Raw genomic sequence first — 55,390 nt, forward strand, 5'->3', positions numbered from 1 at the left:
CGCCCCCGGCCCTTCCGGCGAGGGCGGCTTCCCGGCGGAAGCGGGGCGCTACCACCTTTATGTCTCGCTCGCCTGCCCCTGGGCGCACCGCACCCTCATCATGCGCGCGCTGAAGGGGCTGGAGGACGTCATCTCCGTCTCGGTGGTGGACCCGTTCATGGGCGAGGAAGGCTGGGTCTTCGCCGACCACGCCGAACGCCGCAGCGAGGGCGCCACCACCGATGGCGTGCTCGGCAAGCAGCGGCTCTACGAAGTCTATCTCGCCGCCGATCCCGCCTTTTCCGGCCGCGTCACCGTGCCGGTGCTGTGGGACCGCACGGGCGGCACCATCGTCAGCAACGAGTCGGCGGAGATCATCCGCATGCTCAATTCCGCCTTCGACGCCTTCACGAAGGACCGGCACGACTATTACCCCGCTGCCCTGCGTGGCGAGATCGACGCGCTGAATGCGCGGGTCTATGACGCGGTGAACAACGGCGTCTACAAGGCTGGCTTCGCCACCGCGCAGGACGTCTATGAAGAGGCGGTGACCGCGCTGTTCACCGAGCTCGACACGCTGGAGGCCCTTCTGCAGGGCCGCGACTGGCTGATGGGCGAGACGCTGACCGAGGCCGATATCCGCCTGTTCACCACGCTGATCCGCTTCGACCCGGTCTATGTCGGCCACTTCAAATGCAACATCAGCCGGATTTTCGACTACCCGAACCTGTCGCGCTTCGTGAAGGCGTTCCACGCCTTGCCGGGGGTAAAGGAGACGGTGAACCTCACCCACATCAAGCGGCACTATTACGAGAGCCACAAGACCATCAACCCCACAGGCATCGTCCCGGTGGGGCCGGAGGTGTGGTGGGGATGAGGCGCCCCCTCACTTCCCGTCGAACCACGCCTTCCACTGCGGCACGGCGGTGGCGAAGGTGCCTCGGTGGGTGGTGGGGCCGGTGGAGATCGCCTCCACCGCCGGGTTTCCGGCGCCGATGGCGTGCTGGTAGGTGGCCGCGAGCTGGCCGAGGCCGGAGGTGATGACCTCGTCGCTCTCGCCGTAATAGTTGCGCACCGGCGTGCGGATGATCCAGCGATAGGCGTTAGTCGCCAGCACCAGCCTTCCATAGGCGGAGGCGGCGAAGAACGGCGCGTCGAAATAGGCCGGGCGGATCAGCTTGCGCAGATCGGTCGGGATCTCCGTGGCGTCGAACGGCTCGCGCGCATAGGCCTTGCGCGCCACCTCGTAATAGTCGTCGGCGATGAGGGAACGCGCCAGCCCCGGCACGCCGTAATAAGTCTCGAACGAGAACGACGACAGGATGAACAGCGTCGTCACCCACGGGGCGTCGTTGGCGCGGGGGAAGTCGAGAAAGCCGCTCAGCGCCACGAAGATGTCGACCGGCGCGCTGGCGGTGGCGGTGGCGCTCACCGCGATGCCGTCGGTCTCCAGCTTCTCCAGCAGCGCCATGGTGACGAAGCCGCCCTGCGACCAGCCGGCGAGAAACAGCTTCGGGGCGGCAAGGTTCATCGCCGCCAGCACCTGGCGGCTGGCGCTCAGCATGTCGGCCGTCGCCTGCTGGTGGCTCGCCTTCACCATGTAGCCTTCCGGCTCGGTGGACAGGCCGAGGCCGAAATAATCCGCGCCGATGACGACGTAGCCCTGCCCGGCGAACTGCGCCACCATCAGCGCCGTCTCCGGCGACTGGGCGATGAAGGACGGCACCTCCTGTTTTCCGTACACCGTCCCGTGCTGGTAGGAGACCATCGGGAAGCCGGTGCCCGGCAGGTCCGGCACCGCCAGCAGCCCGGTGGCGACCGTCGGCCGGTTGCCGCGCTCGGGAATCATGCTGGGATAGGTGACGCGGTAGAGCTTCACGCCGTTGCGGGCCGGCGTGTAGGTCACGGGAATGCCGGCAAAGGCCGGAATCTGCGACTGCAGCACCGTGTTGAGCCGGTCGACATCCCATGTTTCGAGGAATTCGTAGCTTATGCCGCCCGGCACCGGGATGGCGCCCTGCTCCTGCGCGAGGCCGACGGCGGATGGGGCGAACGCCAGGAAGGCGAGCGCGAGGACGCGAAACACGGACGCCATGATCTGCCGATGCTGCGGGAGGAGGAACCGGGCGCGAGCCTCCGCGATCCGCCGCCCGAAGGCAATACCGCCCTCACCCCGCCAGCGCGACGCTCACGTCCGCCGCCCTCTCCGCTTCGGCCGGCTTGCGGAAGCGCACCAGCGTGTACATGCCTAGCGCCACGTCGCGCTTCACCGGCAGGTCCACCGAGCCGTTGCGCACCGCCCAATTGTGCAGCCGGGCGAACTGGAATTCCGGGCGCCAGCCCAGCTTGCGGGCGCGGCGGGCGAACCAGCGCTCGAACACCGCACGCGGGCCGTCCTCGGCGCCGAGATGGTTGACGAGGATGATCTCGCCGCCCGGCTTCAGCACGCGGGCCATCTCATCCAGCGTCTCTTCCGGATGCGGCACCACGGTGATGACGAACTGCGCCATCACCACGTCGAAGGAATTGTCGGCGAAGCCCATATGGGCGCCGTCCATCAGGCAGAGCCCCTCCACATGGGTCAGGCTCTCCTTTGCCACCTTCTCATGTGCCTTGCGCAGCATGGGCTCGGAAATATCGACCCCGACCACGCGATTGGTGCGCTTGTATGCGGGCAGCGCGAAGCCGGTGCCGACGCCGAAATCGAGGATACGCCCGCCGATCCGCTCCGCCGCCTGGAGCGCCGCCTTGCGGCCGGGCTCGAACACCGCGCCGAAGACGATATCGTAGATCGGGGCCCAGCCGGCGTAAGCCTCTTGAACCGTGGCGTGATCGAGATCGGTCTTCATGCAGCTTCCCTTGCGCAATGCCGGGCAGGCGCGCCCGTTCCCCAACGTAACGCCGACTCACGCCGAACGTGCCATCATCTCCACATCACGTGTCAGCGTGGTGAACGGCGCCGCCGGCCGGCGGATCACCCCGCCGCCGAGCATGCGCGTGCCGGCCTCGCCATCGGCGTAGAACACGCAGGCCTGCCCCGGCGCCACGCCCTCCTCGATACCGTGCAGCCGCACCTCCACCCCGCCGCCTTCCGCAGGGGCAAGATGGCCAGGCACCGGCGCGCGGGCCGAGCGCACCTTCACATGCAGTTCGCGCTCGCGGGCGGCGGCGGCCTGCAGCGTTTCCTCGCCCAGCCAGTTCACCTCGTCGATGCGGATGGCGGAAACGCCGAGCGCCGCGCGCGGGCCTACCACCACTCGACGCTGGCCGGCATCGATGCCGACGACGTAGAGCGGCTCGGAGGCGGCGATGCCCAGCCCCTTGCGCTGGCCGATGGTGTAGCGCATCACCCCGGCGTGGCGGCCCAGCACCCGCCCATCGAGATGCACGATCTCGCCCGGCTCGGCGGCTTCTGGGCGCAGCTTCTCGACGATGGCGGTGTAATGCCCGTTGGGGACGAAGCAGATGTCCTGGCTGTCCGGCTTGTCCGCCACCTTCAGCCCGAAGCCCTCGGCCAGCGCCCGCACCTCCGGCTTGGTGCTGTCGCCAAGCGGAAAGCGGAGCATGTCGATCTGCTCCTGGGTGGTGGCGTAGAGGAAATAGCTCTGGTCGCGGCTCTCGTCGAGCGGGCGGAACAGCCCGCGCCGCCCGCCTTCCATCGTACGGCTGGCGACATAATGGCCGGTGGCGAGGATATCGGCGCCGAGGTCGCGCGCGGTCTCCAGCAGGTCGCGGAACTTTACCGTGCGGTTGCAGTCGACGCAGGGAATCGGCGTCTCGCCGGCGGCATAGGCATCGGCGAAGCGCTCGATCACCGCGTGGCGGAAGCGGCTCTCATAGTCGAGCACGTAATGGGGAATGCCGAGCTTCTCGGCCACGATGCGGGCGTCATAGATGTCCTGCCCGGCGCAGCAGGCGCCGGGGCGGTGGTGCATCGCCTCGCCATGGTCGTAGAGCTGCAGCGTCACGCCGAGCACGTCATAGCCGGCCTGCGCATAGAGCGCGGCGACGACCGAAGAATCCACGCCGCCCGACATCGCGACCACGACGCGCGTCTGGCTGGGGGCTCGGGGAGTGTCGTCGAGGCAGATCATGGGCGGACTGGCGGGACCGAGGAACACAAAAATAATGCGCGGGGCGCTCCCCTATATAGGCCACGATGCCGGTTTCATGAACCCTGCCGCGCCACCCTTGCGCCGGACGGTAACCTTATGCTCCCGCACAGATGCCGGCGCCATTGCCCTTGGGGCACTAAAAGTAAACAAACTCCTTCGCAAATATTAACGAAGCAGCAAGCACTTAGCTCTCACCGATACGTGATTCGCTTAGGAGAATATTTAAATCTCTGGCGCTATGCTTCTGGCATTGGTCGTGTGTATTGAGTGAGTGAAACATGACAGAACCCTATCGCCCGAGGGTGAAGTATGTAATCGGGCCGGACGGAAGTCCGCTGACCATTGCCGATCTGCCCCCGCCGAACACCCGGCGCTGGGTCATCCGCCGCAAGGCGGAAGTGGTCGCCGCCGTTCGTGGCGGGCTCCTCAGCCTTGAGGAAGCCTGCAGCCGCTATACGTTGACGACAGAGGAATTTCTTTCCTGGCAGGCGTCCATCGAACGCCACGGCCTCGCCGGCCTGCGCACCACGCGCATCCAGCAGTACCGGCAGTAGCGGGGCGACGGCACGGGGCTCCCCCGCGCCGCCGCCGATGCTGTTCTTGCGGCAAGCCCGGATTGGCGGGCCAGCCAAACGAAGCCACGACGTCCCTCGCGTTTGCGGCGACGTCCCCCAGGTGGAATGATGGCCCTCTCCTATCGGCTCGCGTCTCCGGTGGCATCGGATCGCGGCATGGAAACTGGTCACCAAGCCTTCAGGGTCACAATGGAAGAGAAAGCCGCATCGAGGAAATCGGTCCGCACCCGCGCCAATGAGATCAGGCCGTTCCGCTGCAAGAATTTGATCGCGGTACTGGAAAATCCAACTGATGTGAAGAACATCGGCACGGTGATCCGTAACGTGAATGCCTTGGGCGTCGAGAAGGTATACGTGGTCGATCCGCGCCGATCTCTCTCTGACGACTGGCAGGATTTGCGCGAACGGGGATCGATTTCCAAGACATCCGTTTCCGCCGTCAAATGGACGTTCGTGAAACGTTTCGATTCGACGGAAGAATGCTTCGACCATCTTGCCAAGAAGGGCTTTACGTCAATCGTCACGTCGCCCCATGTCAAGGGAAAGACCAGCATCTTCCTTCATGAGGGCGACTACACGGCCCACACCAAGCTCGCAGTCTGGTTCGGCAGTGAAGCGACGGGCATTAGCGATATTGCGGTCGAACGGAGCGAGATGTGCGTGTCGGTTCCGATGTTCGGCATGATCGAAAGTCTCAACCTGGGAACGAGTTCAGGCATCGTCTTGTACGAAATCACAAAGCAAAGACGCGAGTATCAGAGCAAGTTCAGGCGCCGCGAGCGAAAGGCGCCACGCTCAAATCCGTTGCCGACCGTTCTTCCGCCGAAAATCTAGCGGCTGCGCGTAGCGCCCCCCTCCCGCGGTCACACGCCGTAGCGCGGGCGCGCGAGGAAGGTGCCCATTCTTCTGGTGAGCCGGCGCCCCGCCTCGAGGATCGGCGTTTCCACCGTCAGGTGAATGATGACGGCGCCCAGGCCGGCGGCGGCAAGCGCGGCCACCGCCACCAGCAGCGCGCCCGCGCTCCCGGAAACGGGGGTGAACCACACGAACAGCTTGACGACACCCTGCATGATGACCGGGTGAAAGAGATACAGCGCGTAACTCGCCGCGCCCAGCAGCAGCGCGCCCCGTCCCCTCAGCGCGTAGCGGGCATATTCCAGGCAGACCAGCCCGGCCACGATCATCAGGGCCGGCACGCCCCAGACGATCGCCCGGCTGGTGGTGGGCACCGCGTCGAACACCCATTCGATGACGAGAACCAAACCGAGCGCGAGAAGGATAGCCCCGGCCGACGCGCGGGCGGCGCGGCCTCCCAGCACCACCCCCCGGTCCCGCCACGCCATCACGACGAGCGCCAGCGCGGCACCGAACAGGAACTCGACGATGATCGGATTGGTAAAATAGGCCACGCCCCGGGGAAGATTCGGGAACAGAACACCCGCCATCAGGCAGGCCGCGAAAATCACCGACACCGCGACGAACGACTTCAGCGGCGACCTCAGGAAAAATGTGAGGGAGAAAACAAAATAGAAGAACAGTTCGTAGATCAACGTCCAGCCGAGCGACAGGATCAGGTCGTGGCGACCATTCTCAAATTCCGACTGTATAAAAAATAGCGACTTTATCAACATACCAAAATCGAAAATCATAAGACCGTTGGGACGAAACCCAACAAAATAAAACGCAACAAGAACAAAAGTTGCAATCCAATACAGAGGGACAATGCGTAGGATCCGCAAAATCATGAACAGGACGGGACTCTTGTCCATCTTCTCATTCGAGATGAACATGACAAAACCGGATATCACAAAGAAAATATCGACGCCGATCGCTGCAAAGTGCACATCGACAATATCATGCACCCCAGCCAGCATGGCCTGAAGGTGATAATAGGCCACGATAGCCGCAGCCACGGCCCGCAACACCTGGACATTGAAGAAGACGTTGTCGGCCATGGCGCTCTTTGATGCATGATCCCGCAGTGCAGCATAGTTCTGCGGATGCGGTCGTATCTGTCAACCGGCAAACACCGGGACATGCCGGTGGCGCGTCGCCTTCCGCTCACAGCCCGCGCAGAAAGGCCGCCAGCCGCTCGCCGGCGGCGTCGACGCCGTCGACATTGAGGATGCGCAGGTCAGGCAGGCCGTCCAGCGCCGGCTCGCGGGCGAGGCGCGCCAGCACCTCCCCGGCGCTCTCGCGGCCGCGCGCGGCGATGCGGGTCGCCAGCACCTCGGTCGGCGCGGTGACATGCACCAGCTTCACCCGAGCAAAGCGCGCCCGCGCCTCGCTCACCGCCGCGCGCGAGCCATTGGCGACAACGATGCGGCCGGTGGTGATGTCCTGCGCCACCTCCTCGCCCAGCGCGTAGCAGAGCCCGTTGGCCTGCCAGTGCAGCGGAAAACGACCCTGCGCCACGCCCTGCGTGAAAGCGTCGGCGTCCAGGCTCACATGGTCCTCGGTCGCATCGCTCGGCCGCGTGATGCGCCGGCGCGCGAAGCGGATGTCCTCGCGCCCCGCCAGCCTCTCGCGGGCATAGGCGAGCAGCGTGTCCTTGCCGGCGCCGGAGGGGCCGACCACCAGCACCAGCAGGCCAGGGCCGAGCTTCTCCTGCACCGCCGTGTCGCTCACCCCCGCCGCAATCGCTTCCTCGCTCACGAAATCCGCTCCCCCTGCCGCCACACCGACCGCGCCACCGGCGCCGCCCCGGCATCCGACACCCGGATGAAATCGGCCCGCAGCCCCGGCGCCAGACGTCCGCGATCGGTGAGCCCCGCCGCTGCCGCCGGGTTGGCGCTCACCATCGCCACCGCCTGCGGCAGGGTGATGGCCGGCACCAGCTTCGGCAACTCGAAGGCCGCCAGCAGCAGGCTGCCGGGCACATAGTCGGACGACAGGATCTCCAGCACGCCGCGCCGCGCCAGGCTTTCGGCGGCGACATTGCCGGTGTGCGAGCCGCCGCGCACGATGTTCGGCGCGCCCATCAGCACGCGGATGCCGGCCGCGTGCGAGCCCGCCGCCGCGCTGTCGGTGGTTGGAAATTCGGCGATCGCCACCCCGTCGGCGATGGCCTCCTCCACATGCGCGTCGGTGGCGTCGTCATGGCTTGCCAGCACGATGCCCTGCGCGCGCGCCATTTCCACCAGCCGCGCCCGGTTGGGGCGTGAATGGTGCGCGTGCGCCTCCAGCCGCTCAGCGACGATAATGTCCATCTCGGCATCGCTCATGCCGCTCTTCTTCTTGTAGTAGCTGCGGAACTGCGCCTCGGTGAGGAACTGGCGCTGCCCCGGCGTGTGGTCCATCAGCGAGATCAGCCGCACCCCGGCGCTCTCCATCAGGGCGGCGGCCTCCTCTACCACGCCGTCGGCGGTCACCTCGCAGCGCAGATGCACGAAATGCTCGGCCCGCAGCACGCCGGCCGCGCCGGCCTCGCGCAGCGTCGATGCGAGCAGCGGCGCGTCGCCATCCATGCCGACGGCGCGCTTGTCGGGCCAGACGCGCAGCGAATCGAACACGGTGGTGATGCCCGAGGCGGCGATCTGCGCGTCATAGGCGGTCACGGCGGCAAAGGCGTTCCAAATGACGCGCGGGCGCGGGTAGAGATGGCTCTCGACATGGTCGGTGTGCAGCTCGACAAAGCCCGGCAGCACATAATCGCCGGCCATATCCACCGCCCCGCGCGGCGCCGCGCCGGCGCCGATCTCGGTGATCACCCCATCGCGCACGACGAGGTGGCCTTCGATCACCACCTCCTCCAGCACCAGCCGCGCATTGGCGTAGACGGTTTCGTTCATTTCATACCCCTGCGGCGCCGATGCACCGTTTCAGTTCGGTCAGGACCGGGCTTGTCCCGGTGCTCCACGTCTTGCCTGCACCCGCCCAAGGCATGGCCCCCCCGGTCACGCCCGGGGATGACGGCGGATGAAAGACCGCCCCCGTCAGGCGGCGACCCTGGCGAAATCCGTCACGTCGATCACCCGGTCGCAGGCGGCCTCGCGCACCTCGGCGTCGTGGAAGATGCCGAGAATGGCGACGCCGGCCCGCTTCTTCTCCGCGATCAGTTCCACCACCACGTTGCGGTTGGCGGCGTCGAGCGAGGCGGTCGGCTCGTCCATCAGCAGCAGCGGCCGGTGGGCGATCAGCCCGCGGGCGATGTTCACACGCTGCTGCTCGCCGCCCGAGAAGGTGGCGGGCGGCAGGCTCCACAGCCGCTCCGGCAGGTTCAGCCGGGCGAGCAGCGCCCCGGCGCGCGCGGTGGCCTCGTCGGCCGGCACGCCGTCATGCACCAGCGGCTCGGCCACCACGTCGCGCGCCCCGACGCGCGGGATCACCCGCAGGAACTGGCTGACATAGCCCATGGTGGTATCGCGCAGCTTGATCAGCCGGCGCGGCGAGGTGCTGGCGACATCCACCGTCTCCTCGCCGTCGCGCACCCGTATGGCGCCGGAATCGACCCGGTAATTGCCATAGACCATCTTCAGCAGCGAGCTCTTGCCCGCGCCCGAGGGCCCGCCCAGCGCGACGCACTCGCCGGCGAAAAGCTGGAAGCCGGCGCCGTTCACCACCGGCAGCCGCGCCCCTTCGCGCAAATGCAGGACGAAAGTCTTGGCGACGCCGGAGACATCGAGGATGGGGGTGTTCATGGGTAGCTCTTCCAGCAAATCGGAAGCGACAAGAGGGTTTCGTGCGCGACCGTGTCCCGGCCCAGCGACGGCGCAGCCGGAGCGCCGCGCCGGGACCCAGCGAAAAACCCCTGCCTAGCAGGCCAATGCGTAACGCAGCCCCGTGCAACAGCACGGGAAGCTGGGTCCCAGCTCGCGCTGCGCTCCGGCTGCGCCGGCGCTTCGCTTGGCCGGGAAACGGGAAGGGAAGCGATCCCGGTCATGCTCACGCCGCCAGGACCGAGGAGACGAGCAGCTGCGTGTAGGGCTCGCGCGGGTCGTCCAGCACCTGGTCGGTGATGCCGGTCTCGATCACCCGCCCGTGCCGCATCACCACCATGCGGTGCGAGAGCAGCCGCGCCACCGCGAGGTCGTGGGTCACGATGATCACCGCCAGCCCCAGCTCCGCCACCAATTGGCGAATGAGGTCGAGCAGGCGCGCCTGCACCGAGACGTCGAGCCCCCCGGTCGGCTCGTCCATGAAGACGAGGCGCGGCCGGGTGACGAGGTTGCGGGCGATCTGCAGGCGCTGGCGCATGCCGCCGGAAAAGGCGCGCGGGTCGTCGTCGATGCGGTCGCCGGCAATCTCGACCTTGGCCAGCCAGTCGAGCGCTTCCTCGCGGATATTGCCATAGTGGCGCCAGCCCACCGCCATCAGCCGCTCGCCGACATTGCCGCCGGCCGAGACCGCCATGCGCAGCCCGTCCGCCGGGTTCTGCCGCACGAAGCCCCAGTCGGTGCGCATCAGCAGCCGCTTCTCCGCCGCGCCGAGGATGGCGAGGTCGGCCAGCCGCCCGTCGCGCAGGCGATAGCAGACGCGGCCGGCGCTCGGCTCCAGTTCGGTGGAGAGCAGGCCGAGCAGGGTCGATTTGCCCGAGCCGGATTCCCCGACCACCGCGAGCACCTCGCCGGGATAGACCTCCAGCGACACGTCGCGGCAGCCGATGCGGGGGCCGTAATTCTTGGAAAGCCCTTCGGCGATCAACAAGGGGGTGTCGGTCATGGCAGGTCTCCTGCGGCGCCGGCCCCCAAAGCCACACCGTCATGGCCGGGCTTGGCCCGGCCATCCACGTCTTTGGCCGGAGAGGGAAAGTCGTGGATGCCCGGACCATGTCCGGGCATGACGGCGTTCTGTGTCGCGCCCGCCGATGAAGGTGCAACGTCGGCAGGCGATCCCGGCTCGTTGCCGCTGCGCGGCTCCGGCGGGGATGGCAGCGTGGTGGGCACGCCCGAAGAGGGTCGGGACGAGGGGAAACCGCCGCCCGCCTCCCCCGCCATCGCGCCACGGTGCCCGGCTTCCTGCCTCCCGTTGCAGTAATCGGTGTCCGAGCACACGAACATCCGCCCGCCTCGGTCGTCGAGGATCACCTCGTCGAGATAGACCCCGCTCGCCGCGCACAGCGCGCAGGGCTGGGCGAAGCGCTGCACCGTGAAGGGGTGGTCCTCGAAATCGAGCGAGCGCACCTTCGTGTAGGGCGGGATGGCGTAGATGCGCTTCTCGCGCCCGGCACCGAACAGCTGCAAGGCCGGGCAGTCGTCGAGCTTGGGGTTGTCGAATTTCGGGATCGGCGAAGGGTCCATCACATAGCGCCCCGCCACCTCCACCGGGTAGGCATAGGTGGTGGCGATGTGGCCGTGGCGGGCGATGTCCTCATAGAGCTTCACATGCATGAGGCCGTATTCCGCCAGCGCGTGCAGCTGCCGCGTCTCGGTCTCGCGCGGCTCCAGAAAGCGCAGCGGCTCGGGAATCGGCACCTGGTAGACGAGGATCTGGTGCTCGGCCAGCGGCGTCTCGGGAATGCGGTGGCGGGTCTGGATCACCGTCGCCTCGGTGGCCGAGGTGGTGGTGGCGACCCCGGCCGTCTTCTCGAAGAAGCCGCGAATGGCCACCGCATTGGTGGTGTCGTCGGCGCCCTGGTCGATGACCTTGAGCACGTCCTGCGGGCCCAGCACGGCCGCCGTCACCTGCACGCCGCCGGTGCCCCAGCCATAGGGCATCGGCATTTCGCGCGCGGCGAAGGGCACCTGATAGCCGGGCACCGCGATCGCCTTGAGGATCGCCCGGCGGATCATCCGCTTTGTCTGCTCGTCGAGATAGGCGAAGTTGTAGGTGATCTCGGGCATGCCGCCGACGCTGCGGGCGTTCATTCCGCTGCCTCCTTCATGTCCGCCAGGTGTTCGGCACGCATGCGCCGCACGAGGTCGAGCTCGGCCTGGAAATCCACGTAGTGCGGCAGCTTCAGGTGCTCGACGAAGCCGGTCGCCTGCACGTTGTCGCAATGGGAGAGCACGAATTCCTCATCCTGCGCCGGGGCGCCGCGCTCCTCGCCCAGTTCCTCCCAGCGCAGCGCCCGCTCTACCAGCGCCATCGACAGCGCCTTGCGCTCGCATTGCCCGAACACCAGCCCATAGCCGCGCGTGAACTGGGGCGCGGTGGTCGCCGAGCCCTTGAACTGGTTGACGCTCTGGCATTCCGTCACCTGCACCGTGCCGAGGGAGAGCTCGAAGCCGAGTTCCGGCGCATCGAAGATCACCTCGACATCGCCGAAGCGGATTTCGCCGACAAAGGGGTGCGAGCGGCCATAGCCGCGCTGGGTGGAATAGCCGAGCGCCAGCAAATAGCCCTCGTCGCCACGCGCCAGCGTCTGCAGCCGGGTCGAGCGGTCGACCGGGAAGGACACCGGGGCGCGGGTGATGTCGAAGGGCTCGCTGCCGTCGTCTGCCGGCGCGCCCTCGATCAGCCCCTCCCGGCCCAGCAGGTCGGTGACGCGCGGCATGGAAACGGGCGCGGCGGCGTCATCGGCCTGTTTGGCGTGACTGGCCTCATCGTCCACCTCACTGCACTCATCGGCCACGCCGAGAGAGGTATCCAGAAGCCGGTGGGTATAGTCGAAGGTCGGCCCCAGAAGCTGGCCGCCCGGCAGGTCCTTATAGGTGGCGGACACCCGCCGACGCACCAGCATCTCAGCCGTATCAAGGGCTTGCGCGTAGCCGAAGCGCGGCAGGGTGGTGCGGAAGGCACGGATGAGGAAGATCGCCTCGATCAGGTCGCCGCGCGCCTGCTTCACCGCCAGCGCCGCCAGCTCGACATCGTAAAGCGACCCCTCCGCCATCACCCGGTCCACCGCCAGCGTCAATTGCTGGGCGATCTGGCCGAGGCTGATCGAGGGCAGATTCCTGTTTCCGCGCCGGCGCTTAGCGAGAAGCGCGTGGGCGTTGCGGATGGCCTTTTCACCGCCCTTGGCCGCCACATACATCGCTCAACCCTCCTTCACGGTGACGGAACGCGGCAGGCCGGCGACGCCGCCCGGCCCGGCCAGCAACACATCGACGCCGAGCGGAAACACCGCGTGGTTCTCCGCCATGCGGGCGATGAAATCGGCCGGCAGCGGCGCCGCGCCGAAGGTCATGCGGCCCTTGATCCCCGGCCCTTCCAGCACCAGCCCGCCGGTGAAGGCCTGTACCTGCAGGATCAGCGTGGCAGAGGTGTCGGGAAATTCCGGCGAGCCCTGCGCGAAGGCGAAAAATGATGACATTTCAAGGGGTTCGGCGACCAGCGCGAAGCGTGCGTCGCGCGCCTCCTCGACAAGCGTCGCGCCGGTGTGGAAGCGCAGGAAATCCGCCACGTCAGGCGCCCGCGCCAGCGTGGCGTCCAGCCAGAGCGGCGTCTCGTAATCGCACAAGGCCAGCACCAGCGCCGCCGCGACCGGGGAAAGCGGTGCGGGCGGCGTGAGGTCGACGTGGATCGGTTCCACCCGGCCGGGGCGCGAAAGCGCCCACATTGCCGCATGAAAGCTCGCCTGCGAGTCGAAGACGGGATCGTCGAAGCCCTTGGCAAGAAGAGTGGCCGGCATGTCAGTCCTCCCCGCGCACGAGGGTGAAGAAATCGACCTTGGTGGCGGCGGTTTCCGTCCGCACCGTCGCCGCCTCGTCGGAAAGCCGCGCCCGCACCGGCGACAGCGCTTCTTCAACCGCCGCGCGCCGGGCCTCGTCCTGCCATAGCGCATCGAGAATCGCCGCCGCGCGGGCCGCCTTGAGGTCGCGGCCGAGGCGATAGGCGAAACCGGCGGCCCCGCCTTCCAGCCGCACGGCGGCCCGCGCCACTGTCGCCTCGCCAAGATTGAACGGCGCCCCGTCGCCCCCGGTGCGCCCGCGCAGCATCACCAGCCCGACTTCCGGCGGCTTGAGGTTGGAAGCGGCGGGAAGCGGGGCGAAACGGGCGACCGCCGCGTCGAGCTCCGCCGATTCCGCCCGCGCCATCACCGCCATCAGGCCCTGCCGCGCGGCGCGCCAGGCATTGGCGTCGTTGGTTTCTGCCGTGGAAGACTGCATGTGGGGATCCGCGCTGACGTGCCGTAAAGGCCGTTTACATTTCGGCGGATTTGTATATTCATCTATACAAATAGGCAAGCGCAGTCTTTCTGCACCGCGGTGAAAATATGAACCCGACCAACGACAGCGCCATGACAGGGCCGGCCGGCGCCGCGACGCCCACCCTCTCCCCGGCGGAAGATGTGGCGCGCGGCACCGGCATCTCACTGTGGAAGCAGATCGCCGAGCGAATCGAAGGCGACATCACCGAGGGCCGGCTCGCGCCGGGCACCCGCCTGCCGACGGAAAACGAGCTGGCGGAACGCTTCGGCGTCAACCGCCACACGCTGCGGCGGGCGCTGGCGCACCTCACCGAGCGCCGGCTGATCGAGGCGACGCCAGGGCGCGGCACCTTCGTGAAGGAGCCGCCGATCCGCTACCCCATCGGGCCGCGCACCCGCTTCTCCGAAATCGTCTCGCGCGAGGGCCGCGCGCCCAGCGGCCGGCTGATCGGCTCCTGCACCGAGCCGGCCTCGGCCGAGATCGCGCAGGCGCTGGGCCTGCCGCCCGGCGCGGCGGTGCTGCGGATCGACATGATCCGCGAGGCCGACGGCGTGCCGATCACCGTCGCCTCGCACTGGTACGAGGCCGGCCGCTGCCGCGACCTCGATTTGCTGGTCGCCGCCACCGGCTCGGTGACGCGGGCGCTGGAAACGCTGGGCCTCGGCGATTATCGCCGGCTGGAAACGCGCATCACCGCGCGCCCCGCCGACAGCGAGGATTGCCGCCTGCTCGCCCTCCCCTCCGGCCGCACCGTCATGGTAGTGGACGCCATCAACGGCGACCCGCAGCGCCGGCCGATCCAATATTCCCGCGCGCGCTTCTGCGCCGACCGCGTGCAGCTCGTCGTGAAGAACTGAAAGGACAGATCATGGCCGCCATCACCCGACTGGAAGGTCTGCGCGCGCTCTATGGAGAGACGCGCGAGCGCAGCCGCCGCAAGGTGCTGCCGGCCATCGACCGGCATGCGGGCGCCTTCATCGGCTTCTCGCCGCTGGTCATGCTGTCCTCCATGGGCGCCGGCGGGCGCGCCGATGTCACGCCGCGCGGCGACGCCCCCGGCTTCGTGACGGTGGAAGACCCGAAGACGCTGCTGCTGCCCGACCGGCCGGGCAATAATCGGCTCGACACGCTGACCAATGTGATCGAGAACCCCGCCATCGGCCTGCTCTTCCTCATTCCCGGCGTCGACGAGACGCTGCGGGTCAATGGGCGTGCCGAAATCCGCGACGATGCCGACCTCCTCGCCCGCTTCGAGGTCAGCGGCAAGCTGCCGGCGACGGTGCTGCGCATCACCGTGGACGAGGTTTACATGCACTGCGCCAAGGCGCTGATGCGCTCGCGCGCCTGGGATGCGGAGAGCTTCCTGCCGCGCGACCGGCTGCCCAGCATGGGCGAGATCCTGCGCGACCAGCTCGGCATGGCGAGCGCCGAGACCCAGGCCGAGATGCTGGAGCGCTACCGCGCCACGCTCTACTAGACCTCGTCGCGCCAGATGACCTGCGGGCCGATATCGGCCAGCGTGCGGCAGCCGGTGAGCACCATGGCCACCTCGAACTCGCAGCGCAGAAGATGCAGCACATGGGCGACGCCGGCAGGCCCGGCGACCGCCAGCGCATAAAGGCACGGGCGCCCCACCAGCACCGCGCTGGCGCCAAGGGCCAGCGCCTTCAGCACGTCGGTGCCGCGCCTTATCCCGCCATCCATCAGCACCGGCACCCGCCCCGCCACCTGCCGCACCACCGCCGGCAGCGCGTCGAGACTGGCCGGCACCGTGTCCAGCACCCGGCCGCCATGGTTGGAGACGATGATGCCGTCGACGCCGTGCGACAGCGCGATCTCGGCATCCTCGGGCGTAAGGATGCCCTTGAGCAGGATCGGCAGCCGGGTGCGCGCGCGCAGCCACGCAATGTCGTCCCAGCGCGCCGCGACATCCAGAAAGCCGCGGAACATCAGGCTTTCCCCGAGCGCTGCTTCGGCAATATGGCGCGTGTAGAGGCCGCGCAGATTGGCGTGCTCGGAGAGTTTCGGCCCGCGATAGCCCGCCCGCTGCTCGCGGTTGCGCAGGCTGTGGACCGGCGCGTCCACCGTCACTACCAGCGCGCCATAGCCCGCCTGCTCCGCCCGCCGCACCAAATCGGCGGTGAAGCCGCGATCGTGCTGGATGTAGAGCTGGAACCACAACGGCGTGCGCGCCGCCCCGGCGATCTCCTCCAGCGTGACGTCGGATTCGGTGCTCGCCACCATGCCCGCCTTCGCCCCGCCCGCCCCGACCACGGTGGCGATCTCCGCCTCCGGCACGGCGAGCCCGTGATGGGCGGTGGGCGCGACCAGAATCGGGTGAACGAAGGACTGGCCGAACAGGGTCAGCCCCGTGCCACCGCCCTCGAAGGTGCCGAGCACGCGCGGGGCAAGCCGCAGCCGCTCGAACGCGTCGCGATTCCAGCGCAGCGTCGTCTCGTCGCCCGCCCCGCCGGCATAATAGGCGAAGGCGGCCTCGCTCAGCCGCTCCCGCGCCCGCGCCACGTAATCCTCGGCCGCCACCACGCCGGCCGGTATCGTATATTCTCTCGACATCCCGTCCCCGTTGTCCCGGCGGAGAAAGGCGCCCCGCCGCGAAAGCGGATCGACGCCGCTGGTCGGCGCTCCCGCCACGCTTCATAATCGCTTGTGAGCGATCGTCCAGCATCGGGCGCCACGAACGACCCATTAACCCCGCATCCCCATGATGCGGCGAGCGGAACGGGCGGCAAACGAGGACCAACTTCGATGGACGACGAGCGCCTGCGCGGCGAGACGCCCGGCCTGTCGCTGCGCGAAGCGATCCGCGCCGCGCGCATGGAGGCGGCCGAGCGCTCCGGCGTCATCGTCGAACTGCGCGACGCCACCCTGGCCCGCCTGTCGATGCTGAACGAACTGCTCGACCCGGTGTTCGCGCAGGTGCCGCTGGAGCATGTGGACCTGTTCGACCGTGGCCTCATGCCCGGCGAGATCCCCCGGCTGTTCATCGACATGGTCGCCCATGTGACGTTGGCCCGCGACCGACGCACCTATCGCTTCCTGCAGGACACCCGCTCGGGTCGCCACGTGCTGGCCGAGAGCACCAACCCCAACGACATTGTCGATGCGGTGACGCGCTATATCGCCCGCCGACTCATTGCCCGCGAGCAGGCGATGGTGGGCGCGGGCGTACCGCCGGAAATGGAAGCGGCCTCCCCGCAGCCGGCACCGCATCATCCCGCTCCGACGGCGCCCGCAACGGCCGAATCCCGACGCGGCAGCGCCCTGCCCTTCCTGCTCGGGCTCATTCTCGGCGCGCTCGCCATGGTGGCGCTGGCAGCGCTTTATCCGGAATTTACCGTCCGCTAATCGCGGCGGTGAGCACCCGCGTGCTGCGCGAGGCGACGGTGGGGTCGCCGCGCTGGAAGCCGCGTGCCTCCATGGTGCAGCGCCAGGGGAAGCCCTCATCCGCCACACGCTCGATGCGGTAGAGGTGATAGCCGCCCGGCCAATGGCGGTCTTCCGGTCCTGCGGCGAGAGACGGTGCCTCCACGACCGGGATAAGCCCTGAATTGGGGCCTGGGATCATCTCCACCATCGGCACATGGTCGTGGCCGCAAATCACCAGCTCCGCGCCGTGGCGGGCCAGCACATCGCGCACCGCTTCCTCGTCGATCAGCCGCTTGTGGCCGGCACGCAGGCCGCAGGGCGGGTGATGGATCATCACCACCCGAAACAGCCCCTCGGCGCCGAGTTCGTCCAGCACATGGCCGAGCCGCTCGCGCTGCTCGCGCCCCACCTTGCCGGTCGCCATAAAGGGCCGGGTGGGAATGGCGGTGGAGACGCCGACCAGCGCCACCTCGCCGCGCCGCCGCACGAAGGGAAAGGCGCTCTCGTCGGTGACGTCGCCATCCACCCCGTCGCCGCGCATATAGTCGCCCCAGTTGAGCAGCGAATGATGGGCGGTGGAGCGCACATAGGCATCGTGATTGCCCGGCACCACGGTCACGTCCGGGCCGGCGCCCAGCGATTTCAGGAAATTCAGCCCGGTGGCAAACTCGGCGGCGAGGCCGACATTCACCAGATCGCCGGTCACCGCGATATGATCCGGCGCCATCGCCTTGATGTCGTCGACCAGCAGGTCGATCGTGGCGATGGAGAAGCGGCGCCGTCGGCCGCGCCGCCAGTTGAGCACGCCGAGCGCTCGCTTGCCGGCCAGCTCGGCAAAGCGAGCGCGGGGCAGCGGCCCTAGATGGGCATCTGTGACATGGGCAAGGACAAACACGGGGGATTCCTTAGCAGCCCTGAGCAGGGAAAGGAAAGCGCCGGCGGTCACGCTTTCGCCAGTCCGCCCACTTCCATGCCCGCCTCGCGGCGGCTGCTGGTGCGCGCGCTGCATGTATGGGGCCGTCTGACACGCGGCGTCACCCTCGGCGTGCGCGCCGTCGTGACCGACGCGGAGGGCGCCATCCTGCTCCTGCGCCACACCTATGTGCCCGGCTGGCACCTGCCCGGCGGCGCCGTCGATCCCGGCGAAACCGCAGGCGCCGCCATCATTCGCGAGCTGTACGAGGAAGCCGCCATCACGCCCACCGCGCCGCCGCGCCTGCACGGCATCCTGCTGAACCGCCATCTGGGTGGGCGGGACCATGTCGTCGTCTACATCGTCGAAGCCTTCGAGCACGGCTTCGCCCGGGTGCCGAATCGCGAGATCGCCGAAATCGGCTTCTTCGCCGCCGACCAGCTGCCGGCGGAGACGTCTCCGGCAACACGCCGGCGCATCGACGAGGTCCGCGCGGGCGGGCCGGCCGCGGCATATTGGTGAGGGCATCGCGGCGAAGACGGCTTTCCCGCCTTGACACCGTCCGGGCCGCTTCCTTATATCGCGCCACTTCGCGGATCGGTCGTCACTGCATTGGTGAGCCGTTCTGTTGTGGCGGGGTAGCTCAGCTGGTTAGAGCACGGGAATCATAATCCTGGGGTCGGGGGTTCAAGTCCCTCTCCCGCTACCACAACACCGCGATCTCGCTCATGACAGGCCTTGTCGCCGGCGGACGCGGTAATCCGGGCGCGGTTCCAGCTGGGCCGAGTGCGCTCGGCCGGTCGCGCACAGCCGCCTCTTCGCGTGGCGCTCAGTAATGGTTCTTTCTGTCGGGAAACTCCTCGCTCAGCAGGCGGCGCATGTCGTGCGTCCGTGCGGGGTTCAGCTGCGGGTCGATAGGCTGGCGTCCAAGTTCGTCGCGGGTAAGATCGAACATCTCCTCCCTCACCCCGCCGTCGGGGGTCTGGCATTGCACGAGATAGTTCAGCGTTCCCTGGCGCCGAAGATACACGCCGCGGCAGGGCTGATAGATGAGCGCGCTGTTCTGCGTGAAGGACACCTGGCGGCCCGGATGCGACACCAGCGACTGGCCGCGCCAGTTCCGCGGCGTCGGCAGGCCGGCGCGTTCCAGCGCGGTTGGCGCGATGTCCGTCTGATCCGCGAAATCGAGGCCGTGATAAGCTGCCTCGTCCGTGTCGTAGATCAGGAGAGGTATGTTGGTGAATTCCCGGTACAGATAGCTATTGTGCAAATACAATCCGCGCTCGCCCAGTGCGTCGCTGTGATCGCCCAGGATGAAGACGGTCGCCTTTTTAAGGTATCCCTTCTCTTGCAGCAGGGAGAAGGTCTTCTCGATGAACGCGTCGGCCTGTACGAGGCCGTTGTCGTAGCGATTTATGTTCTGCAGCTGGACCTCCGGCGAGAGGACATGGCGGTTTTCGTTTTCGACGAGGCGCTCCGCCGTGAATTGGTCGAGTGCCGGCTGGAAGGGACCGTCGCCCCCGACCGACGCGCCCGCGACATGCGACGACATCAAGAAGATGAAGAAGAAGTTGGGTTCGCCCTGCGAGCGCGGTAGCGCCGCCAGCGCATCGATCACCAGCCGGTCATCGGCTCCACGACCGGAACGGTCGCCGTCGATGAAAGTGTCATAGGCGCCCGGCGGGCCATAAAGGCTCGGCAGCGGCAGGTAGCGCTGATGCGGGCCGGACAGCAGGAAATGCGTGCGGTAGCCACGGTCTCGCAGCGCGTCGGTCAGCAGGAAATTGTAGTTCGGCGCGGCGTGAGCCGGCAGCTGCGAGCCGAGCGTGGCGAGTATGCCGCAGATCGAGTCGGAGCAGGTCGATGTCGCCGACCTGACCTTGTGCAGATGCCCCTGCGCTTCCAGCCGCGCGAGGAAGGGCGTAGTCAGGCGCGGATAGCCATAGAGCGGCAGATGGTCGGCCCGCAGCGAGTCCGCGATGATGATGATGATATTGCGCCCGTCACCTTTGGCGGGAAGGGCGGCATAGGCGGCGCGGTCGGCCCGGTTCGCCTCGTCGGAGCCCGAGGTGTTCACCAGCGTCGCGATCAGTGCCGCGGCTAGCGGGTCCGAGTAATAGGGCTGGGGAAGCGCCACCACGCGCGCCACATACAGGAGGCTCGACGCATAGGCGAGCAGGGGCAAGCCGGCAAGAAGTACCATGCGGCGCGAGGGCAGCGCCCGGAACAAGGCCGCCAGGCTGCCGGCCAGCACCGCTCCGATAGTGAAGGTGCCGGCCAGAACGACCGCGGCCAGCAGCACGAGGCCGATCTGCCCCGCCAGACCGCCCCAATGCGCGGCGCGCACAAAGCCTTCGTCGATGGCAAGGACCACGAGATCATAGGTGATCAACCGGCCGACGAAGCGCGACGCGTAAAAGCCGCCGACATAGAGCAGAAGGAAGATGGCCAGCTGGGCGCCGAAAAGTAAGGCGGCCAAGCACGCCGCCAAGCGGACGCGCCCGGTCCACCGGCGCTCGATCAGCGCCACCACGGCAAATACCAGGATGATCGCCGCGTTGGTGCCCGAGATCAGGACGAAATGCCGAGCGAGATGCCGGAGGGTCGTCGCGCCGACGCTGAACCGCCCTATCAATGCGTATTCGGTTGCCAGCAGAGCCAGCGAATAGGCCGCCAGAAGCAGCGGAAACGCTATTAAAGGGCGCCACGCCGAAGGCCACGACCACGCGCGCCTGACCAAACCCATCTCCTGAAAACACTCGCGGCGCCTGAAAGACTATACGGCATAGCGCCGCCGACGGCAGCTAGACCGATCCGGCTCGCGTCGCCACCCCAGAATGCTGGAAGGCCGGCATGGAGGAACAGGACGGCGAGCACCGCGACGGCCCTCAACCCGTCAATACCCGCCCTGTAGGCCAACGCCATCCCTGAGTTCCCGCGTAAGGAACGACGGTCTCTCATAGTAGTGGACAGGTGCCGTCGACCCGCAACCTCGCCAAAAACGCATAAAAAAGCCCGGCCGCAGCCGGGCTTTCATGTCGTTGGGAGCACCACCGATCAGGAGGCAACGATCAGGGCGAGACGCACTGCTGGCGCGGACCGTTATAGGGCTGGAAGGTGTTGTCCGAGGCCCGATACGAGCGATACTGGCTCGCGCACCACTGAACATGGCCACCACCGCCGCCATAGGACTGCGTGGGCTGGCTGGCCGCCGCCGCACCGATCACGCCGCCGAGAATAGCGCCGGCCGCGAAGGCACCGGCCGGGAAGTACCAGCCATTATACTGGCGGTAGCCCGGGCGGTAATAATTATAGCCGCGGTAGCCATTGTAGTAATGGTTGCCGCCATTGCGCCAATATCCACGGCGCGCGCCCTGGCGATAGCCCTGCCGCTGCCCCTGGCGATAGCCCTGACGATAACCTTGCCGGTTGCCCGGGCGATACTGGACATTCTCGACATCCGAGGCCGGCTTGGCAATAGTCTGCGGCATCATCGGCATAGCCATGACCGGGGCCATGGTGGAAGTGATGACCATCGCAGCCGTCGCAATGGCAATGGAGAACTTTTTCATCGTAGAACTACTCCGTTATATCGACCGTGATCCAAGTGATAACGATCTGCCGATGAATACTCGCTGAACGAAATCTCTCCCAGACAGGGCAGATTTCTGAACGAACGTTCAGAATGGCCGCAGCAAGGCCCTCGGATGCCATAACGCCAAAAGGCGCGCGGTGTTCCCGCGCGCCCCCTGTTGGCCGGTATTAAATTGCAGCACGCCGTCGTCAGTCGGCGCCGGGATCGGCGGTGAATCCAACTGCCGCAATGCCCGCACCCGCTGCGGCCTCGTCATTTTCCGACGTGTCGCCGGAGATGCCGACGGCGCCGATCACCTCGCCGGCGGCGTCGCGGATCAGAACCCCGCCCGGCACAGGCACGAGCGCGCCGCCGACCACCGCGGTGACCGAGGCGACGAAGAAGGCCTGCTCCTTCGCCCGCTTGAAGATCGAGCGCGAGCCCATGCCCAGCGAGAGAGCGCCATAGGCCTTGCCATGGGCGACCTCGAAGCGCTTGAGGCTGGTGCCGTCCTCCGCCGCCGACACCTTCACCGCGCCGCGCGCGTCGAGCACAACGATCGCCATCGGCTTGAAGTTGCCGGCCCGGCAATGGCCGAGCGCGGTGGAAAGGATGGTCTGGGCGGCGTCGAGGCTGAGTGTCATGGGCGGGTGCCTTCGTTGCTGGCCGCGCCCGGCGCTGAACGCCCCGGGCCGCGGATCACGTCGATCAGCTTCCCGATAAGCGGCCAGAACAGCATGATCAAGGCCAGGGTGGTGATGGTGCCGACCAGCTTGTTGGACCAGAAGATGCCGATCCCGCCGTCGAGCCCGATCATGGACTGTCGGAAGGCGTCCTCCGCCTTGTCACCCAGCACAAGCGCAAGGGTCATCGGTGCCAGCGGGATGCCGGTCTTCTTGAACACATAGCCGACAATGCCGAAGCCGAGCATCAGCCAGATGTCGAACATGGCGTTCTGCACCGCGAAGGCGCCGATCGCGCAGGAGACGATGATCATCGGCGCGATGGTCGCGAACGGGATGCGCAGCACCGCGGCGAACAGCGGCACCGTGGCCAGCACGATGATCAACCCGGCGATATTGCCGAGATACATCGAGGCGATGAGGCCCCACACGAAGTCCTTCTGCTCGACGAACAGCAGCGGGCCCGGCTGCAGGCCCCACACCATCAGGCCACCCAGCAGCACCGCAGCGGTGCCGGAGCCGGGAATGCCGAGCGCCAGCATGGGCAGCAGCGCAGCGGTGCCGGCGGCGTGCGCGGCGGTCTCGGGCGCAAGCACGCCCTCGATCTTGCCCTTGCCGAAGCTCGCGCCGTCCCGTGAAAAGCGCTTGGCCAGATTATAGCCCATGAAGGAGGCGGCAATCGCCCCGCCCGGTGTCACGCCCAGCCAGCAGCCGATGGCCGACGAGCGCAGCAGCGTCACCCAATAGCGCGGCAGGGTTAGCCAGGTCTGCCACACCACCTTGAGGCGGATCTTGGCCTCCTGCCCCTTGAAGGCGAGATGCTCCTCCATCGCCAGCATGATTTCGGAGATGCCGAACAGTCCGATCACCGCCACCAGGAAGTCGAAGCCGCGCAGCATCTCGATGGAGCCGAACGTCATGCGCAGTTCGCCGGATACCGTGTCCATTCCCACCGCTGCCAGCAGGAAGCCGGCGGTGAGCGAGATGATGATCTTGTGGCGAGCTTCCTTGCCGAGGCCGACGAACGAACAGAAGGTGAGAAAATACACCGCGAAGAATTCGGGCGGCCCGAAGCGGATGGCGAAGTTCGCGATCCATGGCGCCAGGAAGGTGATGAGCATCACCGCGACGATGGAGCCGACGAACGACGCCGAGAAGGCGGCGGTCAATGCCTCGGCGGCTTGCCCTTTCTGCGCCATGGGGTAGCCGTCGAAGGTGGTCGCCACCGACCAGGCCTCGCCGGGAATGTTGAACAGGATCGAGGTGATCGCCCCGCCGAACAGCGCGCCCCAATAGATGCACGACAGCAGCACGATGGCCGAGGTGGGGTCCATGGTGAAGGTGAGCGGCAGCAGGATGGCGACGCCGTTCGGTCCGCCAAGGCCCGGCAGCACGCCGACCAGGATGCCGAGGCAGATGCCGATCAGCATCAGCGCCATGTTGTGGAAGGTCAGCAATACGCCGAAGCCGTGGAACAGTGACTCGAGTGCTTCCATCAGGGCCTCCTCAGAAACCGAATGCCGCTTCGAGCGGACCCTTGGGCATCAAAACGTTGAACTGAACATCGAAGATGTAGAACATGAGCGCGGAGAAGATCAGCCCGGTGAGCATCGACTTCCAGATGGAAAGTTTCCCGATAAACACCATGAACGCCGAAATGAAGATGAAGCTTGAGAAGTAAAGTCCCAGCAACTGGACGAGAAGGACGAAAAGAACCGTCGGGATGAAGACACGCAGCACGCGCCCGAAGGCCGATCGACCGACAAAGATCTCGTCGCGCAGTTCGGCACTGCGCAGCGCCGAAAAAATCCCGAACAGGCTCGCGCCGCCCAGCAGCACGGAGAGGTAGAAGGGGAAATAGCCCGCCTGCGGTCCATCGGGGGCCCAGCCCGCGCCGATGCGCCAATTGTCCCAGCCCAGGAAAATCGCCACGCAGAGCAGCAGCGCCATAACCACGACTTCGACGCTGCGCGTCGATACCAATGCGGAATCGACTTCCGCGTTCGGGTCATTGGACATCGGTAATCTCCAGAAGAATTGGCGAGCCGGCCCGTGCGTCATCGACCGGGCGCGCGCGTGCCGGCGCTCTCGCAAAAGCCGGCACGCAGGTTTCGCCTTAGTTGGCGACGAAGCCGGACTGGGTCATGAGGTCCTTGTAGAGGGCCTCGTCCGTCTCGAGGAACTTGACCATGTCGGCGCCCTTCAGGTCGCTGGGCTTCAGCGCCTGCTTCTCAAGGTATTCCTTGAATTCCTTGGTCTCGACGAGCTTGCCGAGCATCTCCTGGTAGAAGGCCACCTGGTCGGGGCCCACATTGGCCGGCAGGAAGACGCCGCGCAGCATGATCCACTGGAAATCGATGCCCTGCGACTTGCAGGTCGGGATGTCCTTCCACGACTTGTCGGTCGTGACTTTGGCTTCGTAGTTCATGGGCTCGTTGTCGAACACGCACAGCGCCTTCACCTGCCCGGCGCGCCACACGGCGACGTTCTCGGACGGGTTGTTGACGTTGACCTGGATGTGGTTGCCGACAAGCTGCGTCGCCGCCTCGCCGCCCGACTTGTAGGGGATGTAGCTGAACTTGACGCCGGAGATACGCTCCACCGCCGCCGTGAGGATATGATCCTCGCGCTTCGAGCCGGTGCCGCCCATCTTGAGCGCGCCGGGCTGCTCCTTCTTCATCGCCGCGACCAGGTCCTGCGCGCTGCCATAGGGCGCCTCGGAGGGCACCCACAGCACGAAATTGTCGAAGGCGAGGATGCTGATGGGCGTGAGCTTGCGCCAGTCGAAGGGCAGCTTGTTGGCCAGCGGCAGTGTGTAGATGGCCGAGTTGGAAATGACCATCTTGTAGGGGTCGCCGGCGCTGGCCTGCATGTCCATCAGGCCCTCGCCACCATTGGCGCCGCCCTTCAGCGTCACGATGATGGGGGTGGGGGAGAGCTTATTGTTCTGAATGGCCGCCTGCATCATGCGCGCCATCTGGTCGGAGGCGCCGCCGGCGCCGGCGGGGACGATGATCTCGATGGGCTTGGTCGGCTGCCAGGCGGCAAGGGCCGACGAAGCCAGGGGGCCGATCAGGGCAAGCCCGGACAAGCAGGCCGTGAGCACGGCCGCACGTTTAGAGACAGAGCTCTCCAGCATGGCGACGTTTCCTCTCTTGTGATGGCGCCCGATTGGCTCGGACGTCCGAAGCGCTTCCAATTATTTTTTGAGTTATGCATTCATAATGCAAATGACGGAACGTTAGGCAAGCGAACTTTTCGGCCTCCCTATTCTGCCGCCACCAGGCGCCGCGCCGGGGCATCGGCCCGCGCTGCCGCGAGGCTTTGCGCGAGAACCTGGATCACGTGCACCGCGTCGCGGTCGGCGCCGTCATGGATCTGGTGGCGGCACGAGGTGCCGTCGGCCACTACGAGCGTTCCGGCTTCCGCCTTGCGCACCGCCGGCAGCAGCGACAATTCGGCCATGGCGAGCGAGGTATCGATGGTCTCCGTGTGGTAGCCAAAGGCGCCGGCCATGCCGCAGCAGCTCGATTCCACCGTCTCGACCCGCAGCCCCGGCACCAGGCGCAGCGCCTTCTCCACCGCACCCATCGCGCCGAAGGATTTCTGGTGGCAGTGCCCGTGCAGCAGGGCCTTCTCGGCCACCGGCGCCAGCGGCAGGTCAAACCGCCCGGCGTCGATCTCGCGGGCGATGAACTCCTCGATCAGCAGCGCATGGGCGGAAAGCGTCTGCGTCCCCTCCCCCGGCAGCATGGCGGGCAGTTCGTCGCGGAAGGCCAGCAGGCAGCTCGGCTCCAGCCCTACCACCGGCACGCCGCGCGCGACGAAGGGGGCGTAGGTCTCCACCACCCGCTGCGCCTCGGCCTTGGCCTCATCCACCAGCCCGGCGGAGAGGAAGGTGCGCCCGCAGCACAGGGCGCGCTTGTTGCCATCGACCGGGCGCGGCATGTGCACCCGGTAGCCCGCAGCGGTCAGCACCTCGAGCGCGGCGACGACGTTCTCCTTCTCGAACCAGCGGTTGAACGTGTCGGCGAACAGCACCACCTCGCGCCCCTCCTCGGGACCGAAGGCGACGGCGTCCTCGCGGAAGGCGTCCGCCCGCCAGCGCGGCAGCGAGCGGCGGGCGCTGAACTGGGCGAGGCGTTCCGACAGCCGCGCCGCCCCCGGCAGCGTGTCGCGCAGGTTCAGCAGCCACGGCACCTTCGCGGCGAAGCCGGCATAGCGGGGCAAATAGGCGACGAGGCGCTGATGCAGGGTGATGCCCTTGGCCTTGGCCCGCGCCGCCAGCGCCTCGATCTTCATCTTGGCCATGTCGACGCCGGTGGGGCATTCGCGCCGACAGCCCTTGCAGGAGACGCAGAGCTTCAGCGTCTCCATCATCTCGTCGGAGGCAAGCGCGTCGGGGCCCAGCCGGCCGGAAAGCGCGAGGCGCAGCGTGTTGGCGCGCCCGCGCGTCACATCCTTCTCATCGCGGGTGACGCGGTAGCTCGGGCACATCACGCCGCCCACCGCCTTGCGGCAGGCGCCGTTATTGTTGCACATCTCGATGGCGCCCTGCAGGCCGCCGCCCTCGCCGGAATAGCCGGACCAGTCGAGCGCCGCTGCGATCGGCGCCACCTTATAGTCCGGCGCGTAGCGGAAGAGCGTGCGGTCGTCGAATTTCGGCGCGCGGACGATCTTGCCGGGATTGTAGAGCCCGCCGGGGTCGAAGCGGTCCTTCACCTCCTCGAAGGCGTGGACGATACGGGAGCCGAACATCGGTTCGTGAAATTCCGAGCGCACGATGCCATCGCCATGCTCGCCGGAATGCGAGCCCTTATAGTCCCGCACCATGGCGAAGGCTTCCTCGGCGATGGCGCGCATCGCCTTCACGTCCTTCTCCAGCCGCAAATTCAGCACCGGACGCACATGCAAGCACCCCTCGGAGGCGTGGGCGTACCAGGTACCCCGCGTGCCGTTGCGCTCGAACACCTCGGTCAGCCGCGCCGTATAGTCGGCCAGGTGCGCCAGCGGCACGGCGCAGTCCTCGACGAAGGAGACGGGTTTGCCCGCCTGCTTCATCGACATCATGATGTTGAGGCCGGAGGTGCGCACGTCGGCGATGGCCGTCTGAAGCCCCGCCTCGCGCACGCTCACCACGCCGCCCCAGCGGGCGCCGTCGCGGTCCCAGCCGAAACCGAGATCGCCCATCGTGTCTTCCAGCAGCTTCAGCCGGTGCTCGTTCTCCGCCTCGTCCTCGGCGAACTCCACGAGGAGGATCGCGTCCGGCGTGCCGCGCACGAACTGCTTCAGCGTCGCCTGGAACATCGGAATCTCGCCGGCGAGCGCCAGCAGGGTCGCATCGACCAGCTCGACCGCGATGGGCTTGAGCTTCACCAGATGCTGGGCGGCGTTCATCGCCTCGTAGAAGCTGCCGAAATGGCAGGCGCCGATAACCTTCTTGCCGATCAGCGGCCACAGCTTGAGCTCGACCCGCGTCGAATAGGCCAGCGTGCCCTCGGAGCCGACGAGGATATGGGCGAGGTTGGTGCCGCGCGCATTCGGCAACAGCGCGTCGAGATTATAACCGCCGACGCGGCGCTGTACGGCGGGGAAGCGCGCCGCCACCTCGGTCGCCTCGCGGGCGCCGAGGTCCAGCAGGTCGCGGGCGAGCGGGCCCAGCGGCGACCCCTCAGGCAGGCTGGAAAGGTTGTGGTCCACCGGCCCGAAATGCGCCTTGGCGCCATCGGCAAGCATGGCGTCGATGGAAAGCACATTGTCGCGCATGGTGCCGTAGCGCAGCGAGCGCCCGCCGCAGCTATTATTGCCGGCCATGCCGCCGATGGTGGCGCGGCTGGCGGTGGAGACGTCCACGGGAAACCACAGCCCGTGCGTCTTCAGCGCCCGGTTGAGATCGTCCAGAACAATGCCCGGCTCGACCACGCAACGCCGGTTCGCGACATCGAGTTCGAGTATGCGATTGAGGTGCTTCGACCCGTCAATGACCAGCGATTCGTTGATCGTCTGCCCGCATTGCGAGGTGCCGCCCCCGCGCGGCGTGACTGGGATGCCCTCGGCACGCGCCAGCGCGATGGCGCGCTCCGCCTCCTCCGTCGTGCGCGGCACCACGACGCCCAGCGGCATGATCTGGTAAAACGAGGCGTCAGTGGCGTAGCGCCCGCGATTGAAGCGGTCGAACCACACATCTCCCGAAACTTCCGCCTTTAGACGCCGCTCCAGACCGGGCGTCAGCCGTGCCGCCATGATGCCTTCACTCCCTCGTCGCCGCCGGGGGATCGATCCGCGCTCCCCATGGACTTAAACGCATTTTGCATTCATAATTCATTTATGCAAGATGGAAGGCGCCGGTGCGTGTGGCCGGCCTTGCGTCCAGGCGAAGGCGCGTCATGGCGCCGACCTAAGGGAGTGAAGAGACATGTCTACCAATGCCGCCCGGGTCGCGGGTCGTCATTTCCTGCAGATTCCGGGGCCGACCCCGGTGCCCGACCGCATCCTGCGCGCGATGGACATGCCGACCATCGACCACCGCGGCCCCGAGTTCCAGAAGCTCGGCAAGCGCGTTCTGGAAGGCATGAAGGGCGTCTTCAAGACCTCTAACCCGGTTATCATCTACCCCGCCTCCGGCACCGGTGCGTGGGAAGCCGCGCTCGCCAACGTGCTCTCCCCGGGCAACAAGGTGCTGATGTTCGAGACCGGCCATTTCGCTACGCTGTGGAAGAACATGGCCATCAAGCTCGGCCTGCACCCGATTTTCATCGAATCCGACTGGCGCATCGGTGCTGATGCCGACGCCATCGAGGCTCGCCTGCGCGAGGACAAGAACCACGAGATCAAGGCGGTCTGCGTCGTTCATAACGAGACCTCAACCGGCTGCATCTCGCTGATCCCCGAGGTCCGCAAGGCGATCGATGCGGCCGGCCATCCGGCGCTGCTGCTTGTCGACACCATCTCGTCGCTGGCCTCGATCGACTTCCGCCATGACGAATGGGGCGTCGACGTCACCGTCTCCGGCTCGCAGAAGGGCCTGATGCTGCCGCCCGGCCTGTCCTTCAACGCCATTTCCGACAAGGCGCTCGCGGCGGCCAAGGCCTCCACCACCCCCAAGCTGTTCTGGTCGTGGGAGGAAATGATCCCCCATAACGAGAAGGGCTTCTTTCCCTACACGCCCGGCACCAACCTGCTCTATGGCCTCGCCGAAGCCATCGACATGCTGCACGAGGAAGGGCTGGACAACGTCTTCGCGCGCCATGACCGCCATGCCGAGGCGACCCGCCGCGCCGTGCGCGCCTGGGGGCTGGAAGTGCTGTGCCGCGATCCGAAATACTATTCGTCCTCGCTTACCGCCGTCGTGATGCCGGAAGGCCATGACGCGGACGCCTTTCGCGAGAAGACGCTGAACCATTTCGACATGTCGCTCGGCACCGGCCTCACCAAGCTCTCGGGCCGGGTGTTCCGCATCGGCCATCTCGGCGACACCAATGACCTCACCCTTCTCGGCGCGCTTTCGGGCGTCGAGATGGGCCTGTCGGTGGCCGGCGTCCCGCACAAGAAGGGCGGCGCGCAGGTGGCGATGGACTACCTCGCCGATTGCGCCCGCGGCACGCTTCAAGCCGCCGCGTGAGCCAAAATCTCCGGCCGGCTTGCGAAAACGGCCGGCCGGAGCGATTTAAGGGTATCGGGAGCCATCACCTGCCGCGCCGCCCCGCGCGACGATTCGGAGTTTCGCCTTATGGCGATGTCGGACACGGCCATCATTCCCCGGCGCAGCCTGCATGACGAGCTGGCGGCCCAGCTGCGCGACATGCTGATGCGCGGCGACCTGAAGGCCGGCGACAAGATTTCCGAACAGGCGCTTTGCCAGCGCTTCGGCGTGTCGCGCACCCCGCTGCGCGAGGCGCTGAAGGTGCTCGCCAATGAGGGGCTGGTGATCCTCTCGCCCAATCGCGGCGCCAGCGTCGCCCGGGTCTCGCCCGGCGAGGTGGACGAACTCTTCCCCATCATGGGCGCCATGGAAGCGCTGGCCGGCGAGGCCGCCTGTGGCCGTGCCACCGATGCCGACGTCGCCCACGTGCAATCCATGCATGACGAAATGCTGGTGCATTACCGGGCCAGCGACCCGGCCGCCTATCTCAGGCTCAACCGGCGCATCCACGAGGCGTTCTTCGACATCGCCGGCAACAACGCCCTCACCCAGCTCTACCAGACGCTGATGGTCCGCATCCACGCCGTGCGCTTCGTCGCGCAGAAGTCCAGCGACCGCTGGCGCGAGGCAGTGGAGGACCATGAGGAGATGATGGCGGCGCTGCGAGCCCGCGACGGCGTGCGGCTCGGCAACATCCTCAAGCTGCACCTGCGCCACAAGGCGGCGATGGTGCATGAATCGCTCGACGATCTCGGCCGCGCCGCCGAATAGGCCCGCCGCCGCGCCTCGCAGTGCCACGGCATCCCGGACGGCCAAACCAGTCCGGGATCGTGTTCATGTGAGTGCGCGATCCCGGCTCTGCGGCTTCGCCGTCCGCCGGGATGATGCGTGAAGCGCGGCCCCCTTGGCCTCGCTCTCCCGCCCCTTACGCCGCCTTCAGTTCGCCCGCGCTCTTCAGCGCGCCTTCCAGCGCCGGCTCGCGCTGGCCCGCCGCGATGCCTTCGGCGATGATGAATTCCGGCTGGACACCGACAAAGCCGAAGACCCAGCGCAGATAAGTTTCCGCGTGCTCGGCCACGGCGGCGAAAGCCGGGTCGGCATAGATTCCTCCGCGCGCCAGCGCCACGATCACCCGCTTGCCGGCCGCCAGCCCGATCACCTTGCCGCCTTCGCCATAGGCGAAGGTCTTGCCCGGCACGAGAACGCGGTCGATCCATGCGCGCAACTGGGTGGGCACCGAGAAATTATACATGGGCGCGCCGATCACCACGATGTCGGCGGCGAGGAAGTCGTCGAGCGCCTGCTGGCTCTGCGCCTCGCCCTTGCCGCCGGAAAGCGGGTGCTCGGCCGGCATGCTGGCCGGCGTCGCGTGGGGCAGCGGATCGGCGGCAAGGTCGCGATAGACCACCCGCAGCGCCGGGTCAGCCTGGGTCAGCCGCGCCACGATGGCCGCACTGACCTGCCGGCTTACCGAATGATCGCCGAGAATGGAGGAATCGAGATGCAGAAGCGTCTTGCTGGACATGGTTGGACCCGTGATAATCCGGTTACGATTTGTGACCTGGACTAATTACGTACCCACCCCCATGTCCCGCAAGAACGCACATTCTTCATACTGAGGCACAGGCACGTGACCGAGGAACACCCGCATTTCCATACCGCAGGCTGCCTCGGGGTCGGCCGCGTGCTCGCCCGCATCGGCGACAAATGGAGCGTGCTGATCGTCATGCTGCTGTCCGGCGGGCCCCGCCGCTTCAACGAGATGAAGCGCATGATCGATGGCATCTCCCAACGCATGCTCACCCTCACCCTGCGCGGGCTGGAGCGCGATGGCCTGGTGTCGCGCACGGTTTTCCCCACCATTCCGCCGCGTGTCGACTATGAGCTGACCCCGCTCGGCCATTCGCTGCGCGAACCGGTAATGGCGCTGGGCAAATGGGCGGAGCTAAACCTTGCGCACATCGCCGCTGCCCAATCCGCCTTCGACAGCCGCAGCGCCGACGAAGGCACGGGCGGCCCCGCACCGCGCAAGGTTGCCTGAGCTTTTTCACGACACTGGGCTTGGCCGGGCTTCGGCGGCTCAACTGCCGCGCGGATGCATCCGCTGCCCTCCCCGGGTGACGCCGGCCAGCCCGCCGAGGACCGGTTGGGTAAAGTGCATCCATAATTATTGATGCGATCACTGTCTTGATCTAGGGTGCGCCGGTCCATGTCGCGGGGCGCCCTCTCACGGTGTGTTCCCCCCAACGGCCCCGGCGCGCCAAGCCGGCGAGGAACGCCATGCCGTCGTCCCCCATCATCCGCCATTCCCTGCATGAATCGCTTGTGGCGCCGCTGCGCGAGATGATCCTGCAGGGCGAGTTACGACCGGGGGAGAAGGTGCCGGAAGAGCAGCTCTGCGAGCGCTTCGGCGTCTCCCGCACGCCGATCCGCGAGGCGCTGAAGGTGCTGGCGGCCGAGGGCGTGCTGCAGATTCTGCCGCACCGAGGCGCCATCGTCGCCCGCATCACCGAGGAGCAGATCGAGGAGCTGTTTCCGATCATGGCCTCGCTGGAGCGGCTCGCCGGACGGCTCGCCTGTGCTCGCGCCTCCGACGACGACATCGCCCGCATGCGCGCGCTGCACGAGCAGATGATGGTGCATTTCGAGCGCGACGAGGAGGCGGAATATTTGCGCCACAACCGGCTGATCCACGAAGCCTTCTTCGAGATCGCCGGCAATGCGACGCTCTCCGCCTACTACCAGCAAATTCTCACCCGCATCCATGCCTGCCGCTTCGTCGTGCGCAAGAACCGCGAACATTGGGAGACGGCAGTGGACGAGCACAAGGCGATGATCGAGGCGCTGGAGGCGAGAGACGCCCCGCGCCTCGCCGATCTCATGGAGCGCCATGTCATGGGCACCACCGCCGGCATCGCTCGGGCGTTCATCGCGCGCAGCATGGCGAACGCCGCCGCCGAGGCGGCTTCCCCGCCTTTGCCCGCCATCCAGCCGGCCTGAACCCGGCTGGCCCCGGGCAGGAAGCATCGGGGCAATCCGTAGTTATCGATTGTGCATTCACCCAAAGCCGCCGCAGAGAGGAAGACCGATGAGCGAAGTCATGGATCAGGCCGGCAACGCCCTCGCGCCGCAGCGCGCGGCCGGAGCCGCTCGCCCGCTTCCTCTGGCCGGCGTGCGGGTGCTGGATGTCAGCCAGGTGATGGCCGGCCCCTATAGCTGCATGCTGCTGGGCGATCTCGGCGCCGACGTCATCAAGATCGAGCCGCCCGGCACCGGCGACCAGACGCGCGGCGCCATGGGCTTCAAGATGAAGGGGCCCGACAGCATGGGCTTCCTCAACATGAACCGCAACAAGCGGTCGGTGGTCCTCAATCTGAAAAGCGAGGCCGGGCGCGAGGCTTTCTACGAGCTGGTGAAGACCGCCGACATTCTGGTCGAGAACTACCGGCCGGGCGTGATGAAGAAGCTGAAATGCGATTATGAGACGGTGCAGAGATACAATGCGCGCCTCGTCTACGCGTCGATTTCCGGCTTCGGGCAGACCGGCCCCTGGGCCGGGCGCCCCGGCTTTGATCTGATGGCGCAGGCCATGTCCGGCGTGATGAGCGTCACCGGCCATCCGGGCGGCCCGCCGGTGAAAGCGGGCGTGCCGGTGGCCGATATCGGCTGCGGCCTGTTCGCCACCTATGCCGTGCTCGGCGCCTATATCGGCGCTAAGAACACTGGCGAGGGCCAGTATATCGACGCCTCGCTGTTCGAGGCGGCGCTGGCCTTCTCGGTGTGGGACATCTCGGAATATTGGGGGCGCGGCACCGAGCCCATTCCGCTCGGCACCGCCAACCGCATGAGCGCGCCCTATCAGGCGGTGAAGTCGAAGGACGGCTATTTCGTCATGGGCGCCACCAACCAGAAGCTCTGGCTGCAGCTCTGCGAAACGCTCGGCCGCGCCGAGCTGGTGGACGACCCGCGCTTCAGGACCAACCCCGACCGCCTCGCCCACCGCGAGGTGCTGATTGAGGAGTTGGAGAAGAGCTTCATTACCCGCACCTCGGATGAATGGGTGGAAAGCCTGCTCGCCGTCGGCATCCCCGCAGGCACCATGTACAGCTACCCCGAGGCGTTCGAGAGCGCGCACGGCCGGCACCGGCAGATGCGCATGGACATCGACCACCCCAATGAGGGCACGGTCTCCAATATCGGCTTCGCGGTGAAGCTCACCGGCACGCCGCAGCGGGTCACCCGCCATCCCCCGCTGCTCGGCCAGCACACGGATGAGGTGCTGGGCGAGATCGGCCTGGACGCCGCCGCCGTTGAGAGCCTCGCAGCGCGTGGAGCCTTCGCGCCATGAACGCCGCCCCGCACGCTGAGTCCGCCGCGCCGGCTCCGGACCAGGGTACTGTCCATTTCACGCGCGACGGCGCCGTAGCGCGCCTCGTCTTCGACCGCCCCTCCGCCCGCAACGCCATGACCTGGCGCATGTATGAGGAAATGGCGCAGGCCTGCGCACAGATCGCGGACGATCCCTCCATTCGCGTCGCGGTGCTGCGCGGCGCCGGCGGGAAGGCGTTCGTTGCCGGCACCGATATCGAGCAGTTCCGCGCCTTTGCTTCAGGCGAGGACGGCATCGCCTATGAGGCGAAGGTCGATCACTATGTGAGCCTGCTGGAACAGGTGCCCGTGCCCACGGTCGCCGTGGTGGAGGGCTGGGCGGCGGGCGGCGGCATGGCCATCGCCAATGCCTGCGATTTCCGCCTCGCCACATCAGGCGCGCGCTTCGGCGTGCCGATCGCCCGCACGCTGGGAAATTGCCTGTCTGCCGCGAACGTACAGCGCCTCGTCACCACGCTGGGGGTCAGCATGGTCCGGCGCATGCTGCTGGCGGCGGAAATGCCGACGGCCGAGGAGATGCCGACCGGCTATGTCACGGTCCATACGCCGGAAGCGATCGACGCGGCGCTGGAGGGTTTATGCGCCCGCCTCGCCGGCAATGCGCCGCTCACTTTGCGCGTCACCAAGCAGATGCTGGCCCGCCTCGCCACCGACCCGCACGCGCCGGATACCGACCTCGTGCGCGAGATCTATGGCAGCGCCGATTTCCGCGAGGGGGTGGAGTCGTTCCTCGCCAAACGCCCGGCAGCGTGGCGGGGGGAGTAGCGAAGAACTCGTCGTCATCCCCGGGCTCGGCCCGGGGATACACGACTTGTGAGCACCAAATGTGGATGGCCGGGTCAAGCCGGGCCATGACGATCATCGGTGGTCTACGCGCCTCAGCGGATCGGCGGCGCGTACTGGATGCCGCCGGCGCTCCACAGCTGGTTGATGCCGCGCGGAATGCCCAGCGGCGACTGCGCCCCGACATTGCGCTCGAACACCTCGCCGTAATTGCCGACGCTCTTCACGATGCGGGTCGCCCAGTCCTTGGTCAGGCCGAGCTTCTCGCCATAGGCGCCGTCGGAGCCGACGAAGCGCTTCACGTCCGGCTTGTCGGACTGCATCGCCTGATCGAGCGTCGCCGTGCCGATGCCGAGCTCCTCGGCGTTCACCAGCGCGTAATAGCTCCACTTCACCACGTTGAGCCAGTTGTCGTCGCCCTGCCGCACCACTGGGCCGAGCGGCTCCTTGGAGATCACGTCGGGCAGCACGACATGGTCGGCCGGCTTGGAGAGCTTGAGGCGCAGGGCATAGAGCTGCGACACGTCGGTGGTGAGCACGTCGCACTTGCCGTCGGCATAGGCCTTCACGACCTCGTCGACGGTCGGCAGCTGGATCAGCTCCAGCTCCATCTTGTTCTGCCGGAAGTAATCCGTGGCGTTCAGCACGCTGGTGGTGCCGCTCTGGGTGCAGACCTTGGAGCCGCCGAGTTCGAGCGCGCCCATCACGCTCTTGGCCGCCGGCACCATGAAGCCCTGGCCGTCATAATAGGAGACCGCCGCGAACAGCAGGCCGAGATCGGCCTCGCGCTGCATGGTCCAGGTTGAATTGCGCGAGAGCAGGTCGACGTCGCCCTTCTGCAGCGCCGGGAAACGCGCATCGGCCGAAAGCGGCACATACTCGACCTTCGACGCATCGTCGAAGATCGCCGCCGCCACCGCCTTGCAGAGATCGACGTCGAAGCCGGCCCACTGCCCCTTGTCGTCCTTGGCCGAGAAGCCGGCGAGGCCCTGGCTGACGCCGCACTTCAGCGTGCCGCGCGCCTTCACGTCCGAAAGCGTGTTTGCCTGGGCGACGCCCGCCGTGAGAAGAACGCCGGCGGCGGCCAGCGCGGTTGCGATTTTGTTCATGTATCCCCCAGATCCGATCGAAAGCCCGTGGCGCTCAACGCGCAAACCGACCAGATCGAGCCGATCCGATCGGTGCGTGCGCTAGAGTTCCGGCGCCTGACGGATGACCACCTTCGTCCCCACCGGGACACGATTATAGAGATCCTGCACGTCGGAATTGACGAGGCGGAAGCAGCCTGACGAGATCGCCATGCCGATGGTGTTCGGCATGTTGGTACCATGGATGCGGTAGACGGTGGAGCCGAGATACAGCGCGGCAGCGCCCATCGGGTTGCCCGGCCCGCCGGCCATGAAGCGCGGCAGATAGGGCTGGCGCTGGATCATTTCCGGCGGCGGGGTCCAGTCCGGCCATTCCGACTTGCGGCTGACCTTCTGCATCCCGGCCCACTGGAAGCCGTCGCGGCCGACGCCGATGCCATAGCGCAGCGCCCGGTTGTCGCCGAGCACCAGATACAGGAACCGCTCATTGGTGTGGACGATGATGGTGCCCGGCGGCTCGTTGGTGCGGAAATACACCGGCTGCCGGCGGAAAGCCGGGTCGAGCTGCTCTTCGTCGGCCGAAGGCACGTAGCCGGGCTTTTCCGGCACGTCGACGATCTGGTTGCCCATGCCGGCGGCCGGCCGCATCTGGGCCTCGGCGGTGGCAAGGGGGAGCGCGAAGGTCGCGGCCAGCGCCGCTGCCATCAGGCCGGCTCCCATCATACGAACACGCATATCGTCACTTCCCCTCTGAAGGCGTGGCGCGCCAAGGCGGGCCGCCGAGTCACGGGTCGCTCCCTAGCATGGATCGAACGAGGGAAATGACGTCAAGTCAATCACAGTGTGATGAAATCTGCGCCGGCGGACCTAGGAGGCTCCGGCCGGCGCAGAGGATTTTTTGGCGCTAGCGCAGATAGGTGCTGACCAGAGCCTCCAGCCGCTCCTGCCGCCCGGAACGCGGCTGCGGGTCCAGCCCTTCCTTCGCGGCGCGGGCGGCGATGGCGTCCAGCGAGCTGTCGGCCGCGAGCATCGCCTTGTTGGCGGGCGCGTCCCAGCCGGCATAACGCTCGTCGACCGCCTTCTGCAGCGCGCCGTCCTCGATCATGTCGGCGGCGATCAGCAGGGCGCGCGCGCACACATCCATCGCGCTCGCATGGGCAATCACGAGGTCGTCCGCCTCGATCGACTGGCGCCGCACCTTGGCGTCGAAATTGGTGCCGCCGGTGGTGTAGCCGCCCGCCCGCAGGATCTCGTACATGGCCAGCGCCGTGTCCTCGACATTGGTCGGGAACTGGTCGGTGTCCCAGCCGGACTGGGCGTCGCCCTTGTTCATGTCGATGGAGCCGAAGATGCCGAGCGCCGACGCCATGGCGATCTCGTGCTCAAAGCTGTGGCCGGCCAGCGTGGCGTGGTTCGCCTCGATATTGACCTTCACTTCCTTCTCCAGCCCGGCCCGGCACAACAGGCCGTACACGGTGGAGACGTCGAAATCATACTGGTGCTTGGTCGGCTCCTGCGGCTTCGGCTCGATGAGGATCGTGCCCTTGAAGCCGATCTTGTGCTTGTGCTCGACCACCAGGTTGAGGAAGCGGCCCATCTGGTCGAGTTCGCGCTTCAGATCGGTGTTGAGCAGCGTCTCATAGCCCTCGCGGCCGCCCCACAGCACGTAGTTCTGGCCGCCCAGCTCGTGCGTCACTTCCAGCACGTTCTTCACCTGCGCGGCGGAATAGGCGAACACGTCCGGGTCGGGATTGGTTGCCGCGCCGGACATGAAGCGGCGGTTGGAGAACAGGTTGGCGGTGGCCCAGAGCAGCTTGGTCTTCGAGGTCTCCATCTTCCTGGCGAAGATGTCGGCGATCGCCCGCACATTGGCGTTCGATTCCGCCAGCGTCTTGCCCTCGGGAGCGATGTCGCGGTCATGGAAGGCGAAGAACGGCACATCGAGAATGTCGAACAGCTCGAACGCCACGTCCGCCTTGGCGCGGGCCAGCGCCATCTCATCCGCGCCGTGCATCCACGAGCGCAGGAAGGTCTCGCCGCCGAAGGGGTCGCCGCCCGGCCAGGTGAAGCTGTGCCAATAGGCGACGGCGAAGCGCAAATGGTCTTCCATGCGCTTGCCCAGCACCACCCGGTCCTTGTCGTACCAGTGGTAGGCGAAGGGATCGCGGCTTTCCGGGCCGACATATTTCAGCGGCGCGGTGAAGGAGAAGAAGCGGGTCGTCATGAGTTCACTCCCTTGAGCGCGGGGTACAGCGCCCGGTAGAGCGCGTGTCGTTCGGCATAGGCCCGTTGCAGGGCCGGATCGGGTTCGATGGTTTCGATGCGGCGCGGCGGCAGGCAGATGTCGGCCGGGCTTTCCCCGGTCGCCGCCATGCGGGCGAGCCGCGCGGCGCCGAACGCCCCGCCCCTCTCGCCGTCCTCGACGCGGTTGAGCGGGATGCCCAGCACGCTGGCCAGCACCGCCGTCCAGAAGCGCGAGCGCGAGCCGCCGCCGATGACGTCCGCCTGGGTCAGCCGGGTGCCGGCGGCGGAAAGCGCATCGAGGCAGTCCTTGAAGGCAAAGGAAACGCCCTCGATCACCGCCTGAGTCAGCTCCTCCCGGCCGGTGTCGTGGTCCATGCCGACGAACGAGGCGCGGATCGCGGTGTCGTTATGCGGCGTGCGCTCGCCGGAGAGATAAGGCAGGAAGGTGGCGCGCGAGGGCGCCTTGGGCGCATCCCCCAGCGGTGCCAGCAGCTCGCCCGGCGCCTCCTTCGTCACATTCGCCCACCAGCCCAGCGCCGAGGCGGCGGACAGGATCACCCCCATCTGGTGCCAGGTGGCGGGAACGGCGTGGCAGAAGGCGTGGACGCTGGATTCCGGGTTCGGCGCGTAGCGGTCGGTCGTCGCCCACAGCACGCCCGAGGTGCCGAGCGAGACGAAGGCGTCATTGGCGCCGATCGCCCCGAGGCCTATGGCGCCAGCGGCATTGTCGCCCGCGCCGCCGGCGAGAACCGGGGGATTCTCCATGCCCCAGCGCGCCGCCAGCTCGGGCTTGATGCGCCCGGCCGCCGCGCTGCCCTCGACCAGGCGCGGCATGTTTTCACGCGACATGTCGGTGGCCGCCAGCGCCTCGTCCGACCAGTCGCGCCGGCCGACATCAAGCCATAGCGTGCCGGAGGCGTCCGACATTTCGTCGACCATCTCGCCGGTGAGGCGGAAGCCGACATAGGCCTTGGGCAGCAGCACCTTGGCCATGCGGGCGAACAGGTCCGGCTCGTGCTTGCGCACCCACATCAGCTTGGGGGCGGTGAAGCCGGGAAAGGCGAGATTGCCGGCCACCTGGTGCAGCGCCGGAAAACGCTCTTCCAGTTCGCGGCATTCGGCGGCGGAGCGCCCGTCATTCCACAATATGGCGGGGCGCAGCACCTTGCCAAAGGCATCGAGCAGCACCGCCCCGTGCATCTGGCCGGAAAGGCCGATGCCGCGCACGGCGGACAGCGCCTGCGGCTGCTCGGTCTTCAGCTTGTCGATGCTGGCGAGCGTCGCCTGCCACCAATCCTCGGGGCTCTGTTCGCTGAAGCCGGGCTGCGGACGGGAGATCGCCAGCGGCGTCTCCGCCGTCGCGATGACGCTCTGCGCGTCGTCGACCAGCACCGCCTTGATGGCGGACGTTCCAATATCGAGGCCGAGATACATGCCTCACACCCTTTCGGCAAAACGGAGAGGAAGAGTCACGGCAGGTTGTCCCGCACGAAGATGTCGATGCGGATACGTTCCTGCTCGTTCAGAAGAGGCTCGCCGGCACAATGGGCCAGCAGGACCCGGGCGGCCGAGCGCGACTGGTGCCCGGCATCCTGGTTGATCACCGCATCCATCACCCCGCGCAGCAGGAAGCGCCGCGTGTCGTCGGTGAGGTCGTGGCCGATGAAGATGAGGTCGCCGGCGCGGTTGGCCGCCGAGATCGCTGCCGCGATGCCGCGATTGCCGGCGCCGACATTGTAGAGCCCGATGAGGTCCGGCACGTCGCGCAGCATCCGCGTGACGATGGCCTCGTTGCGCTCGTCCTCGTCGAGGCTCTCGCGCGCCGGCAGCACCTTCAGCGCCGCGTATTCGCCGGCCAGCACCTGGGTGAAGCCGAATTGCCGCTCCGCATGGTCGCGCAGCGCCGGCGTGCCGACGATGAGGCCGATGGAGCCGCGGCGCCCGCCGGCGAAGCGGCCGAGCAGGGTGGCGGCGGTGCGGCCGGCGGCGATGTTGTCGATGCCGACGTAATGCAGCCGGTGCGAGGACGGCACATCCGACACCAGCGTCACCACCGTCACGCCCGAGGCGACGAGGTCGTCTATCGCCGCCCGCACGCGCGGATGATCGAGGGCGACGACCGCGACCCCATCATAATGACCGATCAACCCCTCAAGCGCGGTCGCCAGGGTCTCGGGGGCGAACACGTCGACACGCAGCGTGTCGATATCGGCGTTGTTGGCGGCGAGCCAGCTGGCCGTGTTGGTCACCTGCTCGCCGAGCATGCGCATGAACACGTTGGGGCCGGCCGGCAGCACGAAGCAGAAACGGTAGGTTTCTCCGCGCGCTAGCCGCGCCGCCGCCAGATTGGGGCGGTAGCCCAGGCGCGCCACCGCCAGCTTCACCCGCTCGGCCGTGATGCCGCGCACGCCGGCGCGGCCGTTGAGCACGCGGTCGGCTGTCGCCAGCGAAACGCCGGCCTCGCGGGCGACGTCTTGCAGGGTTATGCGCGAAACACCTCTGGACATGACGTCATGTTGCCCTCAAAATCTGAGGTACGCAACTCAGACCGCGAAGCGTCCCCTAGACCAAATATCGAGGAGCGCCTGGCCTCGCGATTTGCTACCCTGACAGTCAACGTCCACCTCGGACGACGGAACACATCAATGCCGGCATTTGGCTGGCCAACCCCTTGACGGCGATCGGCCCTCGCTGAGGTCCGAACGTCAGGATAACGACCTCGGCATGCGCTCCCCGTCCGGCGCGCTCAGCCGGATGGCAACTGTCTTTTGCACCCCTTTGGGAGGAAAGCATGAATCTGAAACTGACGATTTCCGCCGTAGCGCTCACCACCGTCATGGCGATGGGCGTCGCCCGCGCCCAGCAGCCCGTGGTCGGCGTGAGCTGGTCGAACTTCCAGGAAGAGCGCTGGAAGACCGACGAAGCCGCGATCAAGAAGGCCCTCGCCGCCGCAGGCGCCAAGTACATCTCGGCCGACGCCCAGTCCTCGGCCTCCAAGCAGCTTTCCGACGTCGAGGCGCTGATCGCACAGGGCGCCACCTCGCTCATCATCCTGGCGCAGGATTCCGACGCCATCGCCCCGGCGATCGCCAAGGCGCAGAGCGAAGGCATCCCGGTGGTCGGTTATGACCGGCTGATCGAGAATCCCTATGCCTACTACATCACCTTCGACAACAAAGAAGTCGGCCGCATCCAGGCCGCCGAAGTGATGAAGATCAAGCCGAAGGGCAATTACATCTTCATCAAGGGCTCGGCCGCCGACCCGAACGCGGACTTCCTGTTCTCCGGCCAGATGGAGACCCTGAAGGCCGCCATCGACAAGGGCGACATCAAGAATGTCGGCGAGGCCTATTCCGACAGCTGGCTGCCGGCCAATGCCCAGCGCAATGCCGAGCAGTTCCTGACCGCCAACAACAACAAGGTCGACGCCGTCGTCGCCTCCAATGACGGCACGGCCGGCGGCGCCATCGCCGCGCTGTCCGCCCAGGGTCTCGCCGGCTCGGTGCCGGTGTCCGGCCAGGATGCCGACTTCGCGGCGCTGAACCGCATCGCGCTCGGCACCCAAACCGTGTCGGTGTGGAAGGATTCGCGCGAACTCGGCAAGCGCGCGGCGGAAATCGCCCTCGATCTCGCCAAGGGCACGGATCCCAAGGCGGTGAAGGGCACCACGACCTTCACCGATGGCCCGAAGAAGGTGCCGATGAACTCGACCTTCCTCACCCCGGTGCCGATCACCAAGGACAATCTGAACGTGATCATCGAAGCCGGCTGGGTGCCGAAGGCCACCGTCTGCCAGGGCGTGAAGCCCGGCGCGGTCAAGGCGTGCGATTGATCCGGTAGCCACTGCGCGGCGGGACAAACCCCGCCGCCAGCCCACGCGACACCGCGCGCACCAACGCGCGCGGCGGGGAGAGGACGCTCATGACCGACACCACGACCACCCGCACGCCGATCCCTGCGGCGCGGCCGCAAGGCACGCCATCTTCCGCCCCCGCCGCCGCGCCCACCTCCTTCGTGGGCGCCTTGGAAATCGACGTCCGCTTCCTCGGCATGCTCGGCGCCCTCGCGGTCATCTGGGTGGTGTTCGACTTCCTCGCCGACGGCACCTTCCTGACGCCGCGCAACCTCTGGAACCTGTCGGTCCAGAGCTCGTCCATTGCCGTCATGTCCACCGGCATGGTGCTGGTGATCGTGATGCGCCACATCGACCTGTCGGTCGGCTCGATCCTCGGCGTCACCGGCATGATCATGGCGGTGTTCCAGGTCACCTATCTGCTGCCGACCTTCGGCTTCAACCACCCGGCGGTGATCGTCCTCACCCTCGCCGCCGGCATCGCCATCGGGGCCGCCATCGGCGCGCTGCATGGCTTCGTCATCGCCTATCTCGGCGTGCCGGCCTTCATCGTCACGCTGGGCGGCCTGCTGGTGTGGCGCGGCGCCGCCTGGGCGGTGGCCGAAGGCAAGACGATCCCGCTCGTCGACGATAATTTCAAGCTGCTCGGCGGCGGCGCCAATGGCTCGATCGGCGCGACGTGGAGCTGGGTGATCGCCGCCATCGCCTGCCTCGCCATTGCCTTCGCCGCCGTGCAGGCCCGCCGGCAGCGCCAGCGCTTCCACTTTCCGCTGAAGCCGATCTGGGCCGAGTTCGTTCTGGTGGTCGCCGGGTGCCTCGCCGTCGTCGGCGCCACGCTGGTGGTCAATGCCTACACCTTGCCCCCCGTGCTCGCCCGCCGCTACGCCGAGGCCGCCGGCATCACCGTGCCGCCGGAAGGCATCGCGATCAGCTTCGGCTACGCGATCCCGGTGCTTTTGGCGCTGGCGGTCGGCATCGTGATGACCTTTGTCACCACCCGCACCCGCTTCGGCCGCTATGTCTTCGCCATCGGCGGCAATCCGGAAGCTGCCGATCTCGCCGGCATCAACACCAAGCGGGTGACGCTGGCGGTGTTCGCGCTGATGGGCGCGCTCGCCGCCATCGGCGCCGCCATTTCCACCGCCCGCCTCAACTCGGCGACCAATGCGCAGGGCACGCTGGACGAGCTCTATGTCATCGCCGCGGCGGTTATCGGCGGCACCTCGCTGTCGGGCGGCGCGGGCACCATTGCCGGCGCCATGGTCGGCGCATTGGTGATGCAGAGCCTGCAGTCGGGCATGGTGCTGATGCGCGTCGACACGCCGTACCAGAACATCGTGGTCGGCATCGTTCTGGTCTTCGCCGTGTGGATCGACACGGTCTACCGCAAGCGGATCAAGTGAGGAGCGCGACATGAACGCCATCACGTCCCCCGTCGCCGCCCCGGGCGCCTCGCACATCGACGGCACGCCGGCCGTGCAGATGCGCGACATCTGCATTTCCTTCGGCGGCATCCGCGCCGTCGACGACGTCTCGGTCGACCTTTATCCCGGCGAGGTCGTCGCCCTGCTCGGCCATAACGGTGCCGGCAAGTCGACGCTGATCAAGATCCTCGCCGGTGCCTACAAGCCGGATGCCGGCGAGATCCGCATCAACGGCGACAAGGCCGACATCGCCAACCCGCGCGATGCCAAGCGCTACGGAATCGAGACGATCTACCAGACGCTGGCGCTGGCCGACAATGTGGACGCCGCCGCCAACCTCTTCCTCGGCCGCGAGTTGATGACCCCGTGGGGCACGCTCGACGACGTCGCCATGGAGGCGGCGACGCGCGAGGTGATGGGCCGGCTCAACCCGAACTTCCGCAAGTTCAAGGAGCCGGTGCGCGGCCTTTCCGGCGGCCAGCGCCAGTCGGTCGCCATCGCCCGCGCCATCCATTTCAACGCCAAGATCCTGATCATGGACGAGCCCACCGCCGCGCTCGGCCCGCAGGAAACGGCGCAGGTGGCCGAGCTGATCAAGCAGCTGAAGGCCGAGGGCATCGCCATCTTCCTCATCAGCCACGACATTCACGACGTGTTCGACCTCGCCGACCGGGTCAGCGTCATGAAGAACGGCAAGCTGGTGGGCACTGCCCGCACCTCCGACGTCACCAAGGACGAGGTGCTGGGCATGATCATCCTGGGCAAGAGCCCGCCCGGCGCGCTCGCCGGCCCCGGCGCCGCCACGGACTGATCACCCGGCCGACCAGCCACGCGGGGCAGCGGCGGCGTGCCGCTGTTCCCGGCTCTCCGCGCCTGTGTTATAGCGCGATTAAGGGAGCTGCTGTGTCCGCCACCGCCTTGATGACCGAGGAAGCTCGCCCGGCCGGCGCTACGCTGCGCCGGTTGGCGCTGGTGCTCGCGGTCGCCTATGTGCTGGTGCTGCAGGCACTGCTGGGCGGTATTGCCAGCGGCGCCCACGCGGCCGGCGCCGTCGCCGTGGATGCCTTCGGCCAAACCCTCTGCCTCGGCTCGCATGCCGACCCCGCCGCCCCCGGCGATCCGGCCCGCCATACCCCCGATTGCTGCACCACCGGCTGCCAGACCGCGCCCGGCGCCGCTCTGCCCCCGCCGGTGGCGGCAGCGACGGCTCTGCCCGTCTCCCGGCTTCAAAGCCGCGAGACGCCGCCGCACGCCTCCCGCCTCGCCCCCGCGGCCGAGCGCTCCACCCGCCACGCTCGCGCCCCTCCCCTCGCCTGACGCCTGCGCCTTTCCGCAATCGTCAGTCGAAACGCCGGCCACGCTGCTCCAGCGTCCTGCCGGCACCCCGGGAGAAACTCACATGATCCGCTCCATCCTGCGCCGCGCGCTGCGCCGCACCGAGGACCGCGTCGGCTTCGTCATCGTCGCCGCCGCTCTCGGCCTCTTCGCCATCCAGCCGGCCTTCGCCCATGAGTACAAGATCGGCCAGCTCGAAATCGCGCACCCCTGGGCGCGCATGACGCCGGCTGGCGCCAAGGTCGGCGGCGGCTATCTCGCCATCGAGAACGAGGGCAAGGAATCGGACCGCCTCGTCGCCGTCACCGCCGAGGTCGCGGGCCGCGTCGAGATCCACGAAATGTCCGTGAAGGATGGGGTCATGACCATGCGCATGCTCCCGGACGGGGTGGAAATTCCTGCCGACAGCACGGTCAAGCTGGCGCCGGGTGGATTCCACCTGATGCTGATGGACCTCAAGCAGCCGCTGAAGGAAGGCGAGAGCTTCAAGGGCACGCTCACCTTCGCCAAGGCCGGCACGGTGGATGTCAGCTTCAAGATCGAGGGCATGGGCGGCCCGAAGGGCGCCGCTAATGCTGGGCCTGACGCCCACAGCCACGACCACGGCACCCCCGCCAACTGATCGCGGCGGACGGATCTCCGCCAACTCATCGCCCCCGCTGCGCGTCTTGAGGCCGGCCGTCCCGCGTGACGACCCGTCTCGGCGCGTGCTGTCGCCCTCCTTTTCCGGACCTTTCCGATGAACGCCACAACTTTGTCTCCCGACCGGGAGCGCCCTTCCGAAGAGCGCGCCGCCAATCTCTACCGCGCCGTGTGGCGCTGGCATTTCTATGCCGGCCTGCTGGTGCTGCCGTTCCTGATCCTGCTGTCGGTCACCGGCGGGCTCTATCTCTTCCGCGAAGGCATCGACAATCTCTGGCACCACCAGCTCAAGGTGGTGGAAGCCCGCGCCACCCCGCTCAATGCGCCCAGCGCCTGGATCGATGCCGCGCTCGCTTCGCGGCCGGGCACGGCGCTGAAATTCATCGCGCCGGTGGAGCCCACCGCCTCGGCCGAAGTGGTGATCAAGACCGCCGATGGCGAGCGCCGCTCGATCTATGTCGACCCCTATGATTCCCGCGTGCTCGGCGAATTACCCGATCGCGGCACCATCATGTGGCTGATGCGCCGGCTGCACAGCCTTGCCGAATTCGGCACCGTCGCCAATGGCATCATCGAGATCGTCGGCGGCTGGTCGATCCTGCTGGTCGCCACCGGCTTCTATCTCTGGTGGCCGCGCAAGCAGGCGGGCGGCGTGGTGAGCGTGCGGGGCACACCGCGCAAGCGAATCTTCTGGCGCGATGTGCACGCCGTGACCGGCGCCTTTGCCGGCATCGTCATCGCCTTCATGTCGCTGTCGGGCATGCCATGGTCGCTGGTGTGGGGCGAGAAGGTCAATGAGTGGGCGAACAGCTCCAATTACGGCTACCCCTCCGGCCTCTATGTGAACGTGCCGATGTCGGACGAGCATCTCGCCCACGCCAACGGCCCCACCACCTGGTCGCTGGAACAGGCAAAGATGCCGGAATCGACGCCGGTCGCGAGCGCACCCATCACGGTGGACCAGGCGGCGGCCATCGTCGAGAAACTCGGCGTAGCGCCCGGCTATACGCTCAGCCTGCCAGGCGGGGCCACCGGCGTCTATTCCGCCAGCGTCTACCCCGACGAACTCGCCAAGCAGCGGGTGGTGCATCTCGACCAGTACACCGGCGCGCCGCTGATCGACCTCTCCTATGCCGATTACGGCCCGGCGGCCAAGGCGATGGAATGGGGCATCAATTTTCACATGGGACAGGAGTTCGGCCTGGCCAACCAGCTCTTCCTGCTGGCCGTCTGCCTCGCCATCATCCTCATGGCGGTGTCGGCCGGGGTGATGTGGTGGAAGCGCCGCCCGGCCGGCTCGCTCGGCATCCCGCCCGCGCCCACCAGCGCGGGGGTCATGTGGGGGCTGATCGCCATCATGGCGGTGGTTGGCGTCATCTTCCCACTGGTGGGGGCGTCGCTGGTGGTGATGGTACTGCTCGACCTCGCCATTGGCCGCCGCCGGCCGAAGCTGCGCACAGCCTGAGGCTACGGGCTGCCCGACGGGTTCCAGCCGCGCGCCTCTTCCCTTAGCTTAGCAGGTGGGGCAAGAGGCGCGCATGGTACGCAAGAAGATCGAGGATGCGGACGAGCCGGCTGCCCGCAACCCGCGCGACGGGCTGTTCATCCGCGTCTATTTCGGCGACGGCCGCCATCTCGGCCCGGGCATGATCGATCTGCTGGAGACCATCCGCACCGAGCGCTCCATTCTGGCAGCCGCCCGCGCGATGAATATGAGCTACCGCCGCGCCTGGCTGCTGGTCGACGAGATCGGTCGCACCTTCCGACAGCCGGTGGTGCAAACCCACCCCGGCCGGCGCGGCCACGGCACCGACCTCACCCCGTTCGGCGCGCGGCTGATCGCGCTCTATCGCGACATTGAGCGGACGAGCGCCGAGGTCACCCTCAGCGCGACGCAGGAAATCCGCGCCGCCCTGGCGCCACTGGAAGAGCCAGCGAACGTGCCGGCCGACCCACCGTCGGAGGGGTAGCGCGGAACCGTCGGGCCCCGGCGGGATTATCGGTAGGAGGGCTTTTCCGCATCCGGGGCTAGCATGCAGACCATCATTCTCGTCATTCTCATTCTTCTCCTGCTGATCGCCATCGGCGTCATCGGCCGGCGCTCGACTCCGGTGCGGCTTGTGCTGATCGCGCTGGTGCTTGCCCTGGTGGTCCTGGCGGCCATCGGCTTCGTGCGCGACGAGCAGGCGGTCGGTCCCGGCGTGCCGCCGATCATTCAGGCGCCGTGATCTCGCCGGGCGCGAGGAAATCCGGGCTGCTTCCGTCCACCGCCACGGACTTGACCATCGCCCACACCGCACGCCCCGGCCTCAGTTCGAGCCGCGCCACGCTCTCGCGGGTCACCATGGCGGCGAGGCGCCCCTCGCCCACCCGAAGCCCGATGTCGGCATAGGGCCCGTCCTGAAGGCGGATGTCTTCGATGACGGCGGGCAGGAGGTTGGAGACCGACACATCGTCCGGCCGCGCCAGCGCGATGGCGACGTCGCGCGCGCGCACCCTTGCCCGCACCTTCGCCCCGACCGGCCGCGCCACCTGCGGCACGCGCAGTTCGCCGCCGGCGAAGGCAAGGCTGGAGAGCGCGAAACCGGCGTCGTGCCGGGACACCACGCAGTCCAGCAGCGTGCCGAGGTCGAAGCGCCCGACCACCTGCAGCATGTCCGGCAGCGACATCACCTGCGCCACCGGCCCCGCCGCGACCTGCCGGCCTTCGTGCAGAACCACCAGCGTGTCCGCAAGCCGCAGCACCTCGTCGAGCGAATGGCTGACATAGAGGATGGGCAGGCCCGTCTCGTCGCGCAGCCGCTCCAGATAGGGCAGGATTTCCGCCTTGCGCGCGCCATCCAGCGCCGCCAGCGGCTCGTCCATCAGCAGCAGCCGCGGCTGGGCGAGCAGCGCCCGGCCGATGGCGACGCGCTGGCGCTCGCCGCCCGACAGCGTGTGCGGCCGGCGGCCCAGCAGAGCGTGGATTCCCAGCAGGTCCACCACCGCGTCGAAGCGGATCGGCCGCTCGACCGCTCGGCTGCGGCGCTCGCCATAGCGCAGATTGCGCTCGACCGAGAGATGCGGGAACAGGCGGGCATCCTGAAACACATAGCCCACGCGACGCGCCTCGATTGGCAGGTCGATGCCCCGGGCGGAGTCGAAGAACACCTCGTCGGCGATCGCGATGCGCCCGGCATCGGGCCGCACCACGCCGGCCACCGCCTGAATGACGGTGGTCTTGCCCGCCCCCGAGCGGCCGAACAGCGCGGTGACGCCGGTGGCGGGCACGGCAAAGCCGCAGTCCAGCGCGAACCCGCCGGGCCGGGCGAGCTGGAGGTCGACCTCGATCATACTCACACCCGCCCGATCATCAGGCGAATGCGCCGGTCGACAAGGCCGGCGAGCATCAGCGAACCGAGCGCCAGCACGACGGAGACCAGCGTCAGCCGCAGCGCCATGGCGTCGCCATCCGGCATATGGGTGGCACTGTAGATGGCAAGCGGGATGGTGCGGGTTTCGCCTTCGACATTGGAGACGAAGGTGATGGTGGCGCCGAACTCGCCCAGCGCCGAGGCAATGGCCAGCAGCGCGCCGGAAAGGATGCCGGGCAGCATCAGCGGCAGCGTTACCGAGAAGAACACATCGAGCCTGGTGGCGCCGAGCGTGCGTGCCGCCGTCTCCAGCCCGCGATCAACCGCCTCCAGCGCCAGGCGGATGGCGTTGACGGTGAGCGGGAAGCTCACCACCGCCGCCGCCACCGTCGCCCCTGCCGTGGTGAAGATCAGCTTGATGCCGAACCAGGCATCTAGATACTGGCCGATGAAGCCGCGCCCGCCCAGGGTGAGCAGCAGCAGATAGCCGACCACCACCTTGGGCAGGACAAGCGGCAGGTAGACGAGACCGTCGAGCACGCTCTTGCCGGGAAACCGCGCCCGCGCCAGCACGAAGGCGGTCAGAACGGCCACCGGCAGGCTCCAGAAGGTCGCCCAGAACGCCACCTTCAGGCTCAGGGCGACGGCGGTCCATTCCTCGGGGGTAAGCATTTGTCCGGCACCTGATCGAACATCCTTGGACGCTCGCTAAGCGAGCAACCTCAGGATGACGTGGCTCTCACTTTACGACACCCGGCATCATGCCGAGGTGCCGGCCGGCAAGCCGGCCTCGAAGCACGCAGCCGGCTTGCCGGCGGCTGCTACCGCGGTAGACGCTCACTTCACCACAAACCCGTACTTTGCATAAACCGCCTTGGCGGCCGGCCCGGTGAGGAACTCGAAAAACGCCAGCGTGGCCGGGTTGTCCTGCCCCTTCACGATCTCGAGCGGATATTCCACCGGCGGGTGACTGTCCGCCGGGAAGGTGGCGACAACCTTCACGTTGCTGGCGATGGCCGCATCGGTGGAATAGACGATGCCCGCCGCCGCCTCGCCGCGCTCCACCAGCGCCAGCGCGGCCCGCACGCTCTCAGTGCCGACAATGCGCGCCCTCACCTTGTCCCAGGCGCCCAGGCTGGTGAGCGCCGTCTTGGCATAGATGCCAGCCGGCACGCTGTCGGTGAGACCGGTGACGATCCGGCCATCGGCACCGAGGAAGCCGAGCCAGTCGAAGGAGGCGTCGAGGGTCACGTCCTTCGCCGTGTCCGCCGGCATGATGAGCACGAGGCTGTTGCCGATGGGGGTGACGCGGGTGGCCTTCAGCGTCAGATCCTTGCCGTCGGCATAGTCCATCCATTTGGTATCGGCGGAGGCGAAGATCGCCGCCGGCGCGCCGGCCTCCAGCTGCTTGGCGAGCGCCGAGGAGGCGGCGAACGAGAACACGACGTCCTTGCCGGTCTTCTCCCTGTACAACTTGCCGATGTCCTGGAAGGCGTTGGTCAGGCTGGCGGCGGCAAACACCGTGGGCGCTTGCTCAGCCCGAAGCGGGCTCGGCACAATGCCCGCGAAGAGCCCGGCAAGGGCGAGCGCCGCTGTGAGATGGCGGGCAAACTGGCGGCGAGACGGCATGGCTGGGCTCCGGATAGATATATCCACTCATATACATGTATTCCCTCATATACATGATTGGACAAAGGACACCAGTGCCCGTGCCTATGGCCCGCACAGACGCGCGACCGGGCAACACCCGCGCGCAGCGGGTCCGAAGCGCATCAGGGTTAAACCGTGGCGGACAGGCCGCCACGCGCGTCAGTCAATCATGCCGGTGTGGCGCGCGGTGGCGGCGGCCACCTGTTCAGCGGCGCTCAACAGTTCAAGAGCGGAGATTTCGCCGCGCCCGAAGGTGATCTGCGGCCCGCGACTGACGACGCGCCGGCCATAGCCGTCATCCACCAGTGCGAATTCATAGATGTGGTGAGCGACACGGTGCATCACACGCACAGTGGAAGGCGAAAGAGTGACGACGTCGAAGTCAGTGTGCGGCATGGTCTTCCCTCCCTTCTGGCCGTCTTGGCGACGGGTTTGCGGCCGCGTTGACGCGGTTCGGATTGACCCCTGCTGCCCTGCGGCAGAGTGGCACCGGAACTTTCGTCCAATAGTGACGTTGCGACAATGGTAAATCCGCGTGGCGGGCCGTTTTACTGCGTCCGGCGTACCGGACCGGCCCTCGCGCGAATTTCCGCCACGGACCTGCCTAAGGGCACCAAGCCGGAGACGCGTTTAAATGAGCCGCAATATGATGCTGATCCTGGCCGCGATCGTTCTCGTGATCGCCGCCTACGCCGCCGTCCAGTATTCCGGACGAACGACGCCCCAGCCGACCGAAAGCCCCACGCCGCCAGCGGCGAGCCCGACGGTTCCCCCGGCGGCCGACCCGATCACGCCCCCGCCGCCCGCGCCGGAGGTCACGATGCCCCCGCCGAACGACCCTGCGGTGCAGCCCAGCACGCCGCCCGCCGAACCCGCTCCGACCACGCCGGCGCCCGCCACCCCCGCGCCCGCGACGCCGTAAGCACGCACGGCTACGTGCCGCGCTCGCCCGACATTGCGGCGAGCGCGGCTCTGGCGCGCAGGCTGTCCATCACTTCGTCGATGGGGTGCGACAGCCGGCGCCGCCAGTTCGGCCGCTCACGGTCGGTGCCGGGAAGGTTCACCGCGACGGTTTCGCCGGCGAGATCATCGAGCTGCGCCAGTGCCAGCGCGGCACGCGTGCGGGCGACAAAGCCATGCACCGCCGCCAGCGCCTTGTCATCCAGCGGCGCGTCCGCCGCAGGCAGTGCAGCGATCAGACCTTCCTGCAACAGTGTCTCACCCAGCCGCTCCCGCTCGGCGGCGCGCTCGGCAAGCGACGCGGCATAGCCGTCGGCGTCCAGCAGCCCCAGCGCGTAACGCTCCTGAAGATCGGTGGCCGTCCACCAGCCCGCCAGGGTCGGCAGGTCGTGCGTCGAGACGCAGGCAGCCGCCAGTGCCGGATAATCCGCGGGTGCAATGAAGGCGCCAGCCTTCTGCTCGAACCACAGCACGCGATAAGACAGCATCCGCTCATCGTTGAGCTGGTCGCGCATGCCGAAGGGCACGGTGCCAAGGTCTTCGCCGACCACGAGGCACGACGCGCGGGTGCTCTCCAGCGCCACCTGCGCGGCAAGTGCGTCGAACGGCATGGCCAGATAGGCGCCGTCCGCGCCGCTGGCGCCCTGCGGAATCAGGAACAGCCGGCGCAGCCCCATGACATGGTCGATCCGCAGCGCGCCGGCATGGCGCATATTGGCCCGCACCAGCCCGGCATAGCTGCGATAGCCGTCGCGCCGCAGCGCGAGCGGATCGAAGGGCGGCAAATGCCAGTTCTGGCCCTCCGGCCCCAGCGGATCGGGGGGCGCGCCGATGGTAACGCCGGCCATCAGCATGGCAGCCTCGGCCCAGGCCTCTGCCCCGTCCGGCGTCGTGCCCACCGCAAGGTCGCGGTAGAGGCCGAGCGAGAGCCCCGCCTGCCGCGCCTTTTCCGCCGCGCCGGCAAACTGCCGGTCGGCGACCCATTGCTGCCAGAGCGCGAAGCGCAGTTCGCCCTCACACGCCTGGCCGAAGGCCTCCACCGCGGCGCTGCCGGCCTCGCTCAGCCCCTCCGGCCAGTCGCGCCAATTGGTGCGTGGATAGGCAGCAGCAATGGCCTGGAACTGCGCGAAACGCCGCAAGGTTTCGCCACCCTCGGCGATGAACAGCTCGAAATCGCTGTCCGGCGCCCGCTCGAACGCCGCGAAGGCGGCACGCAGCGCCGCCGCTTTCGCCTCCCATACGGCGGGATAGTCCACCGCCGCCGCGCCCGAGACCGCGCTGAATCCGGCGAGATCGGCGCCCAGCGCCGCGACGTCGATATAGATCGGATCGACAAAGCGCCGGTCGGAGGGCGAATAGGGGCTGGTACGCCCGCGGTCATCGGGAAACAGCGCGTGCAGCGGGTTGAGGCCCAGCACCCTCCCCCCGGCCTGCGCCGCGCGCGCCCCGAGTTCGCCGAGCGCGGAGAAATCGCCAATGCCCTGGTCCGCCGTGCTCCGGCGCAGCGTGTAGAGATGCGTGCCGATGCCGAACAGCCGCCCCCCCGCCTCGATATCCGCCGGCAGATAGCTTGCCGCCGGCGCCACGGTGAGGCGGCATTCGGTGTCGCCGAGGCGCAGCACATGCCGCCCCAGCGGCAGCTCCGGTAGCGCAATGTCGCGAAGCTGCGACCGGCGGCCGTCCGGCCGTTCCACCTGGGCCCGCGAACCGTCCTCGGGCCGCACGGCGAGATCGATCTCCTGCCCGTCCTCAAGCCGCAGATGCACGTCCAGCCGGCGCGGCGAATCCGCCACCGCTCCGGCCAGGGTCAGCAGCGGCGCCACGCCCTGTCGCAGCACGGCGGCGAAGGGAATGTCGCGGTCGAAATGCTGGGCGGAGAGACGGGCGAGGCTGTCGCGCACTTCGCCATGGGTGCCGGCCGGCAGGTCCAGCGCGGCGAGCAGCGTACGCTTGGTGTCGTCGCTCACCTTCTGCGCCTTGCCGGTGGCGTCGAACCACTGGCCGTCAATGCCGGCGGCGGCGGAGAGCGTCTCCAGCAATTCCGGCGCAGCGGGCCGGCGCAGCGCGGTTATCGAAGCCTCTTCCACCAAAATTAGCACCGCGCGCGGCGCCACTTCTGTTGCCTCGCCGGCGACAATCTCCGGGAGCGCGGTGTCCGCCGCCACCCGCCACGCATGGCCGTCGCGCGGCTCGGGCAGAACCAGCGCCTGCGCCGCATCCGAGGCGTTGAGCGCAACCGCCACGCGGTCGGCGCTCTCCCCGCCCCTCGCGGGCGCGTAGAACACCGCCACCAGCGCGCGGGTGGCCCCGTCGTTCCAGCGCACCGCGCCACCGGCGGGATCACGCCAGTCGACATCGGGAATGCCGCTGCCGTCGATCGGCCGTCCGGTCAGCGGCGCCTCGCCGCGCAAGGCGCGATGGGCGAGCCGCAGTTCCACCAGCCGCGCGGTGAAATCGGCCAGCTCGGCATCAGTCTTCGACCAGTCGAGCCAGGTCAGCTCATTGTCCTGCGCATAGGCGTTGTTGTTGCCGGCCTGCGAGCGCCCGCACTCGTCGCCCATGGTCAGCATCGGCGTGCCGCGCGCCACCAGCAGCGTCGCCAGCAGCGCGCGCGCATCGCTGCGCCGGGCGGCGTTGATGGCGGGATCGTCGGTCCAGCCCTCGACGCCGTGGTTCCAGCTCACATTATTGTCGGTGCCGTCGCGGTTGTTCTCGCCATTGCTCTCATTGCGCTTGGCGGCGAAGGCGACGAGATCGGCCAGCGTGAAGCCGTCATGCGCGGTGACGAAATTGATGCCGCGCGACAGCGGCCGGCGGCGCCCGGCGAAGATGTCGGACGAGCCGGCAAGCCGCGTCGCCAGTTCCCCCGCCACCCCGGCATCGCCGCGCCAGAAGTGCCGCGCCGTGTCCCGGAAGCGGTCGTTCCACTCGCCCCAGCCGGGCGGAAACTGGCCGACCTGATAGCCGCCGGGGCCGATGTCCCAGGGCTCGGCGATCAGCGCGAGGTCCCGCAGCGCCGGGTCCTGCTGCATTGCCGCGAGGAACGGCGCGTCCGGGTCGAAGCCCTCCGGCCGGCGCCCCAGCGTGGCGGCAAGGTCGAAGCGGAAGCCGTCAAGCCCGCAAGAGGCCCAGCGCCGCAGCGCGTCCATGCCCAGCCGCAGCACGGGCGCCCGCTCCAGCGCCAGCGTGTTGCCGGTGCCAGCATCGTTGATCAGCCGCGAGGGATCGTTGGCGGCGTGGCGGTAATAGGTCGCATTGTCGAGCCCGCGCAGGCTCAGCGTCGGCCCCAGCGCGTCGCTCTCGCCGGAATGGTTCAGCACCACGTCGAGCACGACGCCGATTCCCGCCTCGTGCAGGGCGGCGATGGTGGCGGCGATCTCCTCGAAGCCGCCGGGTGCGAGGCGCGGATCCGGGGCGCCGAACACCACGGGGTTGTAACCCCAGTAATTGGTCAGCCCGAGCGGCGGCAGATGCCGCTCGTCGATCCACGCCATGGACGGCATCAGCTCGACCGTGGTGACCGCGAGCCGGACGAGATGGTCCAGCGCCGCCGGCTGCGCCAGCCCGGCGAAGGTGCCGCGCAGCTCGGGCGGAATGGCGTCGTGGCGCATGGTGAAACCGCGCACATGCAGCTCATAGAGCACCTGCCGGTCCCAGCGGAAAGGCAGGCGCGCCACCGGCGCAGCGCCTTCTCCCGGCTGGATGAGCGCCTTCGGCGTGGCAAAAGCGCTGTCGGTCTCGTCGCGCTCGGCGCCGCTGGCGCGGGTGT

The 55,390-nt window shown here is 67.6% G+C and carries 53 protein-coding genes, 1 tRNA gene and 1 pseudogene (2 of these 55 running past the window's edge); 22 read left to right on the top strand and 33 right to left on the bottom strand.

Annotated features, from left to right (window positions below; genetic code table 11):
• A protein-coding gene (locus ACQY76_RS21920; protein ID WP_428030796.1) for a glutathione S-transferase family protein crosses the window boundary here: on the top strand, positions 1-856 show its 3' portion. Its footprint begins 113 nt before the window's first position; 856 of the gene's 969 nt are visible here — the last part of the coding sequence; its start codon lies beyond the left edge, outside the window; its stop codon occupies positions 854-856.
• A 9-nt stretch (positions 857-865) separates the two neighbouring features.
• On the opposite strand, the gene ACQY76_RS21925 is transcribed toward ACQY76_RS21920, so the two are convergent.
• The 3 genes from ACQY76_RS21925 to mnmA all read right to left on the bottom strand — a co-directional run bounded on the left by ACQY76_RS21925 (position 866) and on the right by mnmA (position 4,073).
• Positions 866-2,074, bottom strand: coding sequence for an alpha/beta hydrolase family protein (locus ACQY76_RS21925; protein ID WP_428030797.1), 1,209 nt, complete (start codon positions 2,072-2,074; stop codon positions 866-868).
• A 73-nt stretch (positions 2,075-2,147) separates the two neighbouring features.
• Entirely contained in the window at positions 2,148-2,828 is a 681-nt protein-coding gene (locus ACQY76_RS21930) for a class I SAM-dependent methyltransferase (protein ID WP_428030798.1), read from the bottom strand.
• 57 nt (positions 2,829-2,885) lie between these two features.
• Complete coding sequence (gene mnmA / locus ACQY76_RS21935; protein ID WP_428030799.1) at positions 2,886-4,073, bottom strand: tRNA 2-thiouridine(34) synthase MnmA; 1,188 nt, start codon at positions 4,071-4,073, stop codon at positions 2,886-2,888.
• Positions 4,074-4,372: 299 nt separating this feature from the next.
• On the opposite strand from mnmA, the gene ACQY76_RS21940 reads away from it, so the two are divergent.
• Together ACQY76_RS21940 and ACQY76_RS21945 are read left to right on the top strand one after the other, a co-directional pair.
• Positions 4,373-4,648: a DUF1153 domain-containing protein gene (locus ACQY76_RS21940; protein ID WP_018963919.1), complete on the top strand. Its 276-nt coding sequence runs from the start codon at positions 4,373-4,375 to the stop codon at positions 4,646-4,648.
• 177 nt (positions 4,649-4,825) lie between these two features.
• Positions 4,826-5,503, top strand: coding sequence for a TrmH family RNA methyltransferase (locus ACQY76_RS21945; protein ID WP_428030800.1), 678 nt, complete (start codon positions 4,826-4,828; stop codon positions 5,501-5,503).
• A 29-nt stretch (positions 5,504-5,532) separates the two neighbouring features.
• Here ACQY76_RS21945 and ACQY76_RS21950 read toward each other — a convergent pair whose 3' ends face one another.
• The 9 genes and pseudogenes from ACQY76_RS21950 to phnG form a co-directional block, all read right to left on the bottom strand.
• Positions 5,533-6,624 (bottom strand): acyltransferase family protein, encoded by a 1,092-nt coding sequence (locus ACQY76_RS21950; RefSeq protein ID WP_428030801.1) that lies wholly within the window; start codon positions 6,622-6,624, stop codon positions 5,533-5,535.
• Positions 6,625-6,730: 106 nt separating this feature from the next.
• Positions 6,731-7,324, bottom strand: a complete 594-nt coding sequence (gene phnN / locus ACQY76_RS21955) for a phosphonate metabolism protein/1,5-bisphosphokinase (PRPP-forming) PhnN (protein ID WP_428030802.1) — start codon at positions 7,322-7,324, stop codon at positions 6,731-6,733.
• Positions 7,321-8,460 (bottom strand): alpha-D-ribose 1-methylphosphonate 5-triphosphate diphosphatase, encoded by a 1,140-nt coding sequence (locus ACQY76_RS21960; RefSeq protein WP_428030803.1) that lies wholly within the window; start codon positions 8,458-8,460, stop codon positions 7,321-7,323. Before ACQY76_RS21960 ends, phnN begins: the two co-directional genes overlap by 4 nt.
• A gap of 144 nt (positions 8,461-8,604) precedes the next feature.
• Positions 8,605-9,309: a phosphonate C-P lyase system protein PhnL gene (gene phnL, locus ACQY76_RS21965; RefSeq protein WP_428030804.1), complete on the bottom strand. Its 705-nt coding sequence runs from the start codon at positions 9,307-9,309 to the stop codon at positions 8,605-8,607.
• Between the two features lie 244 nt (positions 9,310-9,553).
• The gene (gene phnK / locus ACQY76_RS21970; protein WP_428030805.1) at positions 9,554-10,330 is read right to left on the bottom strand and encodes a phosphonate C-P lyase system protein PhnK; all 777 of its coding nucleotides are present in this window, start codon (positions 10,328-10,330) and stop codon (positions 9,554-9,556) included.
• Positions 10,331-10,605: 275 nt separating this feature from the next.
• Positions 10,606-11,475: pseudogene (locus ACQY76_RS21975) on the bottom strand (alpha-D-ribose 1-methylphosphonate 5-phosphate C-P-lyase PhnJ); the annotation flags it as partial.
• The gene (locus ACQY76_RS21980; protein WP_428030806.1) at positions 11,472-12,584 is read right to left on the bottom strand and encodes a carbon-phosphorus lyase complex subunit PhnI; all 1,113 of its coding nucleotides are present in this window, start codon (positions 12,582-12,584) and stop codon (positions 11,472-11,474) included. The pseudogene ACQY76_RS21975 and the gene ACQY76_RS21980, both read right to left, overlap by 4 nt.
• A gap of 3 nt (positions 12,585-12,587) precedes the next feature.
• Positions 12,588-13,181, bottom strand: coding sequence for a phosphonate C-P lyase system protein PhnH (gene phnH, locus ACQY76_RS21985; RefSeq protein WP_428030807.1), 594 nt, complete (start codon positions 13,179-13,181; stop codon positions 12,588-12,590).
• 1 nt (position 13,182) lies between these two features.
• On the bottom strand, positions 13,183-13,659 hold the full coding sequence (gene phnG, locus ACQY76_RS21990; protein ID WP_428030808.1) for a phosphonate C-P lyase system protein PhnG: 477 nt from the start codon (positions 13,657-13,659) through the stop codon (positions 13,183-13,185).
• 107 nt (positions 13,660-13,766) lie between these two features.
• On the opposite strand from phnG, the gene phnF reads away from it, so the two are divergent.
• The gene (gene phnF / locus ACQY76_RS21995) at positions 13,767-14,558 is read left to right on the top strand and encodes a phosphonate metabolism transcriptional regulator PhnF (RefSeq protein ID WP_428030809.1); all 792 of its coding nucleotides are present in this window, start codon (positions 13,767-13,769) and stop codon (positions 14,556-14,558) included.
• Between the two features lie 11 nt (positions 14,559-14,569).
• Entirely contained in the window at positions 14,570-15,178 is a 609-nt protein-coding gene (locus ACQY76_RS22000; RefSeq protein ID WP_428030810.1) for a pyridoxamine 5'-phosphate oxidase family protein, read from the top strand.
• On the opposite strand, the gene ACQY76_RS22005 is transcribed toward ACQY76_RS22000, so the two are convergent.
• Positions 15,175-16,275, bottom strand: coding sequence for an alpha-hydroxy acid oxidase (locus ACQY76_RS22005; protein ID WP_428030811.1), 1,101 nt, complete (start codon positions 16,273-16,275; stop codon positions 15,175-15,177). The two genes, ACQY76_RS22000 and ACQY76_RS22005, sit on opposite strands and share 4 nt — an antisense overlap.
• Before the next feature lie 192 nt (positions 16,276-16,467).
• On the opposite strand from ACQY76_RS22005, the gene ACQY76_RS22010 reads away from it, so the two are divergent.
• Entirely contained in the window at positions 16,468-17,067 is a 600-nt protein-coding gene (locus ACQY76_RS22010; RefSeq protein ID WP_428030812.1) for a hypothetical protein, read from the top strand.
• Here the strand turns inward: ACQY76_RS22010 and ACQY76_RS22015 are convergent.
• Entirely contained in the window at positions 17,054-17,983 is a 930-nt protein-coding gene (locus tag ACQY76_RS22015; protein ID WP_428030813.1) for a metallophosphoesterase family protein, read from the bottom strand. The genes ACQY76_RS22010 and ACQY76_RS22015 overlap by 14 nt on opposite strands.
• A gap of 75 nt (positions 17,984-18,058) precedes the next feature.
• Here ACQY76_RS22015 and ACQY76_RS22020 point away from each other — a divergent pair, with 75 nt between their 5' ends.
• Positions 18,059-18,523: an NUDIX domain-containing protein gene (locus tag ACQY76_RS22020; protein ID WP_428033081.1), complete on the top strand. Its 465-nt coding sequence runs from the start codon at positions 18,059-18,061 to the stop codon at positions 18,521-18,523.
• Between the two features lie 110 nt (positions 18,524-18,633).
• Positions 18,634-18,710 (top strand) — tRNA-Met (locus ACQY76_RS22025).
• A gap of 120 nt (positions 18,711-18,830) precedes the next feature.
• On the opposite strand, the gene ACQY76_RS22030 is transcribed toward ACQY76_RS22025, so the two are convergent.
• The 7 genes from ACQY76_RS22030 to ACQY76_RS22060 form a co-directional block, all read right to left on the bottom strand.
• Positions 18,831-20,534 (bottom strand): sulfatase-like hydrolase/transferase, encoded by a 1,704-nt coding sequence (locus tag ACQY76_RS22030; protein ID WP_428030814.1) that lies wholly within the window; start codon positions 20,532-20,534, stop codon positions 18,831-18,833.
• Between the two features lie 538 nt (positions 20,535-21,072).
• Positions 21,073-21,573 carry a BA14K family protein gene (locus tag ACQY76_RS22035; protein WP_428030815.1) on the bottom strand — a complete coding sequence of 167 codons (501 nt, stop codon included), beginning with the start codon at positions 21,571-21,573 and terminating at the stop codon, positions 21,073-21,075.
• Between the two features lie 211 nt (positions 21,574-21,784).
• A complete protein-coding gene (locus ACQY76_RS22040; RefSeq protein WP_428030816.1) occupies positions 21,785-22,219 on the bottom strand; it encodes a GlcG/HbpS family heme-binding protein in 435 nt (144 codons plus the stop codon).
• Complete coding sequence (locus ACQY76_RS22045; protein ID WP_428030817.1) at positions 22,216-23,754, bottom strand: tripartite tricarboxylate transporter permease; 1,539 nt, start codon at positions 23,752-23,754, stop codon at positions 22,216-22,218. The genes ACQY76_RS22040 and ACQY76_RS22045 overlap by 4 nt, the downstream gene beginning before the upstream one ends.
• Positions 23,755-23,764: 10 nt before the next feature.
• Positions 23,765-24,277: a tripartite tricarboxylate transporter TctB family protein gene (locus ACQY76_RS22050; protein ID WP_428030818.1), complete on the bottom strand. Its 513-nt coding sequence runs from the start codon at positions 24,275-24,277 to the stop codon at positions 23,765-23,767.
• A 97-nt stretch (positions 24,278-24,374) separates the two neighbouring features.
• Positions 24,375-25,397 (bottom strand): Bug family tripartite tricarboxylate transporter substrate binding protein, encoded by a 1,023-nt coding sequence (locus ACQY76_RS22055; RefSeq protein WP_428030819.1) that lies wholly within the window; start codon positions 25,395-25,397, stop codon positions 24,375-24,377.
• 128 nt (positions 25,398-25,525) lie between these two features.
• A complete protein-coding gene (locus tag ACQY76_RS22060; RefSeq protein WP_428030820.1) occupies positions 25,526-28,501 on the bottom strand; it encodes an FAD-binding and (Fe-S)-binding domain-containing protein in 2,976 nt (991 codons plus the stop codon).
• A 172-nt stretch (positions 28,502-28,673) separates the two neighbouring features.
• Between ACQY76_RS22060 and ACQY76_RS22065 the strand changes: the two genes are divergently transcribed.
• Entirely contained in the window at positions 28,674-29,879 is a 1,206-nt protein-coding gene (locus ACQY76_RS22065) for a pyridoxal-phosphate-dependent aminotransferase family protein (protein WP_428030821.1), read from the top strand.
• Positions 29,880-29,987: 108 nt separating this feature from the next.
• Positions 29,988-30,671: a GntR family transcriptional regulator gene (locus ACQY76_RS22070; RefSeq protein WP_428030822.1), complete on the top strand. Its 684-nt coding sequence runs from the start codon at positions 29,988-29,990 to the stop codon at positions 30,669-30,671.
• A 154-nt stretch (positions 30,672-30,825) separates the two neighbouring features.
• On the opposite strand, the gene ACQY76_RS22075 is transcribed toward ACQY76_RS22070, so the two are convergent.
• Positions 30,826-31,425, bottom strand: coding sequence for an FMN-dependent NADH-azoreductase (locus ACQY76_RS22075; protein ID WP_428030823.1), 600 nt, complete (start codon positions 31,423-31,425; stop codon positions 30,826-30,828).
• 105 nt (positions 31,426-31,530) lie between these two features.
• Here ACQY76_RS22075 and ACQY76_RS22080 point away from each other — a divergent pair, with 105 nt between their 5' ends.
• From ACQY76_RS22080 to ACQY76_RS22095, 4 genes are all read left to right on the top strand, one after another.
• Positions 31,531-31,941 carry a winged helix-turn-helix transcriptional regulator gene (locus tag ACQY76_RS22080; protein ID WP_428030824.1) on the top strand — a complete coding sequence of 137 codons (411 nt, stop codon included), beginning with the start codon at positions 31,531-31,533 and terminating at the stop codon, positions 31,939-31,941.
• 239 nt (positions 31,942-32,180) lie between these two features.
• A complete protein-coding gene (locus ACQY76_RS22085) occupies positions 32,181-32,900 on the top strand; it encodes a GntR family transcriptional regulator (RefSeq protein WP_428030825.1) in 720 nt (239 codons plus the stop codon).
• 88 nt (positions 32,901-32,988) lie between these two features.
• Positions 32,989-34,248 carry a CaiB/BaiF CoA transferase family protein gene (locus tag ACQY76_RS22090; RefSeq protein ID WP_428030826.1) on the top strand — a complete coding sequence of 420 codons (1,260 nt, stop codon included), beginning with the start codon at positions 32,989-32,991 and terminating at the stop codon, positions 34,246-34,248.
• Complete coding sequence (locus ACQY76_RS22095) at positions 34,245-35,054, top strand: enoyl-CoA hydratase/isomerase family protein (RefSeq protein WP_428030827.1); 810 nt, start codon at positions 34,245-34,247, stop codon at positions 35,052-35,054. Before ACQY76_RS22090 ends, ACQY76_RS22095 begins: the two co-directional genes overlap by 4 nt.
• A 113-nt stretch (positions 35,055-35,167) precedes the next feature.
• Here ACQY76_RS22095 and ACQY76_RS22100 read toward each other — a convergent pair whose 3' ends face one another.
• The 5 genes from ACQY76_RS22100 to ACQY76_RS22120 all read right to left on the bottom strand — a co-directional run bounded on the left by ACQY76_RS22100 (position 35,168) and on the right by ACQY76_RS22120 (position 40,911).
• On the bottom strand, positions 35,168-36,181 hold the full coding sequence (locus ACQY76_RS22100; protein WP_428030828.1) for an amino acid ABC transporter substrate-binding protein: 1,014 nt from the start codon (positions 36,179-36,181) through the stop codon (positions 35,168-35,170).
• A gap of 81 nt (positions 36,182-36,262) precedes the next feature.
• Positions 36,263-36,895 (bottom strand): L,D-transpeptidase, encoded by a 633-nt coding sequence (locus tag ACQY76_RS22105; RefSeq protein ID WP_428030829.1) that lies wholly within the window; start codon positions 36,893-36,895, stop codon positions 36,263-36,265.
• Positions 36,896-37,064: 169 nt separating this feature from the next.
• A complete protein-coding gene (gene xylA, locus ACQY76_RS22110) occupies positions 37,065-38,384 on the bottom strand; it encodes a xylose isomerase (protein WP_428030830.1) in 1,320 nt (439 codons plus the stop codon).
• Entirely contained in the window at positions 38,381-39,838 is a 1,458-nt protein-coding gene (gene xylB, locus ACQY76_RS22115) for a xylulokinase (protein WP_428030831.1), read from the bottom strand. Before xylB ends, xylA begins: the two co-directional genes overlap by 4 nt.
• Before the next feature lie 35 nt (positions 39,839-39,873).
• Positions 39,874-40,911: a LacI family DNA-binding transcriptional regulator gene (locus ACQY76_RS22120; protein WP_428030832.1), complete on the bottom strand. Its 1,038-nt coding sequence runs from the start codon at positions 40,909-40,911 to the stop codon at positions 39,874-39,876.
• Between the two features lie 329 nt (positions 40,912-41,240).
• Between ACQY76_RS22120 and xylF the strand changes: the two genes are divergently transcribed.
• The 8 genes from xylF to ACQY76_RS22160 all read left to right on the top strand — a co-directional run bounded on the left by xylF (position 41,241) and on the right by ACQY76_RS22160 (position 47,886).
• On the top strand, positions 41,241-42,236 hold the full coding sequence (xylF, locus tag ACQY76_RS22125; RefSeq protein ID WP_428033082.1) for a D-xylose ABC transporter substrate-binding protein: 996 nt from the start codon (positions 41,241-41,243) through the stop codon (positions 42,234-42,236).
• Between the two features lie 89 nt (positions 42,237-42,325).
• Positions 42,326-43,660, top strand: coding sequence for a sugar ABC transporter permease (locus ACQY76_RS22130; protein ID WP_428030833.1), 1,335 nt, complete (start codon positions 42,326-42,328; stop codon positions 43,658-43,660).
• Between the two features lie 10 nt (positions 43,661-43,670).
• Positions 43,671-44,492: an ATP-binding cassette domain-containing protein gene (locus tag ACQY76_RS22135; RefSeq protein WP_428030834.1), complete on the top strand. Its 822-nt coding sequence runs from the start codon at positions 43,671-43,673 to the stop codon at positions 44,490-44,492.
• A 92-nt stretch (positions 44,493-44,584) separates the two neighbouring features.
• Positions 44,585-44,998 (top strand): hypothetical protein, encoded by a 414-nt coding sequence (locus ACQY76_RS22140; RefSeq protein ID WP_428030835.1) that lies wholly within the window; start codon positions 44,585-44,587, stop codon positions 44,996-44,998.
• A gap of 82 nt (positions 44,999-45,080) precedes the next feature.
• Positions 45,081-45,638 (top strand): copper chaperone PCu(A)C, encoded by a 558-nt coding sequence (locus tag ACQY76_RS22145; protein ID WP_428030836.1) that lies wholly within the window; start codon positions 45,081-45,083, stop codon positions 45,636-45,638.
• Between the two features lie 117 nt (positions 45,639-45,755).
• Complete coding sequence (locus tag ACQY76_RS22150; protein ID WP_428030837.1) at positions 45,756-47,123, top strand: PepSY-associated TM helix domain-containing protein; 1,368 nt, start codon at positions 45,756-45,758, stop codon at positions 47,121-47,123.
• A 73-nt stretch (positions 47,124-47,196) separates the two neighbouring features.
• Positions 47,197-47,628, top strand: coding sequence for a winged helix-turn-helix domain-containing protein (locus ACQY76_RS22155; protein ID WP_428030838.1), 432 nt, complete (start codon positions 47,197-47,199; stop codon positions 47,626-47,628).
• A 63-nt stretch (positions 47,629-47,691) separates the two neighbouring features.
• On the top strand, positions 47,692-47,886 hold the full coding sequence (locus tag ACQY76_RS22160) for a hypothetical protein (protein ID WP_428030839.1): 195 nt from the start codon (positions 47,692-47,694) through the stop codon (positions 47,884-47,886).
• Here ACQY76_RS22160 and modC read toward each other — a convergent pair.
• The 6 genes from modC to glgX all read right to left on the bottom strand — a co-directional run.
• A complete protein-coding gene (gene modC, locus ACQY76_RS22165) occupies positions 47,870-48,991 on the bottom strand; it encodes a molybdenum ABC transporter ATP-binding protein (RefSeq protein WP_428030840.1) in 1,122 nt (373 codons plus the stop codon). The two genes, ACQY76_RS22160 and modC, sit on opposite strands and share 17 nt — an antisense overlap.
• A gap of 2 nt (positions 48,992-48,993) precedes the next feature.
• Positions 48,994-49,683 carry a molybdate ABC transporter permease subunit gene (modB, locus tag ACQY76_RS22170; RefSeq protein WP_428030841.1) on the bottom strand — a complete coding sequence of 230 codons (690 nt, stop codon included), beginning with the start codon at positions 49,681-49,683 and terminating at the stop codon, positions 48,994-48,996.
• A 165-nt stretch (positions 49,684-49,848) separates the two neighbouring features.
• Entirely contained in the window at positions 49,849-50,640 is a 792-nt protein-coding gene (modA, locus tag ACQY76_RS22175; RefSeq protein WP_428030842.1) for a molybdate ABC transporter substrate-binding protein, read from the bottom strand.
• Between the two features lie 180 nt (positions 50,641-50,820).
• Positions 50,821-51,057: a hypothetical protein gene (locus tag ACQY76_RS22180; RefSeq protein WP_428030843.1), complete on the bottom strand. Its 237-nt coding sequence runs from the start codon at positions 51,055-51,057 to the stop codon at positions 50,821-50,823.
• Positions 51,058-51,348: 291 nt separating this feature from the next.
• Positions 51,349-51,591: a hypothetical protein gene (locus ACQY76_RS22185; RefSeq protein WP_428030844.1), complete on the bottom strand. Its 243-nt coding sequence runs from the start codon at positions 51,589-51,591 to the stop codon at positions 51,349-51,351.
• A 2-nt stretch (positions 51,592-51,593) separates the two neighbouring features.
• Positions 51,594-55,390, bottom strand: the 3' portion of a protein-coding gene (gene glgX, locus ACQY76_RS22190; RefSeq protein WP_428030845.1) for a glycogen debranching protein GlgX. Its footprint extends 346 nt past the window's final position; the window shows 3,797 of its 4,143 coding nt (coding positions 347-4,143); its start codon lies beyond the right edge, outside the window; it ends in the stop codon at positions 51,594-51,596.

Source organism: Ancylobacter sp. (assembly GCF_965279025.1).
Lineage (GTDB): Bacteria > Pseudomonadota > Alphaproteobacteria > Rhizobiales > Xanthobacteraceae > Ancylobacter.

Bases quoted from the DNA above. Each gene is read 5' to 3' on its own strand.
- ACQY76_RS21925 (WP_428030797.1), bottom strand. From the start codon at position 2,074: ATGGCGTCCGTGTTTCGCGTCCTCGCGCTCGCCTTCCTGGCGTTCGCC.
- ACQY76_RS21930 (WP_428030798.1), bottom strand. From the start codon at position 2,828: ATGAAGACCGATCTCGATCACGCCACGGTTCAAGAGGCTTACGCCGGC.
- mnmA (WP_428030799.1), bottom strand. From the start codon at position 4,073: ATGATCTGCCTCGACGACACTCCCCGAGCCCCCAGCCAGACGCGCGTC.
- ACQY76_RS21940 (WP_018963919.1), top strand. From the start codon at position 4,373: ATGACAGAACCCTATCGCCCGAGGGTGAAGTATGTAATCGGGCCGGAC.
- ACQY76_RS21945 (WP_428030800.1), top strand. From the start codon at position 4,826: ATGGAAACTGGTCACCAAGCCTTCAGGGTCACAATGGAAGAGAAAGCC.
- ACQY76_RS21950 (WP_428030801.1), bottom strand. From the start codon at position 6,624: ATGGCCGACAACGTCTTCTTCAATGTCCAGGTGTTGCGGGCCGTGGCT.
- ACQY76_RS21960 (WP_428030803.1), bottom strand. From the start codon at position 8,460: ATGAACGAAACCGTCTACGCCAATGCGCGGCTGGTGCTGGAGGAGGTG.
- phnL (WP_428030804.1), bottom strand. From the start codon at position 9,309: ATGAACACCCCCATCCTCGATGTCTCCGGCGTCGCCAAGACTTTCGTC.
- phnK (WP_428030805.1), bottom strand. From the start codon at position 10,330: ATGACCGACACCCCCTTGTTGATCGCCGAAGGGCTTTCCAAGAATTAC.
- ACQY76_RS21980 (WP_428030806.1), bottom strand. From the start codon at position 12,584: ATGTATGTGGCGGCCAAGGGCGGTGAAAAGGCCATCCGCAACGCCCAC.
- phnH (WP_428030807.1), bottom strand. From the start codon at position 13,181: ATGCCGGCCACTCTTCTTGCCAAGGGCTTCGACGATCCCGTCTTCGAC.
- phnG (WP_428030808.1), bottom strand. From the start codon at position 13,659: ATGCAGTCTTCCACGGCAGAAACCAACGACGCCAATGCCTGGCGCGCC.
- phnF (WP_428030809.1), top strand. From the start codon at position 13,767: ATGAACCCGACCAACGACAGCGCCATGACAGGGCCGGCCGGCGCCGCG.
- ACQY76_RS22000 (WP_428030810.1), top strand. From the start codon at position 14,570: ATGGCCGCCATCACCCGACTGGAAGGTCTGCGCGCGCTCTATGGAGAG.
- ACQY76_RS22005 (WP_428030811.1), bottom strand. From the start codon at position 16,275: ATGTCGAGAGAATATACGATACCGGCCGGCGTGGTGGCGGCCGAGGAT.
- ACQY76_RS22010 (WP_428030812.1), top strand. From the start codon at position 16,468: ATGGACGACGAGCGCCTGCGCGGCGAGACGCCCGGCCTGTCGCTGCGC.
- ACQY76_RS22020 (WP_428033081.1), top strand. From the start codon at position 18,059: ATGCCCGCCTCGCGGCGGCTGCTGGTGCGCGCGCTGCATGTATGGGGC.
- ACQY76_RS22035 (WP_428030815.1), bottom strand. From the start codon at position 21,573: ATGAAAAAGTTCTCCATTGCCATTGCGACGGCTGCGATGGTCATCACT.
- ACQY76_RS22040 (WP_428030816.1), bottom strand. From the start codon at position 22,219: ATGACACTCAGCCTCGACGCCGCCCAGACCATCCTTTCCACCGCGCTC.
- ACQY76_RS22045 (WP_428030817.1), bottom strand. From the start codon at position 23,754: ATGGAAGCACTCGAGTCACTGTTCCACGGCTTCGGCGTATTGCTGACC.
- ACQY76_RS22050 (WP_428030818.1), bottom strand. From the start codon at position 24,277: ATGTCCAATGACCCGAACGCGGAAGTCGATTCCGCATTGGTATCGACG.
- ACQY76_RS22055 (WP_428030819.1), bottom strand. From the start codon at position 25,397: ATGCTGGAGAGCTCTGTCTCTAAACGTGCGGCCGTGCTCACGGCCTGC.
- ACQY76_RS22060 (WP_428030820.1), bottom strand. From the start codon at position 28,501: ATGGCGGCACGGCTGACGCCCGGTCTGGAGCGGCGTCTAAAGGCGGAA.
- ACQY76_RS22065 (WP_428030821.1), top strand. From the start codon at position 28,674: ATGTCTACCAATGCCGCCCGGGTCGCGGGTCGTCATTTCCTGCAGATT.
- ACQY76_RS22070 (WP_428030822.1), top strand. From the start codon at position 29,988: ATGGCGATGTCGGACACGGCCATCATTCCCCGGCGCAGCCTGCATGAC.
- ACQY76_RS22075 (WP_428030823.1), bottom strand. From the start codon at position 31,425: ATGTCCAGCAAGACGCTTCTGCATCTCGATTCCTCCATTCTCGGCGAT.
- ACQY76_RS22085 (WP_428030825.1), top strand. From the start codon at position 32,181: ATGCCGTCGTCCCCCATCATCCGCCATTCCCTGCATGAATCGCTTGTG.
- ACQY76_RS22090 (WP_428030826.1), top strand. From the start codon at position 32,989: ATGAGCGAAGTCATGGATCAGGCCGGCAACGCCCTCGCGCCGCAGCGC.
- ACQY76_RS22095 (WP_428030827.1), top strand. From the start codon at position 34,245: ATGAACGCCGCCCCGCACGCTGAGTCCGCCGCGCCGGCTCCGGACCAG.
- ACQY76_RS22100 (WP_428030828.1), bottom strand. From the start codon at position 36,181: ATGAACAAAATCGCAACCGCGCTGGCCGCCGCCGGCGTTCTTCTCACG.
- ACQY76_RS22105 (WP_428030829.1), bottom strand. From the start codon at position 36,895: ATGCGTGTTCGTATGATGGGAGCCGGCCTGATGGCAGCGGCGCTGGCC.
- xylA (WP_428030830.1), bottom strand. From the start codon at position 38,384: ATGACGACCCGCTTCTTCTCCTTCACCGCGCCGCTGAAATATGTCGGC.
- xylB (WP_428030831.1), bottom strand. From the start codon at position 39,838: ATGTATCTCGGCCTCGATATTGGAACGTCCGCCATCAAGGCGGTGCTG.
- ACQY76_RS22120 (WP_428030832.1), bottom strand. From the start codon at position 40,911: ATGTCCAGAGGTGTTTCGCGCATAACCCTGCAAGACGTCGCCCGCGAG.
- xylF (WP_428033082.1), top strand. From the start codon at position 41,241: ATGGCGATGGGCGTCGCCCGCGCCCAGCAGCCCGTGGTCGGCGTGAGC.
- ACQY76_RS22130 (WP_428030833.1), top strand. From the start codon at position 42,326: ATGACCGACACCACGACCACCCGCACGCCGATCCCTGCGGCGCGGCCG.
- ACQY76_RS22135 (WP_428030834.1), top strand. From the start codon at position 43,671: ATGAACGCCATCACGTCCCCCGTCGCCGCCCCGGGCGCCTCGCACATC.
- ACQY76_RS22145 (WP_428030836.1), top strand. From the start codon at position 45,081: ATGATCCGCTCCATCCTGCGCCGCGCGCTGCGCCGCACCGAGGACCGC.
- ACQY76_RS22150 (WP_428030837.1), top strand. From the start codon at position 45,756: ATGAACGCCACAACTTTGTCTCCCGACCGGGAGCGCCCTTCCGAAGAG.
- ACQY76_RS22155 (WP_428030838.1), top strand. From the start codon at position 47,197: ATGGTACGCAAGAAGATCGAGGATGCGGACGAGCCGGCTGCCCGCAAC.
- ACQY76_RS22160 (WP_428030839.1), top strand. From the start codon at position 47,692: ATGCAGACCATCATTCTCGTCATTCTCATTCTTCTCCTGCTGATCGCC.
- modC (WP_428030840.1), bottom strand. From the start codon at position 48,991: ATGATCGAGGTCGACCTCCAGCTCGCCCGGCCCGGCGGGTTCGCGCTG.
- modB (WP_428030841.1), bottom strand. From the start codon at position 49,683: ATGCTTACCCCCGAGGAATGGACCGCCGTCGCCCTGAGCCTGAAGGTG.
- modA (WP_428030842.1), bottom strand. From the start codon at position 50,640: ATGCCGTCTCGCCGCCAGTTTGCCCGCCATCTCACAGCGGCGCTCGCC.
- ACQY76_RS22180 (WP_428030843.1), bottom strand. From the start codon at position 51,057: ATGCCGCACACTGACTTCGACGTCGTCACTCTTTCGCCTTCCACTGTG.